Below are 46,881 nucleotides of genomic sequence, written 5' to 3'. Positions count from 1 at the left end.
AGTACCCGGTGTCAGTCGCACGCACCCCGAACAGCGGCGCCAAGAGCACGCCCCTCGCAACACGACACGCGCCCGACATGCAGCATCCCAGCGAAAAGACCGTGCCCGAGCGCATGACAGACACAACACCACTCACACCGAGAGCGCCCACCATGACGATCAAAGACTTCGCCTACGACCATCCTGACCGCGACGTCGCGGCCTTCAAGCGCGCGGTGGCCAACAAGCTCATCTACGCCGTCGGCAAGGACCCCGTCGCGGCCAGCCAGGACGACTGGCTCAACGCCACCTCGCAGGCAGTGCGCGACCAGCTGGTCGAGCGCTGGATGATGACCACGCGCGCCAACTACGCGCAGGACCTCAAGCGCGTCTACTACCTCTCGATGGAGTTTCTCATCGGGCGCACCTTCACCAACGCGCTGCTGGCCGTCGACCTCTACGACACCGTGCGCGAGGCGCTGGCCGACTTCGGCGTCGACATGGATGCGCTGGCCGAGCGCGAGCCCGACGCGGCGCTCGGCAATGGTGGCCTGGGCCGGCTCGCGGCGTGTTTTCTCGATTCGATGGCCACGCTCGGCGTGCCGGGCATGGGCTACGGCATCCGCTATGAATACGGCATGTTCCGCCAGCGCATCGTCGACGGCCAGCAGGTCGAGACGCCCGACTACTGGCTCACGCGCGGCAACCCCTGGGAATTCCAGCGACCCGAAGTCAACTACCGCGTGCGCTTCGGCGGCCACGTGCAAAAGCGCGAAGGCACCAACGCGCCCTACGGCGCGGCCGACTGGGTCGACACCCACGACGTGCTGGCCGTGGCCTACGACACCATCATCCCGGGCTACGGCACGCAGGCCACCAACACGCTGCGGCTGTGGTCGGCGCGCGCCACCGAGGAAATCGATCTCTCGGCCTTCAACCGCGGCAACTACATGGGCGCGGTGGAAAGCAAGAACCAGTCGGAGAACGTGTCGCGCGTGCTCTACCCCGACGACTCCACGCCATCGGGCCGCGAGCTGCGGCTGCACCAGGAGTATTTTTTCTGCAGCGCCAGCGTGCAAGACCTGCTGCGGCGCTACCTGCGCAACCACAAGACCTTCGAGCAGCTGTCGGAAAAGGTCAGCATCCACCTGAACGACACGCACCCGGTGCTCGCGGTGCCCGAGCTGATGCGCCTGCTGCTCGACGAGCACGGCCTGGCGTGGGACGAGGCCTGGGCGCACACGCAAAAAGTGTTCAGCTACACCAACCACACGCTGATGCACGAGGCGCTGGAGACCTGGCCAGTCGAGATGCTGGGCCGCATCTTGCCGCGGCACCTGCAGATCATCTACGACATGAACGCGAAGTTCCTGGCCACGGTGACGCAGAAGGTGGGCAACGACGTCGAGCTGATGCGCCGGCTGTCGCTGGTCGATGAAGCGGGCGAGCGGCGCGTGCGCATGGCGTACGTGGCGGTGCTGGCGAGCCACTCGATCAACGGTGTGTCGGGGCTGCATTCGGAGCTGATGAAGCAGTCGATCTTTGCCGACTTCGACAAGATCTTTCCGGAGCGCTTCAACAACAAGACCAACGGCGTGACGCCGCGCCGCTGGCTGGCGCAGGCCAATCCGCCGTTGGCGGCACTGCTCGACCAGCGCATCGGCAAGGGCTGGCGGCGCGACCTGTCACAGCTCGAAGCGCTCAAGCCGATGGCTGCGCAGCCGGCCTTCGTGCGGGCCTTTCGCCACGCCAAGCGCGAGAACAAGCTGCGGCTGGCCAACTGGGTCGAGCAGCATCTGAAGATCGACCTGGACACCGACGCGATGTTCGACGTGCAGGTCAAGCGCATCCACGAATACAAGCGGCAACTGCTCAATGTGCTGCACGTGGTGACGCGCTATCACCGCATCCTCGATGCGCAGGCCACGAACGGTGCGGGCACGCCCATCGACATCGTGCCGCGGGTGGTGGTGTTCGCGGGCAAGGCGGCGTCAGCCTACGCGATGGCCAAGCTGGTGATCCGGCTCATCAACGACGTGGCGAGCACCATCAACGCCGACGCGCGCGTGGGCAAGCTGCTGAAGGTGGTGTTCCTGCCGAACTACAGCGTGAGCCTGGCCGAGATCATCATGCCGGCGGCCGATCTGTCGGAGCAGATTTCCACCGCTGGCACCGAGGCCTCGGGCACGGGCAACATGAAGTTCGCGCTGAATGGCGCACTCACCATCGGCACGCTGGACGGCGCCAATGTGGAGATGCGCGAGAACGTCGGGCCGGAGAACATCTTCATCTTCGGCAACACCACGCCGGAGGTGGCCGACATCCGGGCACGCGGGTACCAGCCGCGCGACATCTACGAAGAAAACACCGAGCTCAAGCGCGTGCTCGACGCGATCCGCGACGGGGCGTTCTCACAAGGCGAGCCGGCGCGCTACCAGGGCATCTACGACGCGCTGGTGAACTGGGGCGACCACTACCTGCTGCTGGCGGACTACGCGAGCTACGTGGCCAAGCAGGCCGAGGTCGATGCGCTGTACCGCGATTCGGATGCGTGGACGCGGATGGCTGTCCTGAACGTGGCGGGGATGGGCGCGTTTTCGTCGGACCGCACGATTGCGCAGTACGCGCATGAGATCTGGCATACGAAGCCGGTGGTGCTGGCCTGAGCCTTGTTGGCTCTTCGGTATTTCTCCCTCCCCTCCCGGGGGAGGGCCGGGGTGGGGGCACGGCGGCCTCAACGTCTCTGCGGCACGGGATGCGGGGTCAGCCCCCATCCCAACCTTCCCCCGAAGGGGAAGGAGCAAAACCAGGACAGGGTCAGCGCGGCTTTCCAGCAGCCGACGCGTCGGCCTCTGTCACGAACCCGATGCGGCTCAGCCCTGCCTTGTTCGCAATGCCCATCAGCGTGACCACCTTGCCATAGGGCACGGTCTGGTCGGCACGCAGTTGCACCTCGGTGTCCTTGCTGTCGGCAGCGGCCTTTTCAAGCCGCGTTGCCAGCTCTTCATCGGTCACGGGCTGGTCGTTGAAGAAGACCTTGCCCGAGGCATCGACCGACAGGCTCACGAACTTGGGCGCGTCGTTGGGCTGGCCCGCATCGGTCTGCGGCAGGTCGAGCTTGATCGAGCTGGCCATCAGCGGCGCGGTGATGATGAAGATCACCAGCAACACCAGCATCACGTCGACCAGCGGCGTGACGTTGATGTCGGACAGCGGCCGCTGCGCGCCGGCCCCCATCGCGCGCCCGCCACCGCCAGCGCTGCTGCCCAATGACGTGCGACCGAAGGCCATGATTTATTGATTGACGAGTGGCTTGCCGGGTCAGACCGGCATTGGCCGGGCGGGCGGCGGCGCGGCGGGCTTCGGGGCCTCGCCGAAGCTGCCGAGCAGGTCGTGCGCGAAACCTTCGAGCTCGGCTTCGATGCGGCCGATGACGCGGCCGAACACGTTGTAGGCCAGCACGGCCGGAATGGCGACGGCCAGGCCGAAGGCGGTCATGACGAGTGCTTCGCCAACCGGGCCGGCCACCTTGTCGATGGTGAAGCCACCGGTCTGGCCCGCGATGCCCGAGAGCGCGCGGTAGATGCCCCAGACCGTGCCCAGCAGGCCGACGAAGGGCGCGGTGGCGCCGACGGTGGCCAGAAGAATCTGGCCGGCCTGCAGGCGCCGCAACGCGCCGTGCAAAGCGTCGCGCAGCACGCGGGTCAGGCGCTGGTTGCGGTCGCCCGTCGCGCCCAGTGTTCCGTCGGGTGCGCCCGCGGCCGCGCCCTTGATGGCGGACACAGCGGGCAAGACGAGCGTTGCGCGGTCGAAGGCCTTGAGCTTGTGCTCGGCGTCGGTGAGCGTGGACGACTGCCAGAACGCGGCGATGCTGCGCAGCACGTCGCGCGTGCCGCCGCGCAGCAGCCAGGCTTTCCAGAGAATCACGACCCAGCTTGCGATCGACATGGCCAGCAGCAGCGCCGCCACCGCACGGCTGACGCCGTCACCCTGGGTCAGCAGTTCCAGCACGCTCATCGGCGGTCCTTGTGGGTCTTGCGTGAATCAGCGCAGGCCGAGCACGTCGAACATGTCGAACAGGCCGGTCTTCTGGCCGCTCAGGAAGCGCACGGCGCGCAGGGCGCCCTGCGCGTAGGTGACGCGGCTCGAAGACTTGTGCGTGACCTCGATGCGCTCGCCGATGCCCGCGAACAGCACGGTGTGGTCGCCCACGATGTCGCCGCCGCGGATGGCCGAGAAGCCGATGGTCGAGGGATCGCGCTCGCCGGTGATGCCTTCGCGGGCATAGACGGCGCAGTCCTTCAGGTCTCGGCCCAGCGCATCGGCGATGACTTCGCCCATCTTGAGCGCGGTGCCCGAAGGCGCGTCGACCTTGTGGCGGTGGTGGGCTTCGATGATCTCGATGTCGTAGCCGGTCGACATGGCCTTGGCCGCCATTTCGAGCAGCTTGAAGGTGACGTTGACGCCCACGCTCATGTTGGGCGAGACCATGATCGCGATGTCCTTGGCGATCTCGGCAATTTCGGCTTTTTGCGCGTCGCTGAAGCCGGTGGTGCCGATCACGGCCTGCACGCCCAGTTCGCGGCAGACCGCGAGGTGCGCGAGCGTGCCTTCGGGGCGGGTGAAGTCGATGAGGACCTGCGCGTCTTTCAGGCCGGTGCGCAGGTCGGACACGATGGGCACGCCGCTGGTGAAGCCCAGGAAGGCGGCGGCATCGGCGCCCAGTGCGCCGCTGCCGGCCATGTCGAGGGCGCCGGCGAGGCGGCAGTCTTGCGCATTGCGCACGGCCTCGATGAGCATGTGGCCCATGCGGCCCGAAGCCCCGGCGATCGCGACGCGGCGCGATGCGGGGGTGGAAGAAGAAGAGGAAGAAGAGATGGGTTCAGTCACGCGGATTCAGTCTTCGGAATGGCCACAGGGATGCATGGACACGGGACGGACGCCGCCTGACTCGGCGGGCGCCGCCCGCTGTTGCTGCCGGTGCTGCGCTCAGCGCGCGGCTTCGAGCGGGGGGTAGGCTGCCGGCAGGGGCGGCACGGTGGCGGCCGAAGCAGCTGCCGCGGTGTCGGATTTGCCGTCCTTGTCTTTGTCCTTGGGCGCGTATTTCTTCAGGTCGTCTTCAGAAGCTTCGAGCTGCGGCACCTTGCCGCTCTTCTTGCGGGTGTCGAGCGTGGCGACGAAGTCTTCTTCGCTGGGCATTTCGTCGCCCACGAAGCGGTCCATGATCTCGCCGTTGAAGAACACGGTCAGGTGGCGCTCTTGCGGCTCGACGCCCTGGCGGCGAATGGTGAAGACGTAGTCCCAGCGGTTGGCGTGGAAAACATCGGTCAGCAGCGAGGTGCCGAGGATTTCACGCACCTGCTGGCGCGACATGCCGGGCTTGAGCGCCGCGACCTGTTCCTTGGACACGAAATTGCCCTGCACCACTTCGACCTTGTAGGGGGTGACAGCCGACAGCGCGCCACGCGTGCGATCGCTGAAACCGCTGCAGGCGCCGAGGAAGAGCGTCGCGGCGACGGCAGCAACCAGCAGCCAGGGACGGCGTTTGAGAATGGCAGGCATGGGAGGAAAAAGGGGTAGCGATATGATCGGCCATTGTAGCGGCTGGCCTTTTCGGGGCCCCGGCCGCAGCACCGGGTGCAGGAATCAACATGGCCAATATCGACGAACTCAAGAATACCGGCCTCAAGGCCACATTGCCACGCCTGAAGATTCTCGAGATCTTCCAGACCGGCAGCCAACGGCACATGACGGCCGAAGACGTGTTTCGCGTCCTGCTGAACGAACATTCGGACATTGGCCTTGCCACGGTGTACCGGGTGCTGACGCAGTTCGAGCAGGCGGGCATCCTGGAGCGCAGCCACTTCGAAAGCGGCAAGGCGGTCTACGAACTGAACGAAGGCACGCACCACGACCACCTGATCTGCACCTCGTGCGGCAAGGTCGAGGAGTTCTACGACGCCGAGATCGAACGCCGCCAGCAGATGATTGCCAAGGACAAGGGCTGGATCCTGCAGGACCACGCCATGTCGCTCTACGGCCTCTGCGGCGACTGTGTAAAGAAGCGCTAACGACGGCTTACCCCCTCTGGCAGCAGCACGCTGTCAGTCCTGGCCGTTTTCCATCGCCTTGTGGTGGCGCGCCACGAAATCTGCGTAAGTGTCGATGCCGCGCAGCTGCAGGATCGAATTGCGCACCGCCGCCTCGACCAGCACGGCGATGTTTCGCCCCGCCACCACCTGGATGATGACCTTGCGCACCGGAATGCCCAGCACGTCCTGCGTGAGCGGCGCCGAGGGCATGCGCTCGTAGTCGCGCTCGAAGCTGTCGCGCCGCACGAGGTGCACGATGAGCTTCAGGCGCATCTTCCGGCGCACCGCCGTCTCGCCGAAGATCGCGCGGATGTCCAGCAGGCCGATGCCGCGCACCTCCAGCAGGTTCAGCAGCAGGTCGGGGCAACGGCCCTCGATGGTGTTCTGGTTGATGCGATAAAGATCGACCGCGTCGTCGGCCACGAGGCCGTTGCCGCGCGAGATCAGCTCCAGCCCCAGCTCGCTCTTGCCCAGGCCCGATTCGCCCGTGATCATCACGCCCATGCCCAGGATGTCCATGAACACGCCGTGCATTGAGGTGCGCTCGGCGAAGTGCTTGGACAGGTAGGCGCGCAGCAGGTCGATCACGAAGGCCGACGACTCGCGCGTGGCAAACAGCGGCAGCTGGGCGCGCTCGCAGATCGACAGCAGCTCGTCGGGCGGCGCCTGGCCATCGGCCAGCACCAGCATCGGCGGCTCCAGCGTGACGATGCGGGCAATGCGGCGGGCGCAGTCTTCCTGGCTGCCGCGCGTCAGGTAGGCCACCTCGCGGGCGCCCAGGATCTGCACGCGATACGGGTGGATGTAGTTGAGGTAGCCGACCAGGTCGGCGGCCGACTGGGCCCGGCTGATGACTTCGGGGTCGAACTGGCGCTCTGACGCTCCGAGCCCGGCGAGCCATTCCCAGCGGAGCGATCCGCGGAACTCCTCGAACATGGCATCGGCGCTGATGACGGTCGGCTTCATGCGTTCAGGAGACGGCGCTCAACGCCGGCTTTGGATGGTGAGTGACAGGAGGTGTCGCGCAGCTTATCAGCAGCCGCGCGAGCCGACGCATGCGCTCAGGCGACTTGCGTGGACTGCCAGCCGGCAATGAGGCCGTGCAGAACGGCCGCGTCGGTGCTGGACTTGATCTGTTCGCGCAGGCTGGCGTCGCTCAGCAGCTCGGCGATTTCAGAGAGGATTTCGAGGTGCTTCTGCGTGGCCGCTTCGGGCACCAGCAGGAAGATCAGCAGCGCCACGGGTTGCTCGTCGGGGGCGTCGAAGCCGATCGGATTGGCAAGCTGGAACACGGCGGCCATTGGTGCCTTCAGGCCCTTGATGCGGCCATGCGGAATGGCGACACCATGGCCCAGACCGGTGGAGCCCAGGCGCTCGCGCGCAAACAGGCTGTCGGTAATGAGGGCACGGCCCAGGCCGTGAAGGCTTTCGAACAGCAAGCCGGCTTCTTCAAAAGCACGTTTTTTGCTGGTGGCGTCAACGCTCACGAGCACTTGAGCGGGCGGCAGGATGGACGCGAGGCGATTCATGGTGGGTGCAGAGCGGGGGCGATTATGCACCCGCTTGGTAAAAACCCCCAGTCCCCTTATCTACTTTTTGTCTACATGTTGCCCGGAGGCCTCGTACACCTCGAAGGGGCTTGCAAAGCCGCACTGCAACAGTCGGAAAACAAAAAGCCGCCCGAAGGCGGCTTGCGTGGCGTAAGCCCCTGGTGGGGCTACTGCTTACATCAGGCGCTTGGGTGCCGCGTGATGGTGGTCTTGCAGGCGGTCCTTGTGGCGCACCACCTGGCGGTCGAGCTTGTCGACCAGTTCATCGACCGCAGCGTAGAGATCAGCGTGGCTCGACTCCGCGAACATGTCATTGCCCTTGACGTGGATGTTGCATTCCGCCCTTTGGCGGCGTTCCTTTTCCTTCTGCTTTTCCACCGTGAGGATCACCTTCACATCGACTACCTGGTCGAAATGTCGGGTGATCCGGTCCAACTTGCTCGTGACGTAGGTGCGCAAGGCAGGTGTGACGTCGAGGTGATGACCGCTGATCGTCAAATTCATGAATGACCTCCTGGAATTGACGGTTGGGGAAATGACCCCGCTCCGGAATGAAGCGTGGTCGGCGAAACAGTGACTGGGAGAGGGAGAAAGGGGGAAGAAGAGGGAGGGGAGGAAGGAGAAAGAGGGGTCGGTCGATTCACTATGCCCAAGCTGTCACGGTATTGCAATACCCGAGTTGCCCGGGGGTACGGGGCCTCGAAAATGCCTCACGATCCGCTATTCAATCCATAGCGGACAACGCCAGCGGGGCAGCCGCTACAGCGCTTTGAAAGCAAGTGTTTTCATTTCCCTGCCGCGGTGACCATGCCGCGCGAAGGGCCAGCCCGTTCAGCGCCAAGCGGCGCGCATGCGGTTGCGCAGATCGATCACGGCGGCCGGCGGCGGCACCGCGGGCGGCAGCACCGGCGGAGGCGGCCAGGTCTGCTGCTCGAAGCCCTCGAGGTCGGCGTCCGCGATGAAGCGCGTGCGGTTGGCGTACAGGTGCCGGTCGCCGCGCGCCGCCTGCTGCGGAATGTAGAAGCGCTGCGGCACCAGCAGGTGCAGATGGTCGCGCGCCCGCGTCATGGCCACGTAGAGCAGCCGGCGCTCTTCTTCGAGCTCGTGCGCGCCCTGCGCCACGTCGGCCGGCATGCAGCCGTCGACCACGTTGAGCACATGCACCGAATTCCATTCCTGCCCCTTGGCCGAATGGATGGTCGAGAGGATCAGGAAGTCTTCGTCGAGCAGCGGCGGGCCCGGGCGGTCGCTGGTGGCCTCGGGCGGATCGAGCGTGAGCTCGGTCAGGAAGCGTTCGCGCGAGCCATACCCGGCAGCGAGCCGCGCGAGCTGCTCCACGTCTGCGCGGCGCACGCCGGAGGTGTCCTCGTACAGCCGCTCCAGGTGCGGCAGATACCAGTCCATGGCCAGTTCCACGTCGGCCGGCCACGCCAGCGAAGGCGCACGCAACGCGGCATAGGCGTCGGCAAAGTCGGACCACTGCGCGCGCGCCGCGGAAGGCGGCACGAAATCGCGCACGGCCGCGGCGGGGTCGGCGGCCTGGTCCATGGCATCGAGCAGCCGCGTACCCGTGACGGGCCCGATGCCCGGAATCAGTTGCGTCACGCGAAAGCCCGCCATGCGACCGCGGGGGTTCTGGGCAAAGCGCAGCACCGCGAGCAGGTCTTTCACGTGCGAGGCCTCAAGGAACTTGAGGCCTCCGTACTTCATGAACGGGATGTTGCGGCGTGCCAGTTCGAGCTCGAGGCCCGCGCTGTGCGACGAGGTGCGAAACAGCACCGCCTGCGACTTCAGCGCCAGCCCGCCCTCGCGATGCTCGAGCACCTTGTCGGCCACCCAGCGCGCCTGCCCGGCATCGTCGGGCACGAGCACCAGCAGCGGCTTGCCGGCCGAGGGCTTGTCGGTCCAGAGCGTCTTGGCGTGCCGCTCTGCGGCATGCGCAATGACGCGGTTCGAGACATCGAGAATCGGCTGCGTCGAGCGGTAGTTGCGCTCCAGCGTGACCACCCGGGCATCCTGAGAGAACTGCGAGGGAAAGTCGAGGATGTTGCGCACCGTCGCGCCGCGAAACGAATAGATCGACTGTGCGTCGTCCCCCACCACCGTCACGCCGCGTCCGTCGGGCTTGAGCGCCAGCAGAATCGCGGCCTGCAGCAGGTTGGTGTCCTGGTACTCGTCGACCAGCACGTGGTCGAAGCGCGCGCCCATGGCCTCGGCCAGTGCGGGCTCGGCCGCCATTTCGGCCCAGTAGAGCAGCAGGTCGTCGTAGTCGAGCACGTTCTGCTGCTGCTTGGCCTCGACATAAGCGCCGAACAGCTTCTTGAGCTCGGCCTCCCATTCGTCGCACCAGGGAAACGACTCCTTCAGCACCTGGGCCAGCGGCGCGCGGGTGTTGACGCAGCGCGAGTAGATCGACAGGCAGGTGCCCTTGCGCGGGAAGCGGTTCACCGTCGAAGACAGGCCGAGTTCGTGGCGCACCAGCCCCATGAGGTCTTCGGCGTCGCCGCGGTCGTGGATGGTGAAGTTTTCGTCCAGGCCGATCTGCGCGGCGTACTCGCGCAGCAGCCGCGCGCCGATGCCGTGGAAGGTGCCGGCCCACGGCAGTGCGGGCGGCCGCTCGGACTTCAGGCCCAGCACCCGCGCCAGCACCTGGCCCGCGCGGCGCTCCATTTCCTGCGCGGCACGGCGCGAGAAGGTCAACAACAGCAGGCGCTGCGGATCGACCCCGCCGGCAATGAGGTGCGCCACGCGGTGCGCCAGCGTGCTGGTCTTGCCGGAGCCGGCGCCGGCAATCACCAGCAGCGGGCGCTGGTCGCCATCCAGGGCCGCGCCCACGCCGTGCTCGACCGCCGCGCGCTGCGCCTCGTTGAGCGTGGCCAGCGCCGCGGCAAGGCGCTCGGCCTGGGTCTTGGGCGCGGCGGAAAAAACGGAAAGCGCAGCGGTCTGCATGGGCACGACTTTACTGTATGTCCGTCCAGTCCAGCCACCTTCCCGACTTGTGGCCGGTGACATAATCGCGCCTCGCTGCAACTGGAGACTGCCCCATGGAAACCGCCCCGTCTCGGCAGCTTTCAACTCCCTTTCTGACCGCTTGATCGCTTGCGTCGGGCCCGGGAATTGAAAGCGCCCCTCCCTCGCCCATCGTTCAGTCATCCCCGGGAGTGAGCCCATGCTCAATATCTTTACGCTCGCCAACGGCCGCCTCGTCCAGGAAGAGATCGAGTCGCTCGAAGAGCTCTCCAAGTTCCAGCCCATCTGGGTCGACCTCGAGTCCCCCACGCTCGAAGAAAAGCGCTGGATCAAGCAGTACTACGGCCTCTCGATTCCCGAAGACGCGATGGACGAGGACATCGAGGAATCGGCCCGCTTCTACGAAGAAGACAACGGCGAACTGCACATCCGCTCCGACTTCCTGATCGACGACGACGAAGACCCGCGCACCGTGCGCGTTGCCTTCATCCTCAACCAGCACAACACCGACCTGCGCAGCCGCGGCGTGCTGTTCTCGATCCACGACGAAGACGTGCCCGTGTTCCGCCTGCTGCGCATGCGCGCACGCCGCGCACCGGGGCTGATCGAAGACGCCAAGGAAGTGATGCTCAAGCTGTTCGACGCCGACGCCGAATACTCGGCCGACACGCTGGAGAACATCTACGACGAGCTCGAAGTGGCCGGCAAGAAAGTGCTGTCGGGCAACGTCAGCGACGAGCTGGCCGGCGAGGTGCTCGGCGCCATCGCGCGGCAGGAAGACTTGAACGGCCGCATCCGCCGCAACGTGATGGACACGCGCCGCGCGGTCAGCTTCATGATGCGCAGCAAGATGCTCAACGCCGAGCAGTTCGAAGAAGCGCGGCAGATCCTGCGCGACATCGAGTCGCTCGACAACCACACGGCCTTCCTGTTCGACAAGATCAACTTCCTGATGGATGCGACCGTCGGTTTCATCAACATCAACCAGAACAAGACCATCAAGATCTTCTCGGTGGCCAGCGTGGCGCTGCTGCCGCCCACGCTGATCGCGAGCATCTACGGCATGAACTTCAAGTTCATGCCCGAGCTCGACTGGGCCATGGGGTATCCGTATGCCATCGTGCTGATGGCGGCCAGCGCGCTGGTGCCGATGTGGTACTTCCGCCGGCGCGGCTGGCTCAAGTAACGGCCGCTTCTGCAGGCGGCAGCGTGGCCAGCCACGCGCCGACCAACGCAAGGCTGTAGCGGCTCGCCACCTCGGCCACGAAACGCGCGAAGTCGCCATGCGCGGCATCGTCCGCGCGGTCTGAAATGGTCCGCATCGCAGCAAAGGGCACGCCGTAGTCGTGGCACACCTGTGCCACCGCCGCGCCCTCCATCTCGACCGCGAGCGCATCGGGCAAGTCGCGCTGCAAGGCGTTGCTCTCGGCGGTGGTCGAGACGAAGCGGTCGCCGCTCACCAGCAGGCCGCGGTGCACTTTCGGCGAACGAAGGCCGAACGCATCGACCGCCTGCCGGCCGATCAGGGCCACCGGGTCGCGCAACACTTCGGCCGCCACGGCCGACAGCGCATTGCCAATGGCCGCGTCGGCCCCGAAGCGTGCCATGCCCATCAGCGGCACCTCGTGCTTCGGGAACAACGGCGACGCGTCCATGTCGTGCTGCAGCAGTTCGGTCGCCACGACCACGTCACCGACGTTCACGCCCGGCGCCAGTCCACCCGCCACGCCGGTGAACACGATGGCCCGCACGCCGAAGCGCTCGAGCAGCACCGTGGCCGTGACCGCCGCGGCGACCTTGCCGATGCGCGACAGCACCGCGACCACCGGCTGGCCCTGCAGGTGGCCCACCCAGAAGTCGCGCCCCGCGACGCGCACGCGCTGCTCGTCGGGCATCCGCGCGAGCAGCGCGCCCAGTTCTTCCTGCATGGCCGCCACGATGGCGATGGGTGCAGACGTCGAAGAGCTCACGGTTTTCTTTCCAGAAACACCGCGGAACCGGCTTTGCCGGGCCGCAGGTGTTGCCCCCTGCAAGGGGGTTGGAGAAGCGACACGAAGTGCGCGAAGCCTGGGGGTTTACTTGATGTCCACGCCGTAGAAGGTATGGCGGCCGAACGGGCTCAGCTTGAAGTCGATGACCTCTTTGCGCACCGGCTTCAGCTGCACCGCGTGCGCGATGGTGAACCACGGCGCCTGCTCCTTGAAGATGACCTGCGCCTTCTTGTAGAGCGCATCGCGGTCGGCCTGCTTGACCGTGCTCTTGGCCTTCACCACGAGGTCTTCATACGGCTGGTAGCAGAACTTCGAGATGTTGCTGCCGCTCGCCGACTTGGCCGAAGCGCAGCCCAGCAGCGTGTACATGAAGTTGTCCGGGTCGCCGTTGTCGCCGGTCCAGCCCAGCATGCCCATCTGGTGCTCACCGGCCTGCAGGCGCTTGCGGTACTCGCCCCACTCGAAGCTCTTAATCTCGGCCTTGACGTTGATCTTGGCCAGGTCGGCCTGCATCAGTTCGGCGATGCGCTTGGCGTTCGGGTTGTACGGGCGCTGCACCGGCATGGCCCACAGGTCGGTCGAGAAGCCATCGGGGAAGCCGGCCTGCGCCAGCAGCTTCTTGGCGGCTTCGGGGTCGTACGGATCGTCCTTGACGGCATCGTTGTAGGACCACATGGTCGGCGGAATCGGGTTCTTCGCGGCCACGCCGGTCGTGAGGTACACGCCGTCGATGATGGCCTTCTTGTTGATCGCCATGTTGATGGCCTTGCGCACGCGCACGTCGTCGAAGGGCTTCTTCGTCGTGTTGTACGAGAGGTAGCCGACGTTCAGGCCCGGCTGCTCCAGCACCTGCACGTTCGGGTCCTTGCGGATTGCATCGAGGTCGGCCGGGTTCGGGTACGGCATGACGTGGCACTCGCCCTTCTGCAGCTTGGCCCAGCGCACCGAAGCGTCGGGCGTGATCGCGAACACCAGGTCGTCGATCTTCGCCTTGCCGCCCCAGTACTGCGGGAAGGCCTTGAAGCGGATGACCGCGTCCTTCTGGTACTGCACGAGGTAGAACGGGCCGGTGCCGATCGGGTCCTGGTCGATCTTCTCGGGCGTGCCGGCCTTCAGCATGGCAATGGCGTATTCCTTCGACTGGATGCCGGCGAACGGCATGGCCAGGTTGGCAAGGAACGGTGCTTCGGCCTGATTGATCACGATCTTCACCGTGTAGTCGTCCACGCGGTCGACCGATTTCAGGAGCTTGGGCATGCCCATGTCGGTGAAGTACGAGTGGTTCTGGCTCGTGACCTTGAAGTAAGGATCGCTCTCCTTCCATTGCCGCTCGATCATGAACATCACGTCATCGGCGTTGAAATCGCGCGTGGGCTTGAAGCTCTTGCTCGTGCTGTGCCACTTCACGCCTTTGCGCAGATGAAAGGTGTAGACGGTGCCATCGGCCGAGATGTCCCATTTCTCGGCCAGCCCAGGCACGACCTTGGTACCACCGCGCTCGAACTCGACGATGTTGTTGTAGACCTGCGTGGTAACGTCTTGCGAGGTGCCGGTGGTGTTGATGCCCGGGTAGAAATTCTCCGGGCTGCCTTCAGAGCAATACACCAGCGTCTTGGCGGACACGGCACCACAGGCCAGGGTAAGGGCCGCAAGCGCTGTCGGTGCCAGAAGCGCCAGCTTTCGTGAGCGGCGCGAAACGGGTGGTTGGGTCTTCATGTGGACTCCTTGAGACACGGTTGAGAAAGAACGGACTTGCCTAGGGACTTGTCGCCATCGGAACGGCGAGCACGGGAACATCGGCACGCACGGGCGGCGCGCCGTCGAGAAACTTCTCAGAAAAGTGGCAGGCCACCAGCCGCTCGTCGAGCATGCGTGGCAATGGCCGTTCTTCGCGGCAGCGCGGCGCCACATGCGGGCAGCGCGTGCTGAAGACACAGCCCGAAGGCGGGTTCAGCGGCGACGGCAGCTCGCCCTTGAGCACGATGCGCTGGCTGCTGAGGCCCGGCGTCGATGCCAGCAGCGCCTGCGTGTAGGGATGCAGCGGCCGCGCGAAGATGCGCGACTTGGGCCCCTGCTCCACCGCATGGCCGAGGTACATCACGAGCACGTCGTGCGCAATGTGCCGCACCACGCCCAGGTCGTGCGAGATGAAGAGATACGCCAGGCCCAGCTCGGCCTGCAGGTCGGCCAGCAGGTTCAGCACCTGCGCCTGGATCGACACGTCGAGCGCCGACACCGGCTCGTCGGCCACCAGCAGGCGCGGCGACAGCATCAGCGCGCGCGCAATGGCAATGCGCTGGCGCTGGCCGCCCGAGAACATGTGCGGATAACGGTTGGCGTACTCGGGCCGCAGGCCCACGCGGGCGAGCATCTCGCGGGCCTTGGCGGCACGCTCGGGCTTGCTCAGCGTGGTGTTGATCGCGAGCGGATCTTCGAGCACCGCCGAGACTTTCTTGCGTGGATTGAGCGAGCCGTACGGGTTCTGGAACACCAGCTGCACGGCCTGGCGCAGCTCGCGCTTTCGATCGGGTGCCTGATTCACCGCATCGGTGCCGACCAGCGTGAGCTGCCCGGCTGTCGGCTTTTCGATCAGCGCGATCATCCGTGCCAGCGTCGACTTGCCGCAGCCCGATTCGCCGACCACGGCCAGCGTGCGTCCGCGCTCGATGCGAAATGAAATGTCGCCCACGGCGCGCAGTTGCGAAGGCGCGCGGAACATTCCGCGCCGGATCTCGTAGGTGCGTTGGAGGTTGCTTGCCTCCACCACCACTTCGTTCGGCGCCTGGCCCATTGCGGCAGTGCTTGGGGTCACTGCGGTCATGGCAGCGCCTCGGCCACCGGCAGTCGCGGCGGGTCTTTCTCGATGGCTTCCAGGCGTCCGGGCTCGCCCAGCGGAAAGTGGCATCGGACCTCGGCCCCTTGCGATTCACGCAGCATCGGCCGCACATGGCAGGCGCGCTCGGTGACGTAGCCGCAGCGCGGCGAGAACAGGCAGCCCACGGGCCGGTCGTGCACGCCCGGCACCACGCCGCTGATGGTGGCGAGCCGTCCCTCGGGCGCGGCGCGCTCGGGCAGTGCCGCAAGCAGCGCCTCGGTGTACGGATGCTGCGGCGACGCGAAGAGGCGGTCGACACGCTGGTGCTCCATCACCTGTCCCGCGTACATCACGGCAATGCGTTGCGCCATTTCGCTGACCACGCCCATGTTGTGCGTGATGAGCACCAGTGCCATGCCACGCTCTTTCTGCAGGTCGCGCAGCAGGTCGAGGATCTGCGCCTGGATGGTGACGTCGAGCGCGGTGGTCGGCTCGTCGGCAATCAGCAGGCGCGGGTTGCACGCAATGGCCATCGCAATCATCACGCGCTGGTTCATGCCGCCCGACAGCTGGTGCGGATAGCTGCCCAGGCGCGACGACGCGGCGGGAATGCCCACCTGCTCCAGCAGTTCGGTCGCGCGCCGCTTGGCATCGCGCTTGTCGAGCTTCAGGTGCAGGCGCAGCGTTTCCATCAACTGGAAGCCGATGGTGAAGCAAGGGTTGAGGCTGGTGGTCGGCTCCTGGAAGATCATCGCGACCTCCTTGCCGACCAGCGCGCGGCGCGCCTTGTCGGAGATGCCGAGCAGCTCCTTGCCCGCGAAGCGCATGTGGTCCGCGCGCACGCGGCCCGGAAAACCGACGAGGCCCATCAGCGCCATCATCGTGACGCTCTTGCCCGAGCCCGATTCACCGACGATGCCGAGCACCTCGCCCTCTTCGAGCGTGAGGCTCACGCCATCGACCGCATGCAGCACGCCGCCCTGCGTGGGGAACTCGACGTGAAGATCCTTGATTTCAAGCAAAGGCATTTCGTTCTCTCCTTTGCTTCAGCGCTTGAGCTTCGGGTCGAGCGCGTCGCGCAGCCCGTCGCCCAGCAGGTTGAAGGCCAGCACGGCCGCGAGGATCGCAAGGCCCGGGAAGGTAACGACCCACCACGCGCGCAGCACGAACTCGCGTGCATCGGCCAGCATCGTTCCCCACTCGGGCGACGGCGGTTGCGCGCCGAGGCCGAGAAAGCCGAGCGCGGCGGCATCGAGAATGGCGGTCGAAATGCCGAGCGAGGCCTGCACGATCAGCGGTGCCGCGCAGTTGGGCAGCACCTCCCGGAACATCAGGCGCAGCGTGCCGGCGCCGCTGACGCGCGCGGCGGTCACGTAGTCGCGCGACACTTCCGCGATGACGGCGGCGCGCGTGATGCGCACGTAGTGCGGCAGCACCACGATGGCCACCGCGAGCATCGCGTTGATCAGCCCCGGCCCGAGGATCGCGACGATCACGATGGCGAGCAGCAGACTCGGCAGCGTGAGCACGATGTCCATCAGCCGCATGATCGCGATCTCGAGGATGCCGCGAAAAAAACCCGCGATGAGCCCGAGCACCACGCCCGCCACCACCGACAGCACCACCACCGCGACGCCGATCGACAGCGACAGCCGCGCGCCGTACATCAGCCTCGACAGGATGTCGCGCCCGATCGCGTCGGTGCCCAGCAGGTAGCTCATGGAGCCGCCCTGCTGCCAGGCCGGCGGCTGCAGGAAGACGGCGCTGTTGGTTTCGTTCGGCGCGTGCGGTGCGATCCACGGCGCGAACAGCGCGACCAGCAACAGCAGCACGATGGTCGCGAGCCCGATGACCGCGCCGCGGTTGGCGGAAAAGGCCGTCCAGAATTCGCGCCAGGGCCCGGGAGGCACGGCGCTCGCGCCGGCAGGGGAAATGCTCTGTGTCGTTGCCATGCGTTCAGCGCCGGATGCGGGGGTTGATGACGCCGTAGGTCACGTCGACGAGCAGGTTGACCATCATCACGATGGCGCCGAGCAGCAGCATGCCGCCCTGCAGCACCGGATAGTCGCGACGGCCGATGGCCTCGATGAGCCACTTGCCGACGCCGGGCCACGAGAAGATGGTTTCGGTAAGGATCGCGCCCGTGAACAGCACGCCCACCTGCAGCCCGATGACGGTCACGACCGGAATCAGCGCATTGCGCAGCGCATGCAGCCCCACCACGCGAAAGCGCGAGAGGCCCTTGGCGCGCGCGGTGCGGATGTAGTCTTCGCCGAGCACTTCGAGCATGGCCGAACGCGTCATGCGCGCAATGACGGCGAGCGGCACGGTGCCGAGCACCACCGCCGGAAGAATGAGGTGATGCAGCGCCGACCAGAAGGCATCGGTGTCGCCCGCGCGCAGCGAGTCGATCAGCAGGAAACCGGTGTTGGGCTCGATGAAGTACTGCACCGAGATGCGGCCCGACACGGGTGTCCATCCGAGCTGCACCGAGAAGAAAAGAATCAGCAGCAGGCCCCACCAGAAGATCGGCATCGAGTAGCCGGTCAGCGAGGTGGCCATGACGCCGTGGTCGAAGATGGAGTTGCGCCGCACTGCCGCAAGAATGCCGGCCGGCAGCCCGAGCAGCAGCGCGAAAAGAATGGCGCAAACCGCCAGTTCGACGGTGGCCGGGAAGAGCGCGAGGAACTCGCTCATCACCGTGTCCTGCGTGATGATCGACTTGCCAAGGTCGCCGTGCAGCACGCGGCCGATGTAGATGCCGTACTGCACGAGGATCGGCTTGTCGAAGCCGTAGGCGGCACGCAGTTCGGCGTGGCGTGCGGGATCGATCCCGCGCTCGCCGGCCATGGTTTCTATGGGGTCGCCCGGCACGAGCCGGATGAGAAAGAATGCCAGCAGCGTCATGCCGATGAAGGTCGGCACCAGCAGGGTCACGCGGGTCAATATGAATCTGAACATCGACCAGCGAATATGCAAGATTGATACCGTGCCCCTACCCGGGCCGAACCCTTACTTCCGCGCGTCTCGGAACCGGAGGGTCCTTGGTTTCGAGGGGCAGAGTGCAGCACTTTCAGTCTAAGTTTCATCGGAATTTTCCCGTGTGTATGTTCAAAGCAGGTATCCCACGCACGCCTCGTCCCCTCTTGAGTGATGCGAGTTGAAAAGGCCTGTGCGGCCACCCTTACATCGACTGGAAAGCAATGGCTGAAGGGCGGGAGCTGAGTTCCCGCAACTTCAACCTGCCGTGATTTGCATCGCAGCCGAGACAGCCGATCACCAGAGCACGCGTGCGCCCGCGCTGGCCTGCACTGAACTCTTGACGCGCGTGTCGCCACCCGCGCTCCAGAGCTTGCCCAGTTCACCGTACAGGCCGAAGACCGGTGTCAGCGCCAGCGTTGCGCCTGCGGCCAGTTCAGTTGACGTACCACCGGTCGAAGAGTTGATTGCCGTGCGAGCACCCGATGCACTGAAGCTGGCCACGTCGTTGCCGTTCGAGGCGCGATAGAGGTTGAAGCGCGCATACGGTTGCAGCCGCCCTGCCCCCATTCCCACTTCGCCCTTTACGCGCACGCCCAGGCGCGCGAGCCACGCGCTGTCGGGGCGCTGACGCACCTGCGTGCTGCCGGCGAGCGTCGCGTCGTCGAGGCTCAATCGCTGATGGGTCAGTTGCAGCTGCGGCTCGACCTTCCAGTTGCCCGTACCGCCCAGTTCGAAGGACTGCCCCACTTCGACTGAGGCCAACAGGCTTTGGCCCTTGCCGGCGCCGGCACTGCCGGACTGCGTCAATGGGTTGACGAAGCTGTAGCTATGGCGGCCAGACTGCAGCACGGCATCCGCATACAAGCCGTTGTCGCTTGCGTAGGTGCCGTAGGCGCCCAGGTACTGGTTGTGCAGGCTGCTGCCACCCACGTGCAGGTTCTGGACGCCGCGCACTGAGCCGCTCACGCCCATTTCGCCATCGAGTTGGCCGACGTAGACGCCCGCGCGCCAATTGCGAACACTCAGCAGATCGGTGCCGGCCTGGAAGCCGTCGAGCCGGCCATGGCTCTGCGGACTCACGGTGCCGCTCTGGCGGATGTCGAGGTTGGTCGAGATGACCCGGCCCCACGCGCGGCGCTGGCTGCCGATGTCGGTGGTACTGGTGCTGTCGGCGTCCGTCGGTTTACCGCTCGCTGCCCTCACGTCGTCGTCACCCGCGCGCTGGTGCATGTTGCCCAGCATGGCCAGGCTGGCCTGGCGCAGTTGCGCCGGCAGTGCCGCGTACTGAGGCACTTCACTGCGGTAGTAGGTCTGGCCCTTCGGCGAGGATGAGCTCAGGTAGCCGCCGCTGCCGATGTTGTTCAGACGGTATTCGTACGCGCCCGCATCGACATGATCTCCAGCCAGAACGAAAGCGTTGCCTTGAACACTTGCACCACCTGTAGTGCCGATCAGCTCGATGCCGTTGCCGATCGTCGCACCACCAAGGCCCGTGAAGTTGCCGACCTGCACCATAGTGATGCCGGTGGCAATTGCGGCAGAACCACTCAGCAGAACATGATCCGACACAGCAGGACTCACCGCGCCCAGCTTGAGAAGACCGCCATTGCCCACCCAGGGGCCTGCAACGGTCAGCACCGTTCCAGGTGCGCTGCCTGCCACGACGACAGTGCCCGAGAGGTTCATGCCCGCAACCCGCTGGCTGTAGCCAGCCAGGTTCAGCGTGGCGCCCGTGTTCACGGTCATCGCGCTGGCAGCGCTGAAAGTGTTAGCGGCACCGGCTTGCAGCGTGCCCGCCGCAACCGTGGTGGCGCCGCCGTAGACGTTGGCGCCTGCCAGCATGAAGGTGCCGCTGCCGGTCTTGGCCAGGCCGCCGCTGCCGGCGATCTGCCCCGAGAACGTGGTGGTGCTGTTGTCCGCGCCAGTGTTCAGCGCCGCAGTTCCCAGCGAGACGTTGCCGCTGCCGGACAAGGAGCCAATGCTCTGGTCGAAGTTGGCCAGATCGAGCTGCCCCTGAGCGTCCACGAAGAACGCACTGCGCGGCGAGAAGCCCGTGGCGGAGCCCGCGCGCAAAATGCCGTTGATGACCCCGGTGGGACCGGAATAGGTATTGGCGCCCGACAGGGTCAGCGTGCCGGTGCCCAGCTTGGCAAGACCACCGGCCTTCGCACCGTCTGTCATGGCGCCCGACAGGGTCAGCCCGAACGCTTGCGTGTCGATGTTGCCGATGCCGCTGAGCGTCACCGCATTGGCCAGCGACAGGCCATCGGCCGCAGCCTGCAGCGTGGTGGAGTCGGACATGGCCAACGTGCCGGTGCCCAGCGCAGTTGAAGAGCCAACCCCGAGCGTGCCGCCCTGCAATTGCGTACCGCCCGAGTAGCTGTTGTCGCCGGTAAGGGTCAGGCTGCCAGCACCGCTCTTGATCAGGCTACCGACGTAGTCAGCGTCCGTCTTTGTTCGAAGATTGCCAATTCGCGCCTCTCCGGCGTCAATCAGGACTTGAACATTTGCGTTGCTTGCAAGAAGGAGGTCACGCGAAGAATTGAAGACCGCCTGCACCATCGCACCATCGTCGCGCCCGGCAATGAAATTGTCGAAATCACCAGACTGGCTGCGCTGACCGGTCCAGTTGGGATGAAGGGCTTCATAAAGCGCCAGAAGTTGCTTGCCAACCGGGTCTGCGTCGATGGCGGCCAGGGCCACCCGGAGTTTCTTGCTGGCGGCGGCTCCACCACCGGTATTGGCGGTGATTGCAGCGTTGAGGAGTTGCTTGCCCTGTGCCATTCCAGCCAGAAGTGCTGCTGATAGTGTCGCCGCATCCGGTACGGCCTTCAGCTGCTTCGACTGGTCAGCCTTCTTGTCGGCCCATCCGGTGATTTCGGCAGATTCCTCGGCCTTGCGTTGTCTTTGGGTGGTTTCGGAGATGTTGTTGGTCCAGGTATCGGACATTCCGGCCGGAAGATTGGCCGTGACTGCCCCCCCGAACTCCCCAAAGCCGTTCATGGCTTTCTTTAAATCAATAAACCCCCGCCCGAATTTCTCATCTGCGAAACCGACTGGGCTCGTACCGGCATGGCTTGCCGTGCTCAGCAATACATCACGAACCGCGGGCATGTCCAGATACGGATAGCGGCTGGCCACTAGGGCCATGCTTGCCGCGCCTACGGCCGAAGCGCCCGAGGTGCCGTTAAAAGTTTTATACCCACCATCCGCAGTTGGCGCATAGGTCGAGTCCGGAGCTGCGAGACAGTACCATTTGGTGATAGCACATACATTCGAATAAGAAGCCAGGTCACTTGTACCGTCATTCCTTGCCACCACGACAAGCCAATTGCGCTCGTACTTGGGCTCGAAATAAGGGAGTACACCTCCTACGTGAGGCATATCATTGGAATAGTTTCCTGCGGCGACCACATTGACCGCACCGGCGGACGCAGCATCGCGCATTCCATTCAGGATTTTTCCATCCTTTCCTCCGAGATATTGAGTGGTCAAATTCGCAAGACCACCCTTTATTTTTACATCTGCCGGCTGCGGTGCAATCTGCCATTCATGAAGAATGATCCGGACACCGTTCGCCAAAAGCCCCTTCATGGACTGATTGAATAACTCAGGGTCCTTTTCTTTTTGCTCGATGACCTTGCTATCGAGGCTCCCTTGTTTGTCACCATATTGATATACCTCTCCTGATCGGGCGGTATATACGACACTGTCAAAAGCGATGCCCATCGTGCCGATATGATCGCGCCTGGCTGTGATCGTACCCGCCGCCCCGGTGCCGTGGTTCCGGCCATTGGGAGGAGTCGGATCCGTCCAGGCGGCATTGATATCGAACGGATCACCCGCCCTGACGTTATAAGGGCCTCCCGCCGGGCCGATATTGATGTCATAAAAGCCAATTGATCGTATGCCGATCAATCTGCTCGAATCGAATTCTGGGTGCTTTGCATCCGCACCCGTATCCAGATCGCCGACCTTCACACCTTTTCCAGTTACACCCAGGGCATAGGCATATTCAGAGCCCAGAATTTTCAGCGAATTCGTTTTCACAAACTCCGCATCGCCACGCCAACTGGCTGCAGCTGCTTCCAGATCAGGCGTCTTGCTGCCATCGACCATGGTGTACGACGCGGTTCTGCCATATTGCAAAAACTCTGGAATCGGGCCAGGAGGCACAGCAGATTGCGCAAGCACTGTCCTGGAAAATGATGCCCCGCAGATGAAAAAAATTCCCAAAACTGTGTGGAAAAAAATACCAATGCACGGAAGGTTCCGCTCAATCGATGATTTGCTAACATATGGTGAATAGTTTTTTACATTTTTCTGCATTTTCATCTCCCTCGAAGATTAGAAATCCAGAAATAAATCGAGCAAAATTCATGCCCGAATAAGCATCAAAAAACTTCCCCATTTGAATAGGGCCTTCGCGGGCTGATGAATACTGGGTTCGCGCCGGAAAATTAATCAAGCCAAGGAGCCCGACCCCTTGCCACCTCGGAAAAATCGCCTGTCGCTCGTTCTATGCGGTCGAAGATTTCTCAGCACAGGGCGTCGGAGTTGTATTTCGGTAGCCTGCCAAATCGAAGCTGCGGACTTGGAGCCGCAGTTGGTTTTCGTCGGTTTTACGGGACAGCACCCGCAACCAGGTCGCCGCTACACCGCGTACCGTTTTTGACGACGATTCAGAAGGCGCGGGCCCGAATGCGGCTCCGCCGCGAGCCGAGGCCTCTGAGCGCGCGGTGAAGATGGTGCGGGAGCGCCGGGAGATGCACCCCTCGTTGCGAGGGGGGCCGGCTACCCGTTAGTTGGGCGAGGAAAAAAGGCCGGTGCCAGCAGCGCTGAAATATCGACCGCGAATACACAAGAGCAAGCTGAGGCCCTGCCCAGGCCGGGCCTTGCTTTCTGGCTACTTCTTCGCGTCGCGCAGTTCGCGGCGAAGGATCTTGCCGACCGGCGTCTTCGGCATGTCGGTACGAAACTCTACGATTCGCGGCTGCTTGTAACCCGTAAGGTTTGCTCTGCAGTATTCGCGCACTTGCGCTTCCGTCAGCGACTGGTCTTTCTTGACGATCACGAGCTTCACGGCCTCGCCGGTCTTCTCATCGGGCACGCCGACCGCCGCGCATTCGAGCACGCCCGGAATGAGTGCGACCACGTCTTCGATCTCGTTCGGGTACACGTTGAAGCCCGACACCAGGATCATGTCCTTCTTGCGGTCGACCACCTTGAAGTAGCCGCGCTCGTCGACCACGCCGATGTCGCCGCTCTTGAAGTAGCCATCGGGCGTCATGACCTTGGCGGTCTCGTCGGGGCGCTGCCAGTAGCCGGCCATCACCTGCGGGCCCTTGATGGCGATCTCGCCGCGTTCGCCCACGGGCACTTCGTTGCCTTCGTCGTCGAGCAGCTTGAGCCAGGTGTTGGGCAGCGGCAGGCCGATGGTGCCGGTGTAGGCAGTGCTGTTGGTCGGGTTGCAGGTGGTCGACGGCGAGGTCTCCGACAGGCCGTAGCCTTCGCAGATCGGGCAGCCGGTTTTCTCGAGCCAGAGCTTGGCCACCGCGGCCTGCACGGCCATGCCGCCGCCGACCGAGATCTTCAGGTTCTTCCAGTTGACGGTGTTGAAGTCGGGGTGGTTCGCCAGCCCGTTGAACAGCGTGTTGACGGCCGGAAGGCTGTGGATGGTGTGCTTCGACAGTTCCTTGAGCACGCCTGCGATGTCGCGCGGATTCGGGATCAGGATCAGCTTGCCGCCCGTGCGCATGTTCAGCATCATGCCGACCGTGAACGCGAAGATGTGATACAGCGGCAGCGCGCACACGCTGGTGGGCTGCTCGTTGGCGGGCACCTTGTCCATGGCCGGACCGTTCCAGGCTTCGGACTGCAGCACGTTGGCGATTACGTTGCGATGCAGCAGCACGGCGCCCTTCGACACGCCCGTGGTGCCGCCGGTGTACTGCAGCACGGCCACGTCGTCCGGGCCGATGGCCACGGGCTGCGGCGTGCGGCTTGCGCCCTTGTCGAGCGCTTCATTGAAACGCACCGCGCCCGGCAGGCTGAAGTGCGGCACCAGCTTCTTGACGTTGCGCACCACGTAGTTGACCAGCGCGCCCTTCAGGAGGCCGAGGCGGTCGCCCATGGAGGCCAGCACGATGTGCTTGATCGGCGTGGCCGCGATGCATTGCTGCAGCGTGGTGCCGAAGTTCTCCATGATGATGATTGCCTTGGCGCCCGAGTCCTTGAGCTGGTGCTCGAGTTCGCGCGGCGTGTACAGCGGGTTCACGTTGACCAGGATCAGGCCGGCGCGAAGAATGCCCGCGACCGCGATGGGGTACTGCGGGCAGTTGGGCATCATCACGGCAACGCGATCGCCCTTCGCAAGGCCGAGCCCCTGCAGGTAGCCCGCGAAAGACTTGCTCTGCTTGTCGGTCTCGCCGTAGCTGACGTCCTTGCCCATGAAGCTGTAGGCCGTGCGGTCGGCGTACTTGGCGAAGCTCTCTTCCATGAGCGCGACAAGCGATGGGTACTGCGAAGCATCGATATCGGCGGGCACACCCTGCGGGTAGCTGCTGAGCCAGGGACGGTCGGTCATGGATTTGTCTCCTCCGGGGTCGGACAGTTGAAAACGAAAACGGCGCACGAAGTGGCGCCGCCAGGAACTGGCCCGCATCGCGGGCACGGACCTTCGGCCTATTCGATGGCCTTGCCCATATCTTCTACTACTTTCTTGGCATCGCCAAAAACCATCATGGTCTTGTCCATGTAGAACAGCTCGTTGTCCAGGCCCGCGTAACCCGCGGCCATGGAGCGCTTGTTCACGATCACGGTCTTGGCCTTGTAGGCTTCGAGAATGGGCATGCCGTAGATCGGGCTGCCCTTGGTGTGGGCCGCGGGGTTCACCACGTCGTTGGCGCCCAGGATGATGGCCACGTCGGCCTGGCCGAACTCGCCGTTGATGTCTTCCATCTCGAACACCTGGTCGTAGGGCACCTCGGCCTCGGCCAGCAGCACGTTCATGTGGCCGGGCATGCGGCCCGCCACCGGGTGGATGGCGTACTTGACGGTGATGCCCTTGTCGGTGAGCTTCTGCGCCAGCTCTTTCACCGCATGCTGCGCGCGCGCCACCGCCAGGCCGTAGCCCGGAACGATGACCACGGTCTCGGCATTGCCCAGCACGAAGGCCGCGTCGTCGGCGCTGCCGGTCTTCACCGGGCGCTGCTCCTTGGCGCCGCCTGTGGCCGTGGCGGCCTCGCCGCCGAAGCCGCCAAGGATCACGTTGAAGAACGAGCGGTTCATGGCCTTGCACATGATGTAGCTCAGGATCGCACCCGAGCTGCCCACCAGCGAGCCAGCCACGATCAGCATGGCGTTGTTCAGGCTGAAGCCGATGCCCGCGGCCGCCCAGCCCGAGTAGCTGTTGAGCATCGACACCACCACCGGCATGTCGGCGCCGCCGATCGGGATGATGATGAGCACGCCCATCACGAAGGCCAGCGCCAGCATCGCGAAGAATGCGGTCCAGCTTTCGGTGGCGACGAACAGCAGGCCCAGCGCGATCGTCAGCAGGCCCAGCACCAGGTTCAGCATGTGCTGGCCCTTGAACTGCACCGGCGCGCCCTGGAACAGGCGGAACTTGTACTTGCCCGACAGCTTGCCGAAGGCGATGACCGAGCCGCTGAAGGTGATGGCGCCGATGGCCGCGCCCAGGAACAGTTCGAGCCGGTTGCCGTAGGGAATGCCGTAGCGCAGGAAGCCGTCGATGACGATGGCGCCATCGGGCGTGGCGGCACCGATCAACGCGGCCACGGGCGCGGCGGTGATGCCGAAGGCCCAGGGCTCGGCCACGGCGGCCACGCCGATGAACACCGCGGCCAGGCCGATCATGCTGTGCATGAAGGCGACCAGCTCGGGCATCTTGGTCATCTCGACCTTGTTGGCCATGAATGCGCCCAGGCCGCCACCGACCACCACGGCGGCCAGCACGTAGGCGATGCCGGTGCCGAAGTCGACGTTGAGCGAGCGCGCCTGTCCGTGGATCAGCGCGATGGTGGTCAGCACGGCAATCGCCATGCCGGTCATGCCGAAGATGTTGCCGCGGATCGAGGTGGTGGGATGCGAGAGGCCCTTCAGGGCCTGGATGAAGCAGACGCTGGCAACCAGGTACAGCAGCGTGACGAGGTTCATGCTCACTTGGCGGCTCCCTCTTCAGCCTTCACGGCGCCCGTCTTCTTCTCTTTCTTCTTGAACATTTCCAGCATGCGCCGCGTGACCAGGAAGCCACCGAAGACGTTCACCGCCGCCAGCGCCACGGCCAGCACGCCCATGGTCTTGCCCAGCGGGGTGGTGGTGAGCGCGGCCGCCAGCATGGCGCCCACGATGACGATGGCGGAGATCGCGTTGGTCACGGCCATCAGCGGCGTGTGCAGCGCGGGCGTGACGGTCCAGACCACGTGGTAGCCGACGTAGATGGCCAGCACGAAGATGATCAGGTTGATGACGGTATGGGAAACGGGATCCATGGCGCTTGTTCTCCTCGCGTTGTCGCTTGTTCGCTTGGCTTGTTCGCTTATTTACGGGTGACCTGGCCGTCTTGCGTGACGCGGCAGGCAGCGACGATGTCGTCCTCGAGGTCGATCTTCAGCGCGCCCTCCTTGGTGACGATCAGCTTCAGGAAGTCGAGCACGTTGCGCGCATACAGCGCCGACGCATCGGCCGCCACGAGCGCCGCGAGATTGGTTTCGCCGACGATGGTCACGCCATGCTTGACCACGGTCTTGTCGGCTTCCGACAGCGGGCAGTTGCCACCCACGCCACCATCGGGATTGACTGGCCCCTTGCCGGCGGCAATGTCGACGATCACCGAGCCGGGCTTCATGGCCTTGACCATGTCCTCGGTGATGAGCGTCGGCGCAGCGCGCCCGGGAATGAGCGCGGTGCTGATGACGATGTCGGCCAACGCCACGCGCTTGGCGACCTCGACCTGCTGGCGCGCAAGCCAGCTCGGAGGCATCGGCTTGGCGTAGCCGCCGACGCCGACCGCGGCTTCCTTTTCTTCATCGGTGTCGTACGAGACTTCGATGAACTTGCCGCCGAGCGACTCGATCTGCTCCTTGACGCTCGGGCGAACGTCGGAGGCCTCGATGACGGCGCCCAGGCGCTTGGCCGTGGCAATGGCCTGCAGGCCCGCCACGCCCACGCCCAGGATGACGACGCGCGCGGCCTTCACGGTGCCGGCCGCCGTCATGAGCATCGGGAAGAAGCGCTGGTATTTGTCGGCCGCGATCATCACGGCCTTATAGCCGGCAATGTTGGCTTGCGAGCTGAGCACGTCCATGCTCTGTGCGCGGGTGGTGCGCGGCGCCGCTTCGAGCGCGAAGCCGGTCACGCCGGCCGACGCCAGGCGCTGCAGGCCGGTGGCATCGAAGGGGTTGAGCATGCCGATGACCACGGCACCGGGCTTGAGCAGTGCGGCTTCGGCATCGGTGGGCGTGCGCACCTTCAGGACCATGTCGGCGGACAAGGCGCCCGCCTGGTCGGTGATCTGCGCGCCCGCGGCCTGGTAGGCGGCATCGGTGACGCTGGCGGCAACGCCGGCGCCCGACTGCACACCCACGGTGTGCCCTGATGCGACCAGTTTCTTCACCGTTTCGGGTGTAACGGCCACTCGGGTTTCGCCGGCCAGTGTCTCGGCAGGCACGCCTATCAGCATAGAGATCTCCTCAGGGCAAGGGGGCACACGGAATGCGGGCAGAGCTTACAGCAAGATTACAGCTGCCCGCTGTCGCCGAAATGCGCCACCTCTTCGGCCCCGGATCGCCTGTGGGCGTTGCGGACTTCGCTATCCAATTCATAGCGAAATCGAGGGTTTGCCCTGCTTGCTTCGCGCGCCATTCGCACAGAGGCAAGGCCCGGGCGAAATCGGCGTTCACATTGGTTTCCCAAGACGCAATTGTTGACTGAGCGTCGTTAGACTTTGTTCTGGAAAATCCTCATTTGTATTCAACTGCTGTCAACTTCTGGCACCTTTGGCCCGAAAATCCCGAATTGCGTGCATTAGTTGCAGTTCACATTCCTTGCCGCGGTCGCAGATAGATACACTTCGGACAGATCGCCAGCTCACTGAGGTTGGCGCGGGAGGAAAAGGGAATGGAATGCGTATTGCCATACTGGACGATGGTCCGGATCAGCTTCGGCTGATCAATCAAACCATGTTGGGACTCGGACACGAGTGCCATCTCTACACCGAAGGACGAACCCTGTTGCAGGCGCTGCGACGGCAGACCTTCGACCTGCTGATACTGGACTGGCGCCTGTCCGACATGAGCGGAACAGACGTGGTGAAGGCGATCCGCGTCGAGCTCAAGAGCCGCCTTCCCATTCTTTTCGTCACCGACACGCACGAAGAGGCCGACATCGTCACCGGCCTCAATGCCGGTGCCGACGACTTCATGGCCAAGCCCCTGCGCGCGGGCGAACTCGAAGCCCGCATCAAGGCCCTGCTGCGCCGGTCTTACCCGGCCCAGCACGAGTCCGAGCTGATCTTCGGCCCCTATCACTTCTATCCGCCCTCGCGCGTGCTGAAGGTCCGGGGCGCGCCGGTCGAACTGAAAAACCGGGAGTACGAACTCGCGCTGTTCCTGTTCCAGAACCTCGGACGGCTGCTCTCGCGCGAGCACCTGCATGAGGCCGTCTGGGGACTGGGCATCGAAGCGCTGTCCCGCTCGCTCGACACCCACATCTCGCGCCTGCGGACCAAGCTCGAGCTGCGCCCCGCGAACGGCTTCCTGCTGCTGGCCATCTACGGCCTCGGCTACCGGCTGGAAACGATCGAGGCGGACACGATCCCCAGGAGCGGCACGCGCTAGGCGGGCTGCCCGCCAGCGGGCGACTGCGCCCGGCCTCCCCGGCCTTCGGGGAATCTCTTGCGCGCTACAGTCTCCAACGGCCATACCGCCGGGGAGACCGCGCGGTGCGCGATCCACGCGCTCCACGGCCCCGCCCCTCACAAGGAACAAGAAAAAATGCCCCGCACGATCAGGCTGCTGCTCGCCGCTGCGCTGCTCTGGAGCGGGTTCGGCCCGGCCGCCGCACAAGACGTCGAGGCCAGCGACATGGTTCGCGGTGGCATGCAGGCCATCCTGATGATCGACCAGGGCAGGGCCGGTGAACTCTGGGACGGCGCCACCGCCGCCACCCGCAAGCGCGTGGCACGCGCCGACTTCACCGGCCAGGTCGCCCGTTCCCGCGCGCCGCTTGGCGCACCCCGCCAGCGCACCTGGGTCGCGGTCAATCGCCAGGTGGTGACCGACCCCGACGGCGACACGGCCGGCCAGTACGTCAGCATCGAATACGAAACCCGCTTCACCGACAAACCCGAGCGCACGTTGCGAGAACTGGTGAGCTTTCACCTGGACAGCGATCGCATGTGGCGCTTCAGCGGCTACGTGCTGCGATAAACAGATTCCCTCCAATGGCTGCTTCCAAATCCGTACGCTGGAAACCCAACGTCACCGTGGCCGCGGTGATTGAACGCGATGGCCGCTTCCTGCTGGTTGAGGAGCAGGCCGGCGACGGCCTCAAGCTCAACACGCCGGCCGGTCACCTCGACCCCGGCGAATCGCCCGCCGAAGGCTGCGTGCGCGAGACCCTCGAGGAAACCGCTCACCATTTCACGCCAACGTCGCTCATCGGCATCTATATGGCGCGCGCCCGTCCACAGGCCGAGCGGGGCGAAGACGTGACCTACATGCGCTTTGCCTTCGCCGGCACGCTCGGCGCACTGGAAGAGGGCCGCGCGCTCGACGAAGGCATCGTGCGCACCGTGTGGATGACGCTGGCCGAGATCCGCGCCAGCGTCGCGCGGCACCGCAGCCCGCTGCTGCTGCAGTGCATCGAGGACTACCTGGCCGGCCAGCGCCATCCGCTTGAACTGGTCCACGTCGACGTGTCGGTGCGGTCGGAACCGCAGCCTGCCGTCAGACGATGACGCCGCCCCCGAGGCAACGCTCGCCGTCGTAGAGCACCGCCGACTGCCCCGGCGTGACCGCCCATTGCGGCGCGCCGAAGCGCAGGCTGAAGGCGCCATTGGCAGCATTGGCCGCATTGGCACCGCCAGCGAGCATCTCGCAGCCCGCATCGGCCTGCCGGTAGCGCGCCTTCGAGCCGTAGCTGCCCGGCGCGGGCGCTTCGCCCGCCACCCAGCTTGCATCGTCGGCCTTCAGCTCGGAAGACAGCAGCCACGGATGGTCGTGCCCCTGCACCACCCACAGCGTGTTCTTCTCGACATCCTTGCGTGCCACGAACCAGGGCGAATGGTCGCCCGAGCCGCGCTGCGCGCCCTTTTCCTTGACGCCGCCGATGCCCAGCCCCTGCCGCTGGCCCAGCGTGTAGAAGCTCAGGCCCTGGTGCTCTCCCAGCTTGCGGCCGCGGTCGTCCTTGATCGGGCCCGGCTCCTTGGAGATGTAGCGGTTCAGGAAGTCGCGGAAGGGCCGCTCGCCGATGAAGCAGATGCCGGTCGAGTCTTTCTTCTTCGCATTGGGCAGGCCGATTTCTTCCGCGATGCGGCGCACCTCGGTCTTGTGCAGCTCGCCCACCGGGAACAGCGTCTTGGACAGCTGCGCCTGGTTCAGGCGGTGCAGGAAGTAGCTCTGGTCTTTCGATGCATCGAGCCCCTTGAGCAGCTCGTGCCTGCCCGTGGCTTCGTTCAGGCGCACACGCGCGTAGTGCCCGGTGGCGATCTTCTCGGCGCCCAGGCGCATCGCGTGGTCGAGGAAGGCCTTGAACTTGATCTCGGCGTTGCACAGCACGTCGGGGTTGGGTGTGCGGCCGGCCTTGTATTCGCGCAGGAACTCGGCGAACACGCGGTCCTTGTAGTCGGCCGCGAAGTTGACGTGCTCGATCTCGATGCCCAGCACGTCGGCCACGCTGGCGGCATCGATGAAGTCGATGTTCGACGAGCAGTATTCGCTGTCGTCGTCGTCTTCCCAGTTCTTCATGAAGATGCCGACCACCTCGTGCCCCTGCTGCTTGAGCAGGTGCGCCGTGACCGCGGAGTCCACTCCGCCGCTCAGTCCCACCACGATCCGTTGCTTTGCCATAAGCCCGCCATTGTCCCAGCCCCGGGGTAGGGGCTTCCGGCGTGTGGGAAATCGGGAAAACCCCTGTCGCCGGCTTGTCAGGCCCCGCTCCCCGACGGAAAGACCCGGCGCTACAGTGCCCTCGAAGGGCGGCACAGACCCGCCCGCGCGATTTGCAACAGCACAGCGGAGACAACGCATGGCCCCCTCTTCTTCCTCCGCCCCCTCTGGCGACAACACCCCATGGACGCGCGCCTACCCGCCGGGCATGCGCTGGGACGCTGAACTGCCCGTCAAGCCGGTGCAGCAGATGCTCGACGATGCCGTCGCGCGCTGGCCCGACCACTCCGCCGTCGAATTCATGGGTCAGGCCATCACCTACGCCCAGCTCGGCGCGGCGGTCGACCGCGCCGCCAAGGCGCTGCAGGACCTGGGCGTGAAGCCCGGCGTGCACGTCGGCCTCTACCTGCCGAACACGCCCCACTACCCCATCGCCTTCTTCGCGGTGCTCAAGGCCGGCGGCACGGTGGTGAACTACTCGCCGCTCGACGCCGAGCGCGTGCTGGCCCACAAGATCGAAGACAGCCGCACCGACATCCTCGTCACGCTCGACCTGGTCAATCTCTACCCGCTGATGGCGCGGCTGCTCGACAACTCGCGGCTGAAAAAGCTGGTGGTCGGCAGCCTGGGCGACTACGGAGCGGCCGGCGACAAGGTGCAGGCCCAGCTGCAGGCCGCGGGCCAGATTGCCCAGGTGCCGGTCGACGACCGGCATGTGCGCTTCACCGACCTGCTGAAAAGCGAAGGCACGCACCACGCCTATCCGCTGGGCGACCTGGCCGAAGAAATCGTGGTGCTGCAGTACACCGGCGGCACCACCGGCCTGCCCAAGGGCGCGATGCTCACGCACGCCAACCTCACGTCGGCCAGCGCGCAGTACTACGAATCCACGCGCGGCGAGCCGCCCATCCTCGACGAAGGCAGCGAGCGCTTCCTGGTCGTGCTGCCGCTGTTCCACATCTTCGCGCTCAGCGCCGCCATGCTGCTCGGCGTGCGCCTGGGCGCGGCGCTGGTGCTGCACACGCGCTTCGATGTCGATGCCGTGATGAACGAGCTGGCCGCCAGCAAGATCAGCGTGTTCCCCGGCGTGCCGACGATGTACACGGCCATCCTTGCGCACCCCAAGGCCAAGGAAATGGACCTGCGCTCGCTCAAGTTCTGCGGCTCCGGCGGCGCGCCGTTGCCGGTGGAAGTGGAGCAGCGCTTCTTCGCGCTCACCGGCTGCCACCTCAACGAAGGCTGGGGCATGACCGAGACCTCGCCGGTGGGCACCTTCACGCCCGCGCGCGGCGTGCGCAAGGCGGGCTCGTGCGGCATGCCCTTGCCGCAGGTGCGCATCAAGCTCGTGAGCCTGGACGACCCGTCGAAAGACGTGACCGCATTCGGCGAAGCCGGCGAGCTGTGCATCAAGGGCCCGAACGTGATGAAGGGCTACTGGAACAACCCCAAGGCCACCGCCGAGTCGATGACGGCCGACGGCTACTTTCGCAGCGGTGATGTTGCGAAGATGGACGCCGACGGCTACTTCTACATCGTCGACCGCACCAAGGACATGCTGCTGTGCGGCGGCTACAACGTCTATCCGCGCGTGCTGGAAGAGTCGATCTACGAGCATCCCTCGGTGGCCGAGGTCTGCGTGATCGGCGTGCCCGACGACTACCGTGGCCAGTCGCCCAAGGCCTTCGTGAAGCTGAAGGAAGGCGCGCCCGAGCTCACGCTCGATGCGCTCAAGCTGTTCCTGAAAGACCGCCTGGGCAAGCACGAGATGATCGGCGCGCTGGAGTTGCGCGCGGAACTGCCGAAGACCGCCGTCGGCAAGCTATCGAAGAAAGACCTGGTGGACGAAGAAGCCCGCAAGCGGGCCTGACGACGGCTACTTCTTCTGGCCGAAGGCTTCGGCCAGCAGCTCGTAGGAGCGCAGCCGGGCCGCATGGTCGAACACCTGCGAGGTGATCATGAGTTCGTCGGCGCCTGTGCGCGCCACGAACGCTTCCACGCCTTTCTTCACCGTTTCGACCGAGCCCACCGCGGAGCACGACAGCACCGAGTCGAGCAGCGCGTTCTCGGCGGGGCCGACCTTCTGGCGGTAGTTCTCGACCGGCGGCGGCAAGCGGCCGGGCCGGCCGCTGCGCAGGTTCACGAAGGCCTGCTGCCACGAGGTGGCGCGGAATTCGGCCTCGGCATCGGTGTCGGCCGCGAACACATTGAAGCCCAGCATCACGTACGGCTTCTGCAGCTGCGCCGAAGGCTTGAAGGTCTCGCGGTAGATCTGGATGGCCTGCATGATCTGCTGCGGCGCGAAGTGAGAGGCAAAGGCGTAGGGCAGCCCCAGGTGCGCCGCCAGCTGCGCGCCGAAGGTGCTGGAGCCCAGAATCCACACCGGCACTTCGAGCCCCGCGCCGGGCACGGCCCGCACTGGTTGCTGCGGCGTCTTCGACATGAAGTCCATCAGCTCCATCACGTCCTGCGGGAACTGATCGGCGTCGGATTCGAGGTTGCGGCGCAGCGCCCGCGCGGTGCGCTGGTCGGAACCGGGCGCTCGCCCCAGGCCCAGGTCGATGCGCCCCGGGTACAGCGACTCCAGCGTGCCGAACTGCTCGGCAATGACCAGCGGCGAATGGTTCGGCAGCATCACGCCGCCGGCGCCGATGCGGATGGTCGAGGTGCCCGCCCCCACGTACGACAGCAGCACCGCCGTGGCCGCGCTCGCGATGCCCGGCATGCCGTGGTGCTCCGCCAGCCAGTAGCGCGTGTAGCCCAGCTTTTCGCCGTGCTGCGCAAGCGAGAGCGAGTTGCGGAACGACTGCGCGGCGTCGCTGCCCTCAATGATCGGGGAAAGGTCGAGGATCGATAACGGAATCATGGGCGGCATCATGGCCCGAATGGGCCCGCGCCGCCACGCATGGGGCTATTCGGTTTGGTATAGCGTCGTCACGCTGGCGAAGTCGCGGCCGTTCTGCTCCACGTCCACCTGGAAGGGCACGCTCTCGCCGGGCGCGATGGCCGGCAGGTTCTCGACCTGCTTGAAGCCCGTGAGCTGCCCGCCGCGGTCGCGCAGGCTGACCCACAGCCGCACCTTGCCGACGATGCCGGTGCCCGGGTTCTTCACGGTGCCCTTGACCTCCACGCTCTTGTAGGTAAAGCGCTGGCTGAAATTCAGCAGCACGCTGCCGGTCTCGGCCTTGGTGCCCGTCACCTTCACCTCCAGCGGCATGCGCGGCCCCGGCATGGCGGCGCGGCGCATCGGCTTCCACTCGATGCGGGTGTCGGTGATGCGCTCCATGTCCTGCGGCTCCAGGAAAATCGGAAAGCGCTCTCCGGGGTACAGGTAGGCCAGCCCCGAGATGTTGGTGGTGCCGTCGGCCTTGCTGCCGCTGAAGCGCGAGATCACGCCGCCCGGCGCAAGGGCCACCGTGTCGGTGCTGCGGTTCACCAGCTCCGTCAGGAACAGCCGCTGCTGGATGTTGTTGCGCCCGTCGATCAGTGGCAGCAGTTCGAGCTGCTTCGCGTCGAAGCGCTCGCTGTCTTCGGCCAGCAGGTCTTCGGTGCCCAGGCGCAGCTCGGGGTTGAAGCGCTCCGGCGCGCCGACCGTGCGAATCACCCGGTCGGCGCTCAGCACCGCCGTGCGCGCACCCGAGGCCTCGACCGTGCTGTAGCCGATGCGGTAGTCCCACGCCGCAATCGCCGCCGCGCGGCCGAAGCGGGCGATGCTCAGGTCCACCGAAGTGTGGGCGCCCGGCTTGAGCTCGTTCGACTGCCCGTAGCCGTGGCCGAAACCGATCACCTGCCCGGCGTCGTCGTACAGCGTGGCCAGCACCTCGATGCCGCCGACCATGGCCGCGTCCTTGCGCGTGTTGGCGACACGGCCCACCAGCCGCACGCGGTCGCCCTGCTGCACCAGCCGCAGGCGCGAGAAGCTCATGCGCGGCCCTTCGACCGCGTTGTAGGGCTCGGCCAGCTTCTGCACCAGCAGGTCTTGCCGCGTGATGTTCTTGCCGCTCGGCATGTCGATCAGCACGGGCGCGCTCTCGCCTGGCTCCAGCACCGAGATCGGCACCATCTCGCTGCGCTCGTCGAGCCGGCTGTCGCCGTCGTAGTAGGTGGCCCGGATGCCCGCGCGCGACAGCGGCTTGCCGGTTTCGTTGCGTGCCACCACCAGCAGCTTGGGCATCGCCGAACTGCCGTTGCCCACCAGCACCTGCCTCGGCTCGCCAAGCTTCAGGCCGGCCGTCGGGATGGTGCGGTCGACCACCGCCGCCGCGGCCACCACCGGACGCTCGCCGGGCGGGTTGCGCGATTCGATGAACACCTCGATGAGGCGCCCTACCAGCACGATGCCCAGCACCACGATCACGCCGATGCCGACCTTGCGCAGCATCAGCTTCTGCCTGAGCGCTTCTTCGGCCGCCAGCTGCCGGCCCGCCTCGTTCTTGACCTGGTTCAGCACGCGCTCCAGCCGGTCGGACACGTTGTCCTCGACCACCGTGACCGAGCCGCAGTGGTCGCAGGTGTATTCGTTCAGGCCCGTGCGCTTGAGCACGCTGCTGCCGCATTCGCCGCACTTGAGCGTCTTGAGATCGATGGTCATGAAGAAGTGCTTCCGGTTTCTTGTTTTGCCTGCGATTCTCCCTGCACCCCGTTTCGCGCCATTCCGCGCCCTGTTCGCAGCCCGATGGCCCGCGCGCTACCAGCCGAAATCGTCAAGGATCAGCTCGGCCTCGTCGGCACCGCCGAGCAGCGGCGCAAGCTGCTCGACCAGGCGCGCGCGCTGCACCGGATCGACGCTGTAGTCGTCCAGGAAAAGCGCCTCGTCGGCCTCCTCCACGAACTGCCCGATGGTGCCCAGGCAGGCGGCCATCTGGGAGATGTCGGCAAACATCGGCCCGTCGTCTTGCCACGTGCCTTCGCCATGCCGCGCGAACTGGATCGCGCCCGTGCGCAGGTCGAAGATGAACGGGTCGGCGCCCTGGTCGGCCACCACCAGCCAGTGATCGGGCCAGTCGGCAATGCGCTCGCCGGAAATGCCGTGCCAGCGGTAGCCGGCCTGCAGTTCCCACAGGCGCGCGAGCGGCGGAATGCTGAAGGGGTTGCCGACGTTCGGAACCGTCAGGCCCGCATGGCCCACGCGGTCGTTGATCCATTCGCCGAGCGGGCCCACCTGCGCGTAGAACGCTTCGATGGCGGGCGGCAGCGGAATGTCGCCGCGCCAATGCTCGGCGGCCGTTTGCGTCGCCAGCTCGCCATGGGGCGCCAGGGCCGCACGGGCCTGTTCGATCGATACCGCCATTCTTTTCTCCAGTCGTCGGGACTTCAGGTCGTCAGGTCTTCAGGTGCCGCAGGCGGCCCGCAGCGCGGTGCGCAGGGCCTCGACGTCGCCGGCAGCCACTTCGCGCACACCCGGCAGTCCGGCAAGGCCGCAGGCGGTCGAGGCCACCACTGGCAGGCCGGCCGCGACCGCGCGCAGGAGCGCACGCGGCGCATGCTCGACGTGCGCGGGCAGCACGACCACGCGGGCACCGGCCAGTCCATCGCCTTGCCAGTTCATGTGCTCGACGCGCTCGACACCTTGCCAGAGCCGTGTGTCATCGGAAGGCGAGCCCAGCACGCGCAGCCGGCACGGCCAGCCTTGCAGCGCGGCGGCCAGTTCGCGCGCGCCCTTGCGCGCCAGCGCGCTCGCGGCGAACACCACGAGCGGCGGGCCCTGGGTGTCGGCGGCGATGGCCTTGGCGCCGGGCAGCGCCCAGTCGAGACGCTGCAAGGCCGCTTGCGGCGCCAGGTCGGCAAGCTGTTGCGCGATGTCCGCATGGGGCGTGGCCACGGCCACGGCGCGGCCCAGCGCTGCCGACTCGGCCCGCACCAGCGCAGGGGCGGCGCGAAAGTCGCGCAGCGTGGCGTCGTCGGGCCAGCGTTGGCACGCCGCATCGAGCCTGCGTTCGATCGCGGCCATGGGCAATGCACTGGCCAGCACCGTGACGCAACGGCCATCGAGCGCGCCAGCCAGCTGCAGGTGCGGCAGCAGCGCCTGCTCGACCACCAGTTGCGTGTGCTCGGGCTTCAGGCGCGCTGCGAAGGCCAGTGCCAGCCAGCGTTGCCCGTCGATCAGGCTGGCCTGGCGCCGGCCGCCCGCGTGCCGTGCCCACAGCCGCTGCCACAGTGCGCGGCGCAGGCTCGCGGCCCATGCCGATTGAACCGGCTGCGCACCTTCGGCCACAGGCTCCCGGTGCCAGCCGACACTGCTGGATGCGCGCCAGAACGCCAGCCGCAGCGGCACTGGCTGCATGCGGTCCGCGACGGGGTGATGCGCTCCCAGGTAGCGCGCGAACTCCGGCGTCCATGCATCGAGCAGCACGGCGGTGCGGCCCTGCGGCGCCACATCGGGCAAGGGGCGATGGCGAAAACAGTCCGTCTGGTCGCAGCTCAGGCAGCCGCGCGCCAGCGGCAAAGAAGACGGCGGTACAGCACCCGCGCCCTCTTCGTCACCCGCGCGCCGCAACGTGACCGGTGCGGCCCGCATGGCCAGCGGCGAACGCGCACGGACGCGCAGCACCAGCTCGGTGGCCGTCAGTTCCACCTCCAGCCGCCAGGCGTGCCTGGCGCGCAGCTTGAGGTCGACGTAGTTCCAGAACACCGTGGCATCGATGGCGTCGCCGGCCTCCGGCCCGGCCTGTTCGATGCGCGCCGTGTGCCCATGCCGTTCGACCAGTTCGAAGCCGGCACGCGCCGCCACGGTGGCCAGCGCATTCGACAGCTGGCAGATGCCGCCGGCCAGCGTCGGCACCACGCAACCGCCGCGCACTTCGCGGCCCACCACGAAGCCGCGCCATGCACTGGGCCGGCCCAGCTGGCGCCAGAAGCTCAGCACCTCGCCGGCCGGCACCTCGATGGCGTCGAACGCGCGGCGTGCCACGCGCAGGTTCTGCACCTTGCCGGCGACCAGCGGAAATTCATCGGGGCGCCCGTCCGACCACAAGGGGGTGCGGTACTGCGCGAGCACCGGCGCATCGGCCAGTGCGTGTTCGCCGACCCGCCAGCGCCGGGCCGAGGGCCGCAGCGTCTCGCGCAGCGCATGGGCCGTGGCCAGCAGCCGCGAGCGCAGCCAGAAATCGATGGCGTCGATGCGGCGCGGCGGCTGCCAGGCCTGCTGAACGCTCACGCGGTGGGGCCTCGCTTGCGCCATTGGCCGAGGTCGGCTTCGATGCGCTCGTTGATGTCGCCGCTCCATTGCGCCTTGAAGCCCGCCGCGCGCAGCAGCTCGACGATGCGGTTGCCGACCACCACGGTGTTGGCTTCGCGCAGTTCGATCTCGGGGATCATGCCGCCGCTGAACGCAAGGTGCAGGCGGCCGGTGCGCACCGCCGTGTCGAGGTCTTGCGAGTGATAGAAGCAGCAGCCGCGAATGCCCGAGGCCAGCCGGCCCGCAATGCGCCACTGCTCGCGCACGTCGTCGTGTCCGTCGGCCAGCGTGTTGCCGGCGCGATGCAGCGCAATGATCTTTTCGCCGCGCAGCTGCACGAAGACGGCGTCGAGCCGGTCGTACTCGGTCTGCGCGGGCCAGTCGCGTTCGGCGATGTGCTTGGCCACGCAGGCACGCTCGGCCTCTGCCTTGATCCAGGCACGGTCCTCGGCGGTGATCTCGTCGGGATCGAGGTACTCGTCGGTGATCATCCATTCGACATCGGCGTCGGGATAGAAGCCGCTCCACACCAGGTCGTGGATGCGTCCGCGCGTGTCTTCGGGGTCGAGAGTAAGGGCCATGCGTGTTGGGTTGCCGGGTCAACGGCGACGGATCATGCTTTCGTTTTTTCGTGGCAGTAGCGTCTTCGTATTTTCGCCCGTCTGCACCACGATGGCGCAGTAATGCGAAAGCATGAGGTCTGCGGCCATCCCTTCCGCGTCGCCATCATGAAGGATGCCCGAGGGCAAGGCAATGCGCCTTTTGGCGAAGACGGCCTCTGCCACTTGGCCTGTTGCAGGCAGGCTTCGGCCCCGTGAATCGCACCGCCGTGGTGCCGCCGTGCGACTGGCTATGCTCGGCGCCTTCCATGCCGCGCCGCCATCCCTCCGTCGACCTGATCGCCCACGCCACCGGGCAGTCGCCGGGCTACGGCCATGCATCGTCCGATGGCCGCTACCAGGCGGTACTGTTCGATGCCTGCACCGTGATCGTCGACACGCGGGAACGCCGGCAGCACCGGGCGCCCGGCGTGTACCCGCGCGGTTTTGAAGATGCGCTGCCCGATGGCATGAAAGGCCCTGCACTGCGCGTGGAGGGCGAGGAAACGGCCACGGCCTATGCGCCCACATGGACCGATGTTCAATGGATTTCGCTGGCCGACACGCCAGACGGTTTCTGGATGCCCTGGCCCGACGCGCGCGCCACCGGCCTGCCGCCGCTGGACGAACAACTGCCCACCGAATGGAGTTCCGATGCGCCATGCGCCACGGAGCGCGTGCCCAAGTCGGCCACCGACCGGGTGGCATGGCTGGTCGCGCTCGCTGTGCTGGCCTTCTTCGCGGTGTTCGGCTTCGAGGCCATGACCTGGGCACTGACCGGTGGGTGGCAATGGCTCTGGATGGTGGTCGGGCTGCCGGTGTTCGCGATGTTTTCCGTGCTGACGGTGATGTTCGTCGTGACCAGCCTGCGCGAGCGCCGAACCGTGCGCGTGGCGCTCGAAGCCATGTCGCTGGAGCGCGGAGAAGGTTTTCGCGTCGGCGAGCCGTTCGACCTGCGCCTGCGAGCAACAGTGCCCGAAGCGGGGACCGGCGAGCGCACGGTGGCCCCCGAACGCATCGTCATGCGCCTCATGCGGCGCACCATCCGCGGCGATGCGAACGGCGACGGCGTGCTGGAGGACGAATGCTGCGACGAGGCGGTTGCGCACCGCGACGACGCGCGTGCCGACAGGCTGCTCTACGCCTGCGAGCTTTGCGCAAGCCCCGAACACCGCGGCGACAGCAAGGGCGATGCGGCGCAATGGTGGGTCGAACTGCATGACCCGGCGGCCAATGGCGGCGAGCCATTCTTCATCGCGGGGCTGCGGCTGCTGCCCGCCCGCTGATCCAGCGCGGCGCAATGCCGCAGCACATGCAAAAAGGCCGGGCCATGCATTCGCATGGCCCGGCCTTTTTTAAACAGCGCTCGCCGAAGCGAGGCGCCGTGTTTGTCGCTGCCGCGGATTACAGGGGCAGTGCGTCGCCGTGGGCGGCAGCGCGGGCTGCGGCACGCACTGCTGCGCGGTCCACCGTGCTGGCGACGAGCGGGGCCACGCCCGACGAAGCGCCTTCGGCGTACGGGTTCTCGCTGTGCGCGGCGGCAACAGCTTCAGCGCGGACAGCCGCACGGCTGGTCGACGACACGAACACCTGGGCCGGGCCGGCGTTGGCACCGGTGGCATAGGGGTTGGCGCTGTGTGCAGCAACCACGGCCTGGCCGGCGACGTCGGCACGGCTGGCAGCGGAGGTCAGCTGATGCACGCCTTCATAGGTTTCGGCGTGAGCAGAGCCAGCAACGGCCAGCAGGGCAACGGCAACAGCGGAGAGGAGCTTCGAGGCGGTCATTTTGATTTCCTTCAATTCAGTTCAATCGTTTTTCAACTTGGATGATTTCGAACCGGTCTTGGGTGGGTCACCGTCCCTCCGGGGGCGGCCACCTCGCTCGGGGCCCTGTTCACCCAGATCAGCTTGGTGGCTGGTCTGTGAATGAATTGTGCGCCGAGAACCTAGGTAGAAACCCGTATCAAACGGAACCGCGGTGTTCACGCGGCGGAAACAATCACCTGTCATGAAGAGAGATGAGGGCTTGTCGTAGAGTGCCGGCATGAACGCGCCCGCCCCTTCATCCGCCTCGTCTTTTGCGCCCTTTGCACCGCTTGCACCCTGGGGCACTGCGGACACCGTTTTCGACCGGCTCGAAGGCGCCTGGGACCTGGACCGGACCATCGAAGGCCAGGCGTCCATGACCGGCACCGCCGTGTTCACACGGCTCGACTCGGGCGCGCTGAAGTACCGCGAGGAAGGCCGGATCACGCTGGCCGACGGCAAGACGTTCGACGGGCACCGCGAATACTTTTTCGAGCGCGCGCCGGGCGGCTTTGCAGTCTTCTTCGCCGAACAGCCGCCGCGCCTTTTCCACGGCATTGCGGTCGTGCGCGAGGGCGACGCGTTCGCCGGCTCGGCCACGCACCTGTGCACGCCCGACACCTACGACAGCAGCTACTGCTTTCTGGCCGATGGCTCTTTCGTCATCCGCCACACGGTGCACGGCCCGCGCAAGGACTACCTGTCGGCCACCACGTTCAGGCGGCGCGGCACATAGCCAGCCGGCCCGCGCGCGAGCGAATCGATCGATAGACCGATCAGTCGCGGTCGAGCCGCCAGCCCGGCATGCCGCGCATCACCGTCTGCACGAGCATCGCGCAGATGCCGCACTTGATCAGGTCGCCAGGAATGAAGACCAGCATGGCCAGCGCGGCCTGCGACAGCGTCATGTGCGCCACCAGCGACAGCCCGACGATGCCGAAGGCATAGACCACCACGATTCCGCCCACCACCGACGCGAGGAACGCCGCCGCCAGCAGACGCGTGCCCGTGGCGCCGGCCATGCGGCGCATCAGCAGGCCGCAGGCGAAGGCGCCGAACATCCAGCCGAACAGGAAGCCCGAGGCCGGCGCCACGAACACGCTCAGCCCGCCGCGCCCACCCGGCAGCAGGGGCAGGCCCAGCGCCACCGCGAGCAGGAACAGCGCAATGGCCAGGAAGCCGCGCCGGGGCCCCAGCAGGCAGCCGGCCAGCATCACGCCCAGCGATTGCAGCGTGATCGGCACGCCGAACGGCAGGTCGATCTTGGGGATCAGCCCGAACACCGCCATCAGCGCCGCGAACAGCGCGATGTACGACAGGGAACGAGACGATGCGATGGAGCCGGAAGTGGTGGTCATGAGGGTCTCGTTCCAGGAAGAAAAAGAAGATTCGAAGAATCGGAAGTGAGAAATCAGCGGCCCGAATCAGCGGCCCAGCCGCGCGGCCAGCGCATCGGCCACGCGCTCCGCGGTCTGCAGGGTCCGGATGGTCAGCGGCGCCAGCAGCCGCAGGCCGCCGCCATGCCCCGCGCGGACGCGGTAGGCATCGTCCAGGCGCTGCCACTGCACGTAGAAATTTTCGGCGAAGCGCAGCATCAGGCCAAGGCCCAGCGCAATGCGCTCGGTCGGCACGCCGAAGCGGCGCAGCGGGTGCATAAGGGTTTCGAGCACCACCAGCAGGTCTTCGAAGCGCGTGGTCAGCGTCAGCATCAGCGCCAGCGTGGCCGCGCTGGCAAGCCGCAAGGCACTGGCCACGCCCAGCGGCGTTGTCCCCAGCGCCCAGTGAAAGCCGACGATCAACCCGCCCGCGATGGCCACGCCGACCAGCATGCGCACGCGGCGCCACACAGGGCGCCCGAGCGACGCGAAGATCAGCAGCACCACGGCACAGGAAATGGCCAGGTGAACCGGCCTGTCGACCAGCACCAGCAGCGTGCCGCACACCGACAGCACGGCCAGCTTGACCCACGCCGCCATCGCGTGCATCCACGTGCGCTGTTCCGAATAGAGGCTACGCATGCGCCGCGCCCCGCTCCGCCCTGGCGCGTTCGCGCACATTCGCGGCGTAGGCCTCGCAGACCTCGCGGCCCGGCCCATCGGCGCGCACCTTGCCCTGCTCCAGCCACAGCACGCGCTCGAAGTCGTTCACGTGGTCGAGCAGATGCGTGGACAGCACGATCTGCTGGTCGGTTGCCTCGAGTTGCGCCGCCAGCCGCGCCTGGCTCAGCAGGTCGAGGCTGGCAAAGGGTTCGTCGAGCAACAGCGTGGCCGGCTGGCCGATCTGCAATGCAAGCAGGCACACCTGCTGGCGCTGCCCCTGGCTCAACTCGCCGATGGCGCGCCCGGCCCAGGCGTCGAGCCCGCGCTGCGCAAGAAAATCGCGCGCCCGCTGCCGCGCCGCCTGGCGCGTTTCGCCGCGCGCCGTGAGGCTGAACGCCAGTTCCTCGGCCACCGTCGGAAAAATGATCTGGTCGTCGGGGTTCTGGAACATCAAGCCCACGTGCTGCGACAGCTGCCGCCGGTCGGCCTGCGTGTCGCAGCCATGCACCACCACGCGCCCCTGCTGCGGCTGGTCGAGCCCGCTGATCAGCCGGAACAGGCTGCTCTTGCCCGCGCCGTTGTCGCCGACCAGCCCGATGCGCATCTCCTGCAGGCTGAGCGTCAGCCCCTCGAAGACATGCTGGCTGCCGCGCACCAGCGTGACCGCCTCGAGGCGAATGCTGTGCGCGGAAAGGGTCGCGGCGGGGGCGTTGGGGGCGGTGGGTATGGGCTGCGGCAAGGGGTCGCCACTGTACCCGAAGGTACGCAGCAGCCATTTGCCTCGCCTTTCGCGGGCCGGGCCGGGTCAGGGCGCGGAGGGAAAGAGCGCGTTGATCTCGCCGGCCGGAAGCATCTCGGCGCTCATCGCGCGAAAGCCTCCGCCGTGGCCATCATGGCCATGGTTGCCGCCGAACGCTTCCGTAGCGATGCGTCCGAGCAAGCCCAACGCGGCCTGCAACGGGCCGCAGCCCAGGCTGATGCGCCGTGCGCCGGCCCCCGCGAGCACGTCGACCGCCGGCGCCTTGGTGTGGCCCGCGTAGACGTTCACCGGCAGCGGCACCGCTTCCGCCAGGCCCGCGATTTCCTCCAGGCTGGTCATGCCCGGCACGAAGATGCCGTCGGCGCCCGCCGCGGCGTAGAGCCGTGCGCGGCGCAGCGTGTCCTGGTAGCGCGCGGCCGGGTCGTCGTTGGCGACGAAGTGGGTGTCGGTGCGCGCGTTGATGAAAAGGCGCGCGTCCAGCCCGCGCAGCGCTTCGATGCGCTCGCGCAGGATTTCGGGCGGCGCCAGCCGGCGCGTGCCCGGCAGCACGCCGTCTTCGATGTTGATGCCGGCCACGCCCATGTCGATGAGCGCGCGCACCACGTCGCACACCGCCTGCGTGCTGTCGCCGAAGCCGCGCTCGATGTCCACCGTGACCGGCACGCCCGCCACGCGGCAGATGCGCCCGCAGGCCGCGAGCAGTTCGCCCACCGGCATGCGCTCGCCGTCCGGATAGCCCAGCGACCACGCCATGCCCGCGCTCGTCGTGCCGATGGCCTTGGCGCCCGCGCGCTCGACGATGCGTGCGCTGGCCGCGTCCCACGCATTCACCAGCACCAGCGGCTCGGGGCCGTTGTGCAGTCGATGGAAGATGTCTGTTTGTTGTTGTCGTTGTGCGTCGTGGGCCGGCATGGTCATTCGATTTCGAAAGGGGTGGAGGAATGACTGGAGCGTAAGCGCGATGCGGCCGCGGAACTTGGAGAAAACTGCGGTTGGCGCGGGCATCCGCTGCGAGGCAGGTATCGTCCGGCACACCCCATGACCGCAAGGAACACCACCGTGAAAACCGCCATCCAGTCGACCTCCCCGGACGGCCGGTACGTCGTTCGCATCGCGCCCTGGGAGGCGCGCAACTCGCACTGGGTTTCTTCGCCCGAAATCGTGGACACCCGAACGGGCCACGGCTTTTTCAAATTCGCAAGCGAGAGCTGGTCCGCTGATCATTCCGCATGGGAGAGCGATTCGCAGGTGCGGCTGACGCTGCGCAAGTACCCCGGCGGCCAGCCGCGGCACACCCTCGTCGTCATGGTCGATTGCGTTGCTGGTGTTGCAGGCATCGAAGGCGGTGCAAGCGTGGCGCTGGAGGCGCTGGAAGCGGCATTGGACAAAGCGCTGCATGCAGCCTGAAGACCTGCCCACCGTCTGGGGCCGCCCCAGCCAGTTCAACGTGCGGAAGGCCTTGTTGAAAGCCCAGGCTCAGGGCTCGATCAACTTCGCCAGCGCATGCGCCGTGGGCGACGGCTCGCGCTCCAGATTCGCGATCACGCTGCGCCGGTCGGCTTCGGTGCGCTCAGCGCACGGGCCGATCGCTGTCGCGCGGGAGTCGCGGCGCGCGCGTGTTTCCCTCCCGGCTGCACTGCAGCTACAGTAGTCGCCCCAAACCGGTCATCCAGCCCTTCTGCCGAGAACCAGACGAGAGCCAGACAAGGCCGCAAACACACACCTCAAGGAATCAGACATGGGCGCGCAATGGAAAGCAAAACACAAGGACCTGGCGGCCAATGCCAAGGGCCGGCTGTTCGGAAAACTGGCCAAGGAAATCATGATCGCCGCGCGCAACGGCGCCGATCCGGCCTCCAACTCGCGCCTGCGGCTGGTCGTCGAACAGGCCCGCAAGGTGTCGATGCCCAAGGAAACGCTGGACCGCGCCATCAAGAAGGGCGCGGGCCTCACGGGCGAAGCCGTGCACTTCGAGCACGTGATCTACGAAGGCTTTGCGCCGCACCGCGTGCCGGTGATGGTCGAGTGCCTGACCGACAACGTGAACCGCACCGCGCCTGAAATGCGCGTGCTGTTCCGCAAGGGCCAACTGGGCACGTCGGGCTCGGTGTCGTGGGACTTCGACCACGTCGGCATGATCGAAGCCGAGCCCACCGGCGCCGGCGCCGACCCCGAAGTGGCCGCCATCGAGGCGGGCGCGCAAGACTTCGAGCCCGCCGGCGAAGGCAACACCACCGTCTTCCTGACCGACCCCACCGACCTCGACCTCGTGAGCCGCGCGCTGCCGGCCCAGGGCTTCACCGTTCTGTCGGCCAAGCTGGGCTACAAGCCGAAGAACCCGGTCGACCCGGCCAGCCTGAGCGCCGAAGACCTGGAAGAAGTCGAAACCTTCCTGGCCGCCATCGACGCCAACGACGACGTGCAGAACGTGTTCGTGGGCCTGGCCGGCTGAGCCACTTTTCGCATGCTGGCCGGCAGATGCCTCTGCGGTGCCGTCCACTACGCGGTGGCGGATGAATTCGCCTATGCGCTGAATTGCCACTGCCCGGATTGCCGACGCGCCACCGGCGCGGCCTTCAAGCCCTTCGCGGGCATCGAGCGCCACAAGCTGGCCATCACCCAGGGCGAAGACAAGCTGTTGATCTTCGGCACGAAGGACGCGGGCGACATTCACTGTGAACGGTGCGGCTCACTGCTCTGGTCCGTGGTGATCGACGGCACGTTCGTTCACGTCACGCTGGGCACGCTGGTCGATGCGCCCACCATCCGGCCGAGCGCGCACATCTTCGTGGGCTCGAAGGCGCCGTGGTTCACCATCACGGACGACCTGCCGCAGCACCAGGCGCACGCGGGCGAGAACTGAGCCGGCAAGGCTCATCCATTCGGCCTGCTACGGCCTGCTGATCGTCACCGCGCTGAAGCTTCTGTGGGACGGCGTATCCGGCTATCTCGCCTGAGCGCACCGGGTTCTTCGTGACCCGTCCTGCCATAGGT

Annotated in this window: 43 protein-coding genes; 13 read left to right on the top strand and 30 right to left on the bottom strand. The window is 66.1% G+C overall.

The window, feature by feature from the left end; translation table 11 throughout:
• The first annotated feature begins 152 nt into the window (after positions 1–152).
• On the top strand, positions 153–2,645 hold the full coding sequence (locus tag DBV14_RS07195; protein ID WP_124458511.1) for a glycogen/starch/alpha-glucan phosphorylase: 2,493 nt from the start codon (positions 153–155) through the stop codon (positions 2,643–2,645).
• 151 nt (positions 2,646–2,796) lie between these two features.
• On the opposite strand, the gene DBV14_RS07185 is transcribed toward DBV14_RS07195, so the two are convergent.
• The 4 genes from DBV14_RS07185 to DBV14_RS07170 form a co-directional block, all read right to left on the bottom strand.
• A complete protein-coding gene (locus DBV14_RS07185; RefSeq protein WP_124458509.1) occupies positions 2,797–3,270 on the bottom strand; it encodes a biopolymer transporter ExbD in 474 nt (157 codons plus the stop codon).
• A gap of 30 nt (positions 3,271–3,300) precedes the next feature.
• Complete coding sequence (locus DBV14_RS07180; RefSeq protein WP_124458508.1) at positions 3,301–3,996, bottom strand: MotA/TolQ/ExbB proton channel family protein; 696 nt, start codon at positions 3,994–3,996, stop codon at positions 3,301–3,303.
• A 27-nt stretch (positions 3,997–4,023) separates the two neighbouring features.
• Positions 4,024–4,869: a 4-hydroxy-tetrahydrodipicolinate reductase gene (dapB, locus tag DBV14_RS07175; protein ID WP_124458507.1), complete on the bottom strand. Its 846-nt coding sequence runs from the start codon at positions 4,867–4,869 to the stop codon at positions 4,024–4,026.
• A gap of 99 nt (positions 4,870–4,968) precedes the next feature.
• A complete protein-coding gene (locus tag DBV14_RS07170) occupies positions 4,969–5,541 on the bottom strand; it encodes an outer membrane protein assembly factor BamE (protein WP_124458506.1) in 573 nt (190 codons plus the stop codon).
• Between the two features lie 89 nt (positions 5,542–5,630).
• On the opposite strand from DBV14_RS07170, the gene fur reads away from it, so the two are divergent.
• Positions 5,631–6,050, top strand: coding sequence for a ferric iron uptake transcriptional regulator (fur, locus tag DBV14_RS07165; protein WP_056584276.1), 420 nt, complete (start codon positions 5,631–5,633; stop codon positions 6,048–6,050).
• Positions 6,051–6,083: 33 nt separating this feature from the next.
• On the opposite strand, the gene hprK is transcribed toward fur, so the two are convergent.
• The 4 genes from hprK to DBV14_RS07145 form a co-directional block, all read right to left on the bottom strand.
• Positions 6,084–7,037, bottom strand: a complete 954-nt coding sequence (gene hprK, locus DBV14_RS07160) for an HPr(Ser) kinase/phosphatase (protein WP_124458505.1) — start codon at positions 7,035–7,037, stop codon at positions 6,084–6,086.
• Positions 7,038–7,132: 95 nt separating this feature from the next.
• A complete protein-coding gene (locus tag DBV14_RS07155; RefSeq protein ID WP_124458504.1) occupies positions 7,133–7,600 on the bottom strand; it encodes a PTS sugar transporter subunit IIA in 468 nt (155 codons plus the stop codon).
• 195 nt (positions 7,601–7,795) lie between these two features.
• Positions 7,796–8,125, bottom strand: coding sequence for a ribosome-associated translation inhibitor RaiA (gene raiA, locus DBV14_RS07150; RefSeq protein WP_081270768.1), 330 nt, complete (start codon positions 8,123–8,125; stop codon positions 7,796–7,798).
• Positions 8,126–8,452: 327 nt separating this feature from the next.
• Positions 8,453–10,570 (bottom strand): ATP-dependent helicase, encoded by a 2,118-nt coding sequence (locus DBV14_RS07145; RefSeq protein ID WP_124458503.1) that lies wholly within the window; start codon positions 10,568–10,570, stop codon positions 8,453–8,455.
• Positions 10,571–10,790: 220 nt separating this feature from the next.
• Here DBV14_RS07145 and corA point away from each other — a divergent pair, with 220 nt between their 5' ends.
• Positions 10,791–11,777 carry a magnesium/cobalt transporter CorA gene (gene corA / locus DBV14_RS07140; RefSeq protein WP_124458502.1) on the top strand — a complete coding sequence of 329 codons (987 nt, stop codon included), beginning with the start codon at positions 10,791–10,793 and terminating at the stop codon, positions 11,775–11,777.
• On the opposite strand, the gene DBV14_RS07135 is transcribed toward corA, so the two are convergent.
• The 11 genes from DBV14_RS07135 to DBV14_RS07085 all read right to left on the bottom strand — a co-directional run bounded on the left by DBV14_RS07135 (position 11,770) and on the right by DBV14_RS07085 (position 28,082).
• Entirely contained in the window at positions 11,770–12,561 is a 792-nt protein-coding gene (locus DBV14_RS07135) for a 5'-methylthioadenosine/adenosylhomocysteine nucleosidase (protein WP_124458501.1), read from the bottom strand. The two genes, corA and DBV14_RS07135, sit on opposite strands and share 8 nt — an antisense overlap.
• Positions 12,562–12,666: 105 nt before the next feature.
• Positions 12,667–14,298: an ABC transporter substrate-binding protein gene (locus tag DBV14_RS07130; protein WP_124458500.1), complete on the bottom strand. Its 1,632-nt coding sequence runs from the start codon at positions 14,296–14,298 to the stop codon at positions 12,667–12,669.
• Positions 14,299–14,338: 40 nt separating this feature from the next.
• Complete coding sequence (locus DBV14_RS07125) at positions 14,339–15,403, bottom strand: dipeptide ABC transporter ATP-binding protein (protein WP_311732737.1); 1,065 nt, start codon at positions 15,401–15,403, stop codon at positions 14,339–14,341.
• Positions 15,400–16,425: an ABC transporter ATP-binding protein gene (locus DBV14_RS07120; protein WP_124458499.1), complete on the bottom strand. Its 1,026-nt coding sequence runs from the start codon at positions 16,423–16,425 to the stop codon at positions 15,400–15,402. The genes DBV14_RS07125 and DBV14_RS07120 overlap by 4 nt, the downstream gene beginning before the upstream one ends.
• Before the next feature lie 18 nt (positions 16,426–16,443).
• A complete protein-coding gene (locus tag DBV14_RS07115; RefSeq protein ID WP_124458498.1) occupies positions 16,444–17,349 on the bottom strand; it encodes an ABC transporter permease subunit in 906 nt (301 codons plus the stop codon).
• 4 nt (positions 17,350–17,353) lie between these two features.
• Positions 17,354–18,358 (bottom strand): ABC transporter permease subunit, encoded by a 1,005-nt coding sequence (locus DBV14_RS07110; protein WP_124458497.1) that lies wholly within the window; start codon positions 18,356–18,358, stop codon positions 17,354–17,356.
• 315 nt (positions 18,359–18,673) lie between these two features.
• Positions 18,674–22,708, bottom strand: coding sequence for an autotransporter outer membrane beta-barrel domain-containing protein (locus DBV14_RS07105; protein ID WP_260396857.1), 4,035 nt, complete (start codon positions 22,706–22,708; stop codon positions 18,674–18,676).
• A 577-nt stretch (positions 22,709–23,285) separates the two neighbouring features.
• Positions 23,286–24,965 (bottom strand): long-chain-fatty-acid--CoA ligase, encoded by a 1,680-nt coding sequence (locus DBV14_RS07100; RefSeq protein ID WP_124458495.1) that lies wholly within the window; start codon positions 24,963–24,965, stop codon positions 23,286–23,288.
• A 98-nt stretch (positions 24,966–25,063) separates the two neighbouring features.
• Positions 25,064–26,563, bottom strand: a complete 1,500-nt coding sequence (locus DBV14_RS07095) for an NAD(P)(+) transhydrogenase (Re/Si-specific) subunit beta (RefSeq protein ID WP_124458494.1) — start codon at positions 26,561–26,563, stop codon at positions 25,064–25,066.
• Positions 26,560–26,892 (bottom strand): NAD(P) transhydrogenase subunit alpha, encoded by a 333-nt coding sequence (locus DBV14_RS07090; RefSeq protein ID WP_124458493.1) that lies wholly within the window; start codon positions 26,890–26,892, stop codon positions 26,560–26,562. The genes DBV14_RS07095 and DBV14_RS07090 overlap by 4 nt, the downstream gene beginning before the upstream one ends.
• A gap of 47 nt (positions 26,893–26,939) precedes the next feature.
• Positions 26,940–28,082, bottom strand: a complete 1,143-nt coding sequence (locus DBV14_RS07085; RefSeq protein ID WP_124458492.1) for a Re/Si-specific NAD(P)(+) transhydrogenase subunit alpha — start codon at positions 28,080–28,082, stop codon at positions 26,940–26,942.
• Between the two features lie 442 nt (positions 28,083–28,524).
• Here DBV14_RS07085 and DBV14_RS07080 point away from each other — a divergent pair, with 442 nt between their 5' ends.
• The 3 genes from DBV14_RS07080 to DBV14_RS07070 all read left to right on the top strand — a co-directional run bounded on the left by DBV14_RS07080 (position 28,525) and on the right by DBV14_RS07070 (position 30,359).
• The gene (locus DBV14_RS07080; protein ID WP_124458491.1) at positions 28,525–29,238 is read left to right on the top strand and encodes a response regulator transcription factor; all 714 of its coding nucleotides are present in this window, start codon (positions 28,525–28,527) and stop codon (positions 29,236–29,238) included.
• Between the two features lie 156 nt (positions 29,239–29,394).
• Positions 29,395–29,829, top strand: coding sequence for a DUF4019 domain-containing protein (locus DBV14_RS07075; protein WP_124458490.1), 435 nt, complete (start codon positions 29,395–29,397; stop codon positions 29,827–29,829).
• Between the two features lie 14 nt (positions 29,830–29,843).
• Entirely contained in the window at positions 29,844–30,359 is a 516-nt protein-coding gene (locus DBV14_RS07070) for an NUDIX hydrolase (protein ID WP_124458489.1), read from the top strand.
• Here the strand turns inward: DBV14_RS07070 and mnmA are convergent.
• Positions 30,349–31,470: a tRNA 2-thiouridine(34) synthase MnmA gene (gene mnmA, locus DBV14_RS07065; RefSeq protein WP_124458488.1), complete on the bottom strand. Its 1,122-nt coding sequence runs from the start codon at positions 31,468–31,470 to the stop codon at positions 30,349–30,351. The genes DBV14_RS07070 and mnmA overlap by 11 nt on opposite strands.
• 178 nt (positions 31,471–31,648) lie before the next feature.
• On the opposite strand from mnmA, the gene DBV14_RS07060 reads away from it, so the two are divergent.
• Positions 31,649–33,376: a long-chain fatty acid--CoA ligase gene (locus DBV14_RS07060; protein WP_124458487.1), complete on the top strand. Its 1,728-nt coding sequence runs from the start codon at positions 31,649–31,651 to the stop codon at positions 33,374–33,376.
• A 6-nt stretch (positions 33,377–33,382) separates the two neighbouring features.
• On the opposite strand, the gene DBV14_RS07055 is transcribed toward DBV14_RS07060, so the two are convergent.
• From DBV14_RS07055 to DBV14_RS07035, 5 genes are all read right to left on the bottom strand, one after another.
• Positions 33,383–34,372 carry an LLM class flavin-dependent oxidoreductase gene (locus DBV14_RS07055; RefSeq protein WP_124458486.1) on the bottom strand — a complete coding sequence of 330 codons (990 nt, stop codon included), beginning with the start codon at positions 34,370–34,372 and terminating at the stop codon, positions 33,383–33,385.
• 45 nt (positions 34,373–34,417) lie between these two features.
• The gene (locus DBV14_RS07050) at positions 34,418–36,097 is read right to left on the bottom strand and encodes an FxLYD domain-containing protein (protein WP_124458485.1); all 1,680 of its coding nucleotides are present in this window, start codon (positions 36,095–36,097) and stop codon (positions 34,418–34,420) included.
• A 96-nt stretch (positions 36,098–36,193) separates the two neighbouring features.
• Positions 36,194–36,796 (bottom strand): hypothetical protein, encoded by a 603-nt coding sequence (locus DBV14_RS07045; protein ID WP_124458484.1) that lies wholly within the window; start codon positions 36,794–36,796, stop codon positions 36,194–36,196.
• Positions 36,797–36,835: 39 nt separating this feature from the next.
• Positions 36,836–38,662: a VanW family protein gene (locus DBV14_RS07040; RefSeq protein ID WP_260396856.1), complete on the bottom strand. Its 1,827-nt coding sequence runs from the start codon at positions 38,660–38,662 to the stop codon at positions 36,836–36,838.
• On the bottom strand, positions 38,659–39,264 hold the full coding sequence (locus tag DBV14_RS07035) for a hypothetical protein (protein WP_124458482.1): 606 nt from the start codon (positions 39,262–39,264) through the stop codon (positions 38,659–38,661). Before DBV14_RS07035 ends, DBV14_RS07040 begins: the two co-directional genes overlap by 4 nt.
• 233 nt (positions 39,265–39,497) lie before the next feature.
• On the opposite strand from DBV14_RS07035, the gene DBV14_RS07030 reads away from it, so the two are divergent.
• Positions 39,498–40,568, top strand: coding sequence for a hypothetical protein (locus DBV14_RS07030; RefSeq protein WP_260396855.1), 1,071 nt, complete (start codon positions 39,498–39,500; stop codon positions 40,566–40,568).
• Between the two features lie 118 nt (positions 40,569–40,686).
• Here the strand turns inward: DBV14_RS07030 and DBV14_RS07025 are convergent, their stop codons facing one another.
• A complete protein-coding gene (locus DBV14_RS07025) occupies positions 40,687–41,067 on the bottom strand; it encodes a helicase SNF2 (RefSeq protein WP_124458512.1) in 381 nt (126 codons plus the stop codon).
• Between the two features lie 259 nt (positions 41,068–41,326).
• Here DBV14_RS07025 and DBV14_RS07020 point away from each other — a divergent pair, with 259 nt between their 5' ends.
• Complete coding sequence (locus DBV14_RS07020; protein WP_124458481.1) at positions 41,327–41,824, top strand: DUF6314 family protein; 498 nt, start codon at positions 41,327–41,329, stop codon at positions 41,822–41,824.
• Positions 41,825–41,864: 40 nt separating this feature from the next.
• On the opposite strand, the gene DBV14_RS07015 is transcribed toward DBV14_RS07020, so the two are convergent.
• The 4 genes from DBV14_RS07015 to DBV14_RS07000 all read right to left on the bottom strand — a co-directional run bounded on the left by DBV14_RS07015 (position 41,865) and on the right by DBV14_RS07000 (position 44,799).
• Positions 41,865–42,446 carry a biotin transporter BioY gene (locus tag DBV14_RS07015; RefSeq protein ID WP_124458480.1) on the bottom strand — a complete coding sequence of 194 codons (582 nt, stop codon included), beginning with the start codon at positions 42,444–42,446 and terminating at the stop codon, positions 41,865–41,867.
• Positions 42,447–42,512: 66 nt separating this feature from the next.
• The gene (locus tag DBV14_RS07010; protein WP_124458479.1) at positions 42,513–43,106 is read right to left on the bottom strand and encodes an energy-coupling factor transporter transmembrane protein EcfT; all 594 of its coding nucleotides are present in this window, start codon (positions 43,104–43,106) and stop codon (positions 42,513–42,515) included.
• Positions 43,099–43,866, bottom strand: a complete 768-nt coding sequence (locus DBV14_RS07005) for an energy-coupling factor ABC transporter ATP-binding protein (RefSeq protein WP_124458478.1) — start codon at positions 43,864–43,866, stop codon at positions 43,099–43,101. The genes DBV14_RS07010 and DBV14_RS07005 overlap by 8 nt, the downstream gene beginning before the upstream one ends.
• A gap of 66 nt (positions 43,867–43,932) precedes the next feature.
• Positions 43,933–44,799: an isocitrate lyase/phosphoenolpyruvate mutase family protein gene (locus DBV14_RS07000; protein ID WP_124458477.1), complete on the bottom strand. Its 867-nt coding sequence runs from the start codon at positions 44,797–44,799 to the stop codon at positions 43,933–43,935.
• A 147-nt stretch (positions 44,800–44,946) separates the two neighbouring features.
• Between DBV14_RS07000 and DBV14_RS06995 the strand changes: the two genes are divergently transcribed.
• From DBV14_RS06995 to DBV14_RS06980, 4 genes are all read left to right on the top strand, one after another.
• Positions 44,947–45,294, top strand: coding sequence for a hypothetical protein (locus DBV14_RS06995; RefSeq protein ID WP_124458476.1), 348 nt, complete (start codon positions 44,947–44,949; stop codon positions 45,292–45,294).
• Positions 45,284–45,538, top strand: a complete 255-nt coding sequence (locus DBV14_RS06990) for a hypothetical protein (protein ID WP_124458475.1) — start codon at positions 45,284–45,286, stop codon at positions 45,536–45,538. The genes DBV14_RS06995 and DBV14_RS06990 overlap by 11 nt, the downstream gene beginning before the upstream one ends.
• Positions 45,539–45,625: 87 nt before the next feature.
• Complete coding sequence (locus tag DBV14_RS06985; RefSeq protein WP_124458474.1) at positions 45,626–46,339, top strand: YebC/PmpR family DNA-binding transcriptional regulator; 714 nt, start codon at positions 45,626–45,628, stop codon at positions 46,337–46,339.
• Positions 46,340–46,351: 12 nt separating this feature from the next.
• Positions 46,352–46,750, top strand: coding sequence for a GFA family protein (locus tag DBV14_RS06980; protein ID WP_124458473.1), 399 nt, complete (start codon positions 46,352–46,354; stop codon positions 46,748–46,750).
• Positions 46,751–46,881 lie beyond the last annotated feature (131 nt).

The organism is Variovorax sp. KBW07 (assembly GCF_003852515.1).
Lineage (GTDB): Bacteria > Pseudomonadota > Gammaproteobacteria > Burkholderiales > Burkholderiaceae_C > Variovorax.
Note: the sequence above shows the minus strand (reverse complement) of the source record. Positions and strands in the feature narration are given on the sequence as shown.

What these genes read in the sequence shown, in the direction of transcription:
- DBV14_RS07195 (WP_124458511.1), top strand. Translation starts at nt 153, where the DNA reads ATGACGATCAAAGACTTCGCCTACGACCATCCTGACCGCGACGTCGCG.
- DBV14_RS07185 (WP_124458509.1), bottom strand. Translation starts at nt 3,270, where the DNA reads ATGGCCTTCGGTCGCACGTCATTGGGCAGCAGCGCTGGCGGTGGCGGG.
- DBV14_RS07180 (WP_124458508.1), bottom strand. Translation starts at nt 3,996, where the DNA reads ATGAGCGTGCTGGAACTGCTGACCCAGGGTGACGGCGTCAGCCGTGCG.
- DBV14_RS07170 (WP_124458506.1), bottom strand. Translation starts at nt 5,541, where the DNA reads ATGCCTGCCATTCTCAAACGCCGTCCCTGGCTGCTGGTTGCTGCCGTC.
- fur (WP_056584276.1), top strand. Translation starts at nt 5,631, where the DNA reads ATGGCCAATATCGACGAACTCAAGAATACCGGCCTCAAGGCCACATTG.
- hprK (WP_124458505.1), bottom strand. Translation starts at nt 7,037, where the DNA reads ATGAAGCCGACCGTCATCAGCGCCGATGCCATGTTCGAGGAGTTCCGC.
- DBV14_RS07155 (WP_124458504.1), bottom strand. Translation starts at nt 7,600, where the DNA reads ATGAATCGCCTCGCGTCCATCCTGCCGCCCGCTCAAGTGCTCGTGAGC.
- raiA (WP_081270768.1), bottom strand. Translation starts at nt 8,125, where the DNA reads ATGAATTTGACGATCAGCGGTCATCACCTCGACGTCACACCTGCCTTG.
- DBV14_RS07145 (WP_124458503.1), bottom strand. Translation starts at nt 10,570, where the DNA reads ATGCAGACCGCTGCGCTTTCCGTTTTTTCCGCCGCGCCCAAGACCCAG.
- corA (WP_124458502.1), top strand. Translation starts at nt 10,791, where the DNA reads ATGCTCAATATCTTTACGCTCGCCAACGGCCGCCTCGTCCAGGAAGAG.
- DBV14_RS07130 (WP_124458500.1), bottom strand. Translation starts at nt 14,298, where the DNA reads ATGAAGACCCAACCACCCGTTTCGCGCCGCTCACGAAAGCTGGCGCTT.
- DBV14_RS07125 (WP_311732737.1), bottom strand. Translation starts at nt 15,403, where the DNA reads ATGACCGCAGTGACCCCAAGCACTGCCGCAATGGGCCAGGCGCCGAAC.
- DBV14_RS07120 (WP_124458499.1), bottom strand. Translation starts at nt 16,425, where the DNA reads ATGCCTTTGCTTGAAATCAAGGATCTTCACGTCGAGTTCCCCACGCAG.
- DBV14_RS07115 (WP_124458498.1), bottom strand. Translation starts at nt 17,349, where the DNA reads ATGGCAACGACACAGAGCATTTCCCCTGCCGGCGCGAGCGCCGTGCCT.
- DBV14_RS07110 (WP_124458497.1), bottom strand. Translation starts at nt 18,358, where the DNA reads ATGTTCAGATTCATATTGACCCGCGTGACCCTGCTGGTGCCGACCTTC.
- DBV14_RS07105 (WP_260396857.1), bottom strand. Translation starts at nt 22,708, where the DNA reads ATGCAGAAAAATGTAAAAAACTATTCACCATATGTTAGCAAATCATCG.
- DBV14_RS07100 (WP_124458495.1), bottom strand. Translation starts at nt 24,965, where the DNA reads ATGACCGACCGTCCCTGGCTCAGCAGCTACCCGCAGGGTGTGCCCGCC.
- DBV14_RS07090 (WP_124458493.1), bottom strand. Translation starts at nt 26,892, where the DNA reads ATGGATCCCGTTTCCCATACCGTCATCAACCTGATCATCTTCGTGCTG.
- DBV14_RS07085 (WP_124458492.1), bottom strand. Translation starts at nt 28,082, where the DNA reads ATGCTGATAGGCGTGCCTGCCGAGACACTGGCCGGCGAAACCCGAGTG.
- DBV14_RS07080 (WP_124458491.1), top strand. Translation starts at nt 28,525, where the DNA reads ATGCGTATTGCCATACTGGACGATGGTCCGGATCAGCTTCGGCTGATC.
- DBV14_RS07075 (WP_124458490.1), top strand. Translation starts at nt 29,395, where the DNA reads ATGCCCCGCACGATCAGGCTGCTGCTCGCCGCTGCGCTGCTCTGGAGC.
- DBV14_RS07070 (WP_124458489.1), top strand. Translation starts at nt 29,844, where the DNA reads ATGGCTGCTTCCAAATCCGTACGCTGGAAACCCAACGTCACCGTGGCC.
- mnmA (WP_124458488.1), bottom strand. Translation starts at nt 31,470, where the DNA reads ATGGCAAAGCAACGGATCGTGGTGGGACTGAGCGGCGGAGTGGACTCC.
- DBV14_RS07060 (WP_124458487.1), top strand. Translation starts at nt 31,649, where the DNA reads ATGGCCCCCTCTTCTTCCTCCGCCCCCTCTGGCGACAACACCCCATGG.
- DBV14_RS07055 (WP_124458486.1), bottom strand. Translation starts at nt 34,372, where the DNA reads ATGATTCCGTTATCGATCCTCGACCTTTCCCCGATCATTGAGGGCAGC.
- DBV14_RS07050 (WP_124458485.1), bottom strand. Translation starts at nt 36,097, where the DNA reads ATGACCATCGATCTCAAGACGCTCAAGTGCGGCGAATGCGGCAGCAGC.
- DBV14_RS07045 (WP_124458484.1), bottom strand. Translation starts at nt 36,796, where the DNA reads ATGGCGGTATCGATCGAACAGGCCCGTGCGGCCCTGGCGCCCCATGGC.
- DBV14_RS07035 (WP_124458482.1), bottom strand. Translation starts at nt 39,264, where the DNA reads ATGGCCCTTACTCTCGACCCCGAAGACACGCGCGGACGCATCCACGAC.
- DBV14_RS07025 (WP_124458512.1), bottom strand. Translation starts at nt 41,067, where the DNA reads ATGACCGCCTCGAAGCTCCTCTCCGCTGTTGCCGTTGCCCTGCTGGCC.
- DBV14_RS07020 (WP_124458481.1), top strand. Translation starts at nt 41,327, where the DNA reads ATGAACGCGCCCGCCCCTTCATCCGCCTCGTCTTTTGCGCCCTTTGCA.
- DBV14_RS07015 (WP_124458480.1), bottom strand. Translation starts at nt 42,446, where the DNA reads ATGACCACCACTTCCGGCTCCATCGCATCGTCTCGTTCCCTGTCGTAC.
- DBV14_RS07010 (WP_124458479.1), bottom strand. Translation starts at nt 43,106, where the DNA reads ATGCGTAGCCTCTATTCGGAACAGCGCACGTGGATGCACGCGATGGCG.
- DBV14_RS07000 (WP_124458477.1), bottom strand. Translation starts at nt 44,799, where the DNA reads ATGCCGGCCCACGACGCACAACGACAACAACAAACAGACATCTTCCAT.
- DBV14_RS06990 (WP_124458475.1), top strand. Translation starts at nt 45,284, where the DNA reads ATGCAGCCTGAAGACCTGCCCACCGTCTGGGGCCGCCCCAGCCAGTTC.
- DBV14_RS06985 (WP_124458474.1), top strand. Translation starts at nt 45,626, where the DNA reads ATGGGCGCGCAATGGAAAGCAAAACACAAGGACCTGGCGGCCAATGCC.
- DBV14_RS06980 (WP_124458473.1), top strand. Translation starts at nt 46,352, where the DNA reads ATGCTGGCCGGCAGATGCCTCTGCGGTGCCGTCCACTACGCGGTGGCG.